Raw genomic sequence first — 57,671 nt, 5'->3', positions numbered from 1 at the left:
ATCATAAAGGAATCGAAACACCAAACAGTATAACATAATAACAAATAACATGAGAACAAAGATTGTGGCAGGAAACTGGAAAATGAATAAAAACCTTCAAGAAACGGAGGAATTGTTGGCCGAGCTTTCCGCCAAACTACCCGATACCGATGCCGATGTAATCGTAGCACCGACCTTTGTAAACCTCCAAGCTGCACAACAAGCACTTCAGGATTCCAAAATGCAAGTTGCTGCGCAGAACATGCATTTTGCCGAAAGTGGCGCCTATACAGGAGAAATTTCAGCGGATATGCTACTTAGTTTAGGTGTGGATGTCGTAATCTTGGGCCACTCCGAAAGACGTGCTTACTTTGGTGAGGACGATGCTCTTTTGGCCAAAAAGGTAAAAACAGCCATTGAGAAGGATTTGAAGGTTATTTTCTGTTTTGGAGAAGAGCTGGAAGATAGAAAATCAGATAAGCACTTTGCTGTTGTGGAAAGCCAATTGAAAAACGCCCTTTTTGATTTGGATCCCAGCGCTTGGAGTAAAATAGTACTTGCCTATGAACCGGTTTGGGCCATTGGTACAGGTGAAACTGCAAGTCCGGAGCAGGCTCAGGAAATGCACGCGTTCATCAGAAAGACAATTGCAGAAGGATTCAATGCTTCCATTGCCGAAGATGTTTCCATTTTGTACGGAGGAAGTGTAAAGCCTGCCAATGCGGCCGAGATATTTTCAAAGCCGGATGTGGACGGTGGTTTGATCGGTGGCGCTTCTTTGGTGGCTAGCGATTTTACGGATATCATCAAGGCGATTTAAACCATGTCCTTGACATACCTCGAATACGATTTTAAGATTGACCCGCTCCAACCCGCGACAGATATTTTGATTGCGGAGTTGGGGGAATTGGGTTTCGAAAGTTTTGTGGAAAATGAAACAGGACTTTTGGCCTACATCCTAAAATGCGAATGGCGTGATGGGGTATTGGAGGATCTGTTCGTATGCCAAAATCCAAATTTTGAGATAAGCTGGACCAGTAAAGAAATTGAACAGCAGAATTGGAACGCAGAATGGGAAAAGAACTTTCATCCCATTAAAGTAGGGGAAAAATGTATGGTTCGTGCACCTTTCCACGAGGCCGTTGAGGTTGATTATGATATTGTCATAGAGCCGAAAATGAGTTTCGGCACCGGTCACCACGAAACCACGCACATGATGTTGCAACATATTCTGGATACGGATTTTTCAGGAAAATCGGTCTTGGATATGGGTTGCGGAACAGGTGTTCTTGCCATTTTGGCCAAAAAGAAAGGAGCTTCCGAAGTGGAGGCCATTGATATTGATGAGTGGTGTTATTTGAATACCCAGGAAAATGTGGAGCGCAATGACTGTGCAGATATAAAAGTTTTTCAGGGCGACAGTAGTTTGCTGGATGGAAAAAAATATGATGTTGTTCTGGCCAACATCAACCGGAATATTTTATTGGAAGATATTCCTATATACACAACTTGCTTAAAAAAGGGAGGTTTCTTATTTTTAAGTGGCTTCTATTTGGAGGATTTAGATGCAATTTCTTCAAAATGTGACGCCTACGGTTTGGAATTTGAAAAAAATATTGAGAAGAATAACTGGGTTGCAGCAAAATATGTAAATTAGAAATACGTAAACTCCAAGAGATTATGGGAACTAAAGAAAAAGAGTTGGAAGGTGTCCTTCTGGACGAAGAGACCATAAATGAGCACGAGATAGTTCTTTTTAATGACGATGTCAATACCTTTGATCACGTTATTCAAACACTGATCAATGTTTGTGAGCATACGCCAGAACAAGCCGAACAGTGCTCTTTGATTGTGCATTACAAAGGGAAGTGCACCGTAAAAACGGGAGAGTATGCTGCCCTAAAGCCTAAATGCAGTAAGCTGTTGCAGGCGGGCTTAAGTGCCGAGATTGTTTAACTTGCCAATTCCAGCAAAAGTTCTCCACCTCAAACCGACATAACAATATTTCAAAACTAAAGCTCATGAATTCTTTACCTTGAACTAGCATCCCTTACCATCCCAATTCTTCATATTTAGCCTAAACAACCAAAAACCAACCCACTAACCACCCATTCTGAAAAATGAGTGAATTTTTTAAGGCTGAATTAAAAGATCGTTTTTTGGAATATGCCTTGGAGCGAAGCGATTACTTCCAAATCCAAACCCTTTACGATGAATTTTTAAGACCCAATTATAGTCTGGAATATGCTCAAAAATTGGTGCATGAAATCCAAACTTACGACCCCGATTTACTGGATGTAATGAGTGGCAATGGTATGGATATTTTTATGTTGGCCTCTACATCCCATACCGAAGATTTTTTGGATGAAGGAGGATTTATGAATCTTTATGTAAAGGAAGAGGAGAAGTGGGATGCGTTTCTAGGGCAGTTATCGGGTACGCCAAAATTGACCAAGGAGGAAAGGGAACTACTGAAGAAGAACACTCCAGATTTGAAACGGGAAAAAGTGATGCTCGTAGGACTTATAGTAGCGGTGGCGATCAGCTTTTTGTTTACATTGGTCAGTATCTTTAAAGAAACTCTCCTGGAGCCGGAATATGTCCCTGCCGACGAGTTTGAACGAAAAATAGATCAGTTGCGAGAACAGTATATTTTGGAGAACGAGAAAATGCAACGGGAATTGGAAAACACCCAACGTATGTTGGACTCATTGGCAAAATAAACCTCATATAAAAGCGGTAACCAATCCCGGTCATCGCCTTTTGATTTTTATTGCAATTATGGTTATTCAGGCTTCATCCCAGGCTGAACGATTTGGTAATTGGACTTGGCTTTAGCTTCCTCGACAATTTTCCTTACATCTTCCAATAACTTTTTGGCATCGTAGATTATCCCATCTTTTATGGTATACTTTACTCCTCCAACACGTTCAATGCTATTGTCCTGCTGTAGTTGAATGGCCCCTGTACCGTAGAGCGCTTTTAAGTTCTCCAAGGGATTTTCTTCGATGATCACAAAATCCGCCAGTTTCCCAACTTTTATGGTTCCTATTTCATCATCCAAGCCAAGGGCTTCCGCACCATTTAGGGTAGCGGCCTTAATTACCTCTAAGGGATGAAAACCGGCTTCGCGCAAAAGTTCCATCTCCCGGGGGTAGGCAAAACCATAAAGCTGATAGATAAATCCAGCGTCGGTGCCCACCGTGACCCTTCCTCCTCTGTTTTTATATTCATTCAAGAAAGCCATCCAAAGCTCATAGTTTTCCTTCCAATCAATTTCTTGTTCCGTACCCCAATAATGCCAGTAGGATCCATGGGATTGTCTGCTCGGCGCATAAAACTCCCAAAGAGAGGGGAGTGTGTATTCCTCATGCCATTCGGCACGTCTGGCCCTTTGTAAGTCCCTGTTGGCCTCGTAAATAACCATGGTGGGCGAGAGGGAAAAATCCAAGGAAATCAGTTCGTCCATCACCTCGTTCCATTTTTTGGAAAATGGCTTTGCAGCTTGTGCCCAAAGTTGACCAGCCTCACCGAAGCGGTCTTGCTCGTTTTGGTAATTGTAATCCAAAGAATAGTTTTGAACAGTTCTGTCATCGAACATGGCTTCCGGTAATCCGTACCAATGTTCCATGGAAGTAAGTCCTGCTCTAGCACTATGGAGCACATTCCACCTGCCTACATACAATTGGGCATGATGGGTCTTGGAGCGCAGCCCCATTTTTTTGTTTTCGTCCAAGGCCGCGGTCATTACCTCGGGCAGGCCTCCACCAAACTTAATGCCATCTGCACCTTTTTTGGCGTTGGCCCTGACCCATTCCCGGGCAGCTTCGGGGGTAGTGATGTCCCCTCGTCCCCGTTCTCCGTTTAAATTGCTGCCGAACCAAGTGTAAGCCTGTATTCTTGGAGCGGTAATTTCGTTTTTTGCACTTTTCTCCTTTTGGTCCAGCACCCAATCAATTCCATTGCCCGAACCTGGGTCGCAAATGGTGGTAATGCCATGCCCCATCCATAACTTGTAAACATATTCGGCAGGTGTTCCCTGTGAGGTGCCCCCGATATGTGCATGCGTATCCACAAACCCAGGGAGCAAGTACATACCTTCCGCATTGAGCTCTTTTCCGCCAGGTTTGAGCTTTGGTCTTCTGTTAGGGTCAATGTCCATTCCCGGGAAACCTACCACTTGCACGGAGGAAATCCGATTGTTTTCCACTACAATGTCCACTGGGCCGATAGGAGGCGACAAGGTTCCATCTATTACGGTTACCCCCCGTATAATTAATTGCGACCAAGGCCCTTCTCCATCGGTTCTTGGAGGGGCCTTTTCAATTTGAGCCTTCACATAAATACTTAATAACAAGCATGCAAATAGAAAAGTTTTGGCTTTGAGATTCTTCATAGGATCGGTTTGGTTGGATGTAAATTAGGCAAAAGTTTTATAAAGGTCTTTGTAAGGATGTTGTTGTTTTTTAATCGAAAAAAATTCCCCGCATGCATGCATTGGGGTTTCCATTGAAACTGCCATTCCCGTGAAAACGGGAATCCAAATGCAATTTTTACGTATTAAAACATTTTTTTTGACATGCTAATTTAACCAACCTGTTGATTTTTTATTAAATTGTTACAAGCTAATTCAACAAACCATTGACTTTTTTTACTAAACCTCGTTCTTTTTCGATAAAGAAAGGAAGTTTGTTCGCAATCCTTTTTGTGGTGCAATTTACTTTCTCGCAAAATGCTCCAATAACTCTATTGGGCGAATCAAGGACCTTCCCTGAATTTTTTAAGGAATTGGAGGAAAAATCCGGTTATTCCTTTTTCTACCTCGATGCCTGGGTTGAAGATCTTAAGGTGGAACAAAACTTTCAAGAGGCTACTATTTCCGATATTTTGGAAATCGTTCTATCCGAGACTCAATTGAACTTTTACCTTTTTGAAGAGGAAAAACGTGTGTTTTTGCTTCAAAACACGGTTATCTACGATGAACTCCCTCCCAGCTTTCATCAAACAAAGGACACCTTAGGGAATACAACGGTTGTGCAAGGTCAAAGAAATATTCCTCCTCCCACATTTTATAATGATGAAGTATCCCAAACCACGGAAAAAGTTCCAGTTGTTCGTATAGGAAGAGCCGATGAAAAGTATTTAAGGCCAACCTACCGATTGTCCGGGAGGGCAATCAATGCCGAAACAGGTGCCCCTATACCTGACTTGGCCATTAGGGTGAAAGGTAGGAGTGGTGTAACCGTTACAAACGAGCAAGGGGAGTACGAGTTGGTATTGCCGGCCGGATATAACCTTATTTCTACCAGTGCCATGGGAATAAGGGATTCGGAACGCGAAGTCATCATGTACAACGAAGGCACCCTGACCCTTCAATTACAGGAAAGTCTGGAACAGTTGCAGGAAGTTGTGGTCGAAGCAGATGCAGTGAGCAATGTTCAAGAGGCAGTTTCCGGCAGCGAAGAGATAAGCTCCGAGGAGTCCAAGGATATTCCTTTGGTGCTCGGGGAACGCAATATATTGGAAGTGGCCAAGGCCCTGCCCGGGATTTCCTCGGCCGGTGAAGGGGCTTCTGGGCTCAATGTTAGAGGGGGCAAGACCGACCAAAACCTTGTTTTGTTGGACGATGCTGTCATTTACAACCCAACCCATTTCTTTGGGATTTTTCAGGCATTGAACCCGTTCACAACGGAAAAAGTCAACATCTACAAAGGGGCACCGCCCGTGGAATTTGGTGGTCGGCTTTCTTCGGTGCTCGATATTGAGACCAAAAACGGGGATACCCAAAAAATATCGGGAGAGGGCTCCATAGGCCCGGTTACCGGAAACCTAGCTTTGGAAATTCCATTGAAAAAGGAGGTTTCCTCCTTGGTTATAGGAGGTAGGGGCGCCTATGCCGATTGGATATTGAAAGCTTTGGATGATGAGGACCTGAGCAACAGCGAGGCATCATTTTTTGATGGAATCGTAAAATATCATCATAAATTCAATGAAAACAGTGAAATCCGTGGTACCGCCTATTACAGCAAGGACAATTTTAGCATCACTTCCGATTCCCTTTATAATTACAGTAACCGTTTGGGCTCCGTACGTTGGGCACATAAGCTGAGCGAGAAAAGCACCGGAGTGCTCACGGCAAGTAACAGCAATTATAATTTTGGAATTGATTACGATGACGATGGGAACAGTGATTTTGAACTGGACTATACCATCAACGAATCAGAGCTCAGGTATCGGTTGAACACCCGTTTGAACGATGCCCATACACTCGATTATGGTATATCGGGTAAATATTACTCGGTGGAACCCGGAAGCATTGAACCTAAAGGCAATGATTCCAATGTAGAACCTATTGACATAGATCGGGAACAGGCATTGGAAGGAGCTTTGTTTGTCGGGGACGAGTTTAAAATATCCGATAAACTGCTGCTCAATGTGGGAGCCCGATACGCTTTTTATGCGGCCATGGGCGAAGCCACACAAAATACCTACCAAGAGGGTGCACCGCGAAGCGAATCTACTGTGCGGGACACTATAAGCTATGATAGCGGTGAATTTATTAAAACGTATGGTGGACCGGAGGCTAGGGTTGCTGCCAGATATTTGTTTGCCCCGGACTTCTCGGTAAAGGCCAGTTTCAATAATTCGTATCAATTTATACATACACTTTCCAATAATACAACGGTGTCCCCGATTGATACTTGGAAACTTTCGGATTTGAATATCAAGCCTCAAAAAGGGTATCAGGCAACTTTCGGATTCTTCAAAAATTTCAATGAGAACATGTATGAATTGAGTTTGGAGGGGTATTACAAACGAATGGACGATGTGCTCGATTTTAAAACGGGTGCCGACCTCTTGCTCAATGAAAATGTGGAGACCGAAGTACTCCAAGGAGAGGGAAAGGCCTATGGTGTGGAATTTCTTTTAAAGAAGAACAGGGGGGACCTGAATGGATGGCTAAGTTATACCTATTCCCGTTCCAAATATAGGTTTGATGGGGAAACCAGTGAGGAACGCATCAACAACGGGGAGTTTTTTCCGTCCAATTTTGATAAACCGCACGACCTGAGTGTCATTGCCAATTACAGATTTACAAAACGTTATAGCGTATCCATGAACTTTGTATATCAGACAGGAAGACCCATTACCTATCCCGTGGGAACCTATAGGTTCAACAATGCCGATTATGTCGTGTTCAGTGATCGTAATAAATACAGGATACCCGATTTTTATCGCTTGGATCTGGGAATCAACATTGAAGGGAATCATAAGAAGGACAAATTGGCCCATAGTTTTATCACCATTCAGGTGTACAATGTGCTGGGCCGGAACAACCCGTACTCTGTTTTTTTTGTGACGGATGATGGGGAAGTCAAAGCATTGCAAAGTTCCATTTTTGGAATGCCCATACCTTCCATAACCTATAATTTCAAGTTTTGATGAAGCGCTATAAATTTACATATCAGATTGTTTTGAGCCTAGTGTCATTAATGATCTTGGGCGCATGCTTGGACGAACTCGAACTTGATACGCTTGACGAGGAGGAACAAACCGCCGCTTTGGTGGTGGAAGCTGTGCTGACCGATGGGATGATTACCCAAAAAGTGTATTTGAGCAGGAGCAGTCTTCGTTTGGATCTTGAGACGGACACGGTTTACAACCCGTACATTCCCTTGGGCAGTCGCCCCATTGATTCCGTGGATATGGAAAGCGGTGCCACGGTTCGTGTATTGGGTGACAATGGTGCCCAATACGCTTTTACGGAAGGAGAGGAGGGCATCTACCTCTCCAACCAACAGTTTGCCTTGGAAATGGGTGTTGGGTACACCTTGGAAATCCAGACCAGCAATGGCCAAGAGTACGTGTCTGACCCTTTGAGCGTTCAGGGAAAGTCACAGCTCACCAATGTGTATGCCGAAAAGGCCGTCAGCGACAGCGGGGCGGAAGGTGTGGCCATTTATGTGGATAGTGCCCCTGAACAAGGAAACACGGAGTTTTATAGATATACTTTTGAAGAAACCTATAAAATAGTTTCTCCTTTTTGGACAGGCAGTGATTTTGTGTTAACAGATTATGACCCCTGTGCTTTGCCTGTGCCTACATACAATTTAGAAGTTGTACCCAAGGAAGTGGAGAATAGGGTATGTTATAACACCGTTTCTTCCAATACCATTGAACAGTTGAGTACTGCAGGAAATCCTGAAAGCAAAGTTTCCAAGCACATGGTACGTTTTATTGGTAAGGACAATTTTATTATTTCGGAACGATATAGTATTCTGGTGCAACAGCAAGTGCAGTCTGCCGATGCCTATTCGTTCTACGAGACCCTGAGTAGTTTTTCGCAATCGGATAATATATTTTCCCAGATACAGCCAGGAGCACTTTATGCAAACGTGCATAGAAAAGATGGGACAAGTGAAAATGTCTTGGGGTATGTAGAGGCCGTGGGGGTGTCGGACAGGAGATTGTTCTTTAATTTTGAGGATTTTTTCCCCGACGAAGAGCTACCTGCCTTTCCTTTTGATTGTTTCTTGCAATCCGTTCCTGAATCCCACCCGTCATACTGTATTCAAGAACCTGTTTCAAATCCCTGTCCACAATCCATAATAGAAAGAGTGAACATAGGGACCATTAGCTATTTTTCGGGCTACGATGAGAATTTGGTGCCCAATGCATCCTGTCCTGGACCATATGTGTTTGTGCCCCGAATATGTGGAGATTGTACCCTTTTGGGAAGTAATGTAAAGCCGGATTTCTGGATCGATTAAAAACACAGCTTATGAAAAAACAATGGGCAATACTTATGGTTCTCACAGCACTATCCTTGCACGCTCATGCTCAATATGTGATAAGTAGTGTGGACGAGTTACAAAACTTAAAAAGCCTACCGCAAGAAAAGGTGTATTTACACCATACCGGCCCCATTGTGTTTACGGGAGAGTACCTGCACTATGCCTTTTATTGCTTCAATGCGCAGAACAACCGGGCCAGCAATGTAAGTTTTGTGGGTTATGTTGCCCTGATAAACCAAAAAGGGGAATATGTGTTGGAACAGAAGGTGAGACTTCAAAAGGGCAAATCCCAAGGCGATTTCTTTGTCAATACCGACATACCTTCAGGAAATTACAAATTGCTCGGCTATACCCAATGGATGAAGAACAATGGGATGGAGCAAATATTTAAGGATGATTTGGTCATCATCAACCCCTACCAAGTAGATCAGTCGCAATTATTGTCCGATAATTCGGAAGAAGCTTCAATACACGCCGAAAAAATGAATAGGCCTATCGACTCGTCGGTTGTTCAACTAAAAATGGAGAGGGATGTCTTTGGGCCAAGGGAGCGAGTGGCCTTAAGCCTAAAAAATTACAAGGCGAGGTTGGGACATGGAAATTACACGCTTAGGGTCCAAAAGAAGGATGGAATGGAGGTCCGGCCCGCTGCAAATGCCATTTCCTACGCCAACGAATATTTTAATGCAAAGGGAGCATTGGATAAAACGGTTGGCGACAGTCTGTTTCTGCCGGAACAGCGCGGAGAGCTATTGTATGGAAAAGTGACCGATGGACAAGGAAGCCCTGTTTCCGATGCCAAAATGGTGGTGTCCGTTCCCGGTGAGGAATTTCTACTAAAATTTACCACAACGGACAATCATGGCAACTTCTATACCTATTTGAGAAAAAATTACAAACTGGGTAGGGCCATTGTGCAAGTTGCAGCAAACGCTCAAGACGTTGAGGTCTCTCTTGGTAAGGTTCCTAACCTTGATGCTTCCCAACTGACATTTAATCAATTCCATATAATACCCGAATATTCCGAAGCTATTGCACAACGTAGCATACACAATCAATTGGAGAATCAATTTTATTCCGTAAAACCGGATTCCATTCTTCTGGGAACCCCCATAGATCCTTTTGATGGTGGTATGCCCGAAACCATAAAATTGGATGAGTTTACACGCTTTCGTACCTTTCAGGAGACGCTGGTGGAGGTACTCAACTATGCTGGGTATAAAAACAACCCCGATGGAAGCGATTACATTCGCATAGCCCAAGATTTTGAAACCTATAACGAAGAGGCCAACGATTTTCCTGCCATTGTGCTGTTTGACGGGGTTTATATTCCAGACCATGAAAAAATCAAGGACTTTGATGCTGGGAAAATACAATCCATCAGTTTGGTTCGAGATCAGTTTAGGATGGCAGGCAAGGATTATCAAGGCATGATGGCGGTAAAAACCATAGATGGCGATTTTTTTGAAAACTATGCTCCTACCCATGGTATTAATGTTCCTATTGAAAAACCTATGTCTAAAAAGAATTATTTTAAGCAGCGTTATACTACGCAGCAAATGGGCAAGAGAATTCCCGATTACAGAAGAGTGTTGTTGTGGGAACCCCATGTTGAGGTAGGAGAGTCCGATTTACAGTTTGAGTTCTATACCTCTGACCTTACAGGGGAGTTTGAAGTGGTTTTGGACGGATTTACTTCTTATGGCAAACCAATAACCGTCTATAAAACCATTGTTGTAAAAAATACAAGTCAATAATTGTACCTTTAAAGCATTGCTTTTTAAAATCATATAAACCATGACAAGATCACTCCAAACATTGATCATATTTATTGCCCTAGTTATTTTTTACAGGGTTGATGTTTTTGCGCAAGCTCAATTGAATGCCGAAACGGTCAACGATTTAAAAAGCACCAAGCAATTTGCCATTGGGGTCAGCGATGAACGCCATTTTAAAGGCGCATTGAACATGTATGATCTTTTGATGGAAAACGGGGTAGAGATAGTCGATTACGAAGTCGTTGTTAAAGGAAAGGTCGTTGCCGAGTTGGTAAAGGGATCCAAATTGGAAACCTTTTTTCAAAAATACAAGTCCAAGGTGCGCGTTAGTATATGCAGTGTGGCCATGGAAAAATTAAATGTGTCGACGAAGCAACTTATCGACGGATTGGTGCCGGTACCAACGTGGTCTGTACGAATACTCCAACTTCAGGCCAAGGGGTATAATACATTGACGTATTAAACTACTTTAGTGACCAGTTAATCATTTTAAGGAGAGGCATATGGATATTCTGCCGTTGCCTCACCCATTTTTTGGTACAATAAAGTAAATGCTTGTTTCCAACAAGCAAACTTGCGGTTGTAAACAATTTTCAGAGAAAAGAGATACCGTGGTTTCCACATATTATGGCGACTTTTTCAAAATCTGGCGGACCAGGAGGTAAATCGGCCAATTCCCTGAACATGATTTCAATTCCTGAGGGAAAGGCACTTGTGATCATTTTAGCCTTTTCAGTTCCAACAACCTTCCAAGAATGTGGAATATTTTTCGGGGCAAAGGCGGTATCACCAGCTTCCAAAACCGTGGTTTTCCCATCCACCATTATTTCAACTTGTCCTTTGATCACCCTGAAAATTTCATCTTCCTTTGTGTGAATATGGGGAGGAATACCAACTCCGGGACCTACATTGTCGACCCATTCCACAATTTGACCATTGGTGTCGCTACCGACCAGTTTATGGGTCTGGATATCCCCAATAACATTCAAAACATCGCCTTCGCTGTCCTTTATGATTTTTGGGCTGGGGTTGTTGGGAGATGCTGCTTTTTTGAATAGTTGTTTGCTGTTGGCGATTCCAGGAACCAAGGCGAGCCCAAGCCCCAAACCCGAAGTTTGAATGAATTTTTTTCTGTCCATGACATTTGGTTTGTTGTTTGGTTAAAAATAAGGGGTGGGAGTTATTGGAATATTGTGAAAAACACGGCTATTCCTTGGATTTTCGGAAAATCAGCTTTTCCGAAGCTGGGATGGAGTGATTCCAGTATGCTTTTTAAAGAAATAGCTGAAATAGTCGGGCGAGGAAAATCCCAGCTCGTAGCCAACTTCTTTAATGGTCTTATCCGTGAATTTCAGGTTATGCCTTGCGCGCATGACCAGTTGTTCATCTATAAGATGCTTGGCATTGATGCCCAAAACTTCCTTGACACATTCATTTAAATATTTGTCGGATATGTTGAGCTTTTTGGCGTAGTGGCCCACTTCATGATGTTCAGTAATGTTTTGGTCAATGCTTTTTTTGAACTTATAAACCAATGCAGACCTTGAATTGTTGTCCGTAATCACCGACTTGATGTTGCACTTACCGTCACAATAAACAAAAAAGGTATTTAAGAGGGAAAGTATAGCCTCTTCACGATGTTTTAAGTTAGTGCTGAGCAACTCGTCCATCATTTCAAGAATAGCTTTTATGCGTGTTTCTATACCTGGAGAAAGGTTGATTTTCGGTATTTCATTGCTGTTTAAAAGACGGACTTCAGTTATGTGGAGATTTTTGAAAGTGGGGTGGTTTAAAACACCTTTGGGAATATAAAACACATACCCCGATGAAGTTGTAGTACCCTTCTTTAAGATTTTCCAGTCATGATCTGGGCTTAAGAAAAAAACAGCGTTCGATACATTGTTGTACAAAATCTTGTTTATTTCAATTGCCTCAGCACCATTTTGAACCCAACAAACAGCATAGCAACCACTGTTCTGATTGGATGTTGTTTTGTGTAGAATACGTGATATTTTAAGGGTGTCTATATTCATTTTTAAGCCGCCCAAAGTAGTGTTCACTCGATTAAAATCGGTTTTTTGTTCCTTCTTAGACAGGAAGTTACATAAAAAATGAAAGAGGATTTACTTTTGGGTTAAAGTAAAGTAGGGGTTTTATTGATTGAATCAGCAAAAATCCTTCCATTTGCCCATTTAATTGGATAGTATGTAAACCAAATTTATTACTTAAAAGAGTTGCCCGAAGTTGACCTGCAAGAAAAGAGGCAAAGGTAAAGAGGTCTATTTCATGTGGATGTACCGCTTTGAAAAAATAGTTTTTAGGATAATTTAAGCCTACCTGTCCCTACACAGTCGATTGTACATTTTCTGCGCAAAAGTTGAGGACAAACGACTTTACGTTGTCCCAATCCGTATATTCATGATCACGGGAAGTATCTGTGCTGCCTCCCTCTTTTTTTGCAATCATTCGCATGATGAGCTTTTTAAAATAGTCGTATTGGGTATATTTTAATGCTCCTGCAAAATGGCGCACTTCATTGGGCTTCCATCCTGTTTTTGCGAAGAAATCCAAAGCAATTTTTTTGATTTCTTCGTGCTCCTTTTCTATGTTGGAAGCAATGGCCATGGAAACCGAGAAGAATGCGGAATGTTTTTTATTGAGAATGTCCAAATGTTGCATTACATAATTGGTCACGGAGCTTTGATATTTTTGCATGTGAACAGAGGCACCTATCAATACAACCTCAAAATGGGCAGGGGAAGGAGGTTCATCCGTGGCATCCGCAATAACCACCTTGTGGTCTCCTCCCTGAAGCACTTCTTCCATAAATCTGGAAATTTTTCGGGTCTGCCCCTCACTTGTTCCATATACAATTAGGATTTTCATTTTGTCTAATTTTAGTGATTCATATTTGGGTAACGATAATTACTTTGTGACTTCCTTTTCCATTATTTTTAGTAAGGTTGATGTACTTAACCACGTCTGTCCACATAATTCTTGCAAGACATTTCAAAACTCCAAATAGGTTTTATCTTAAATGTAAACTTACCCCCTTGCCTTTTGTGGCACAATGATTTAGGTCATTGTTGTAGACCAGCTTGCGTACTACCTTCATATAATCTAAAACATGAATTATGAGACTAAAATATTTGGTGGGTTTGGCTTTTATGGCCATCCCATTTTTAATGGGCGCACAAACCCTTGAAACGATCAATGATCCTACAATTAAAATAAAGGAACTAACAGAAGTCGGGCCTTTCAGTGAAGGTTTGGCAGCCGTCCGGAAAGACGGTAAATGGGGCTTCATCGATATGGAAGGTAATTTAGCCGTAGATTTTAGGGATGACGTGGTATGGAATCAAAATGCGGATGAATCCCGTAATGATATCAAGGGCATCAAGTATCCGAAATTTAAAAATGGTCTATGTGCCATACAAATGATAAAGGATGAGGGAATCCCGTACTATGGTTTTATGAACACCCAAGGAAAGGTCGCAATCGAACCGGAGTATTTAAACGTTACCGGTTTTAAAGATGATAGGGCCATAGGAATCTATTGTAGAAGAACTTTCAGGGGGAAAAACGACTTCCAATTGAATATTTATGATTATGCCCTTACCGAAGTTGTGCTAAACAACATGGGTGAAATTATTTGGCCCATCAGCAAAAGGGAAGACATTTCTATGTCCAAAAGACGGTACCAGACACCAAACATGGCCGCATCCTTCATCTCGTCCGATCTGATACTGATAAAGACAGGTGACAATGATTTACAAATTTGCAAGATCAGTGAACAAACCCAGAAACCATAAAGGAACTGGACAATGCAACGGGTACAATTATAGCGGGGTGTCACAGGAGTAAGAACTATCAAAGTTTTCCTCCCCTGCATGGATAAACCTACCTTTTTTATAGCATTTGTGACAGTATTCTGTGTTGATACTGCCATCCCGGTTGGTGCCAAAATCGGTAAGGTGGTACATGGGCACGCCACAATGTTCGCAGATATTTGAAGGTTTCATGATACTATTTATCGGTATGGATCAATGATTTTCTTGAAGGGCTTCTATCACCCTCTTTAGTTTGTCCCGGACCTCCTCGGCAATGCCCATCAAAGCCTCGTTGTGAACCCCCATCATCGAAGCAATTGGGTTTACGGCGGCCACCTCTATGTTGCCCCCTTCGGCTTTACGTACTATAACATTGCACGGTAGCATGGTTCCAATCTTATTTTCAACCTGTAATGCTTTATGAGCAAACGATGGGTTACATGCTCCCAAAATTGTATAATTGGGAAAGTTTACATCCAATTTCTGCTTCAATGTATTACTGATGTCAATTTCAGTCAAAACCCCGAAACCTTCATTTTTAAGGGCTTGTGTTGTTTTTTGTATGGCTTTCTCGAAAGTGGTATCACTGAGAACGGTATTAAAGTAATATTCCATTTTTATCAGAATGAATTAATTAGGTAAATAATGTGGCACTGCTAAGGAAAATGGACGGAATTTAAATGGAAACAGGGAGCCTAAACTCCCTGTTTCTTCGAAAGGCTTGAGTTGCTTTCTGCCTTAAACTTTCTCTTTACCATCTTATTGCTAAAATGCTTAAGAACGCTTGTTCAGTGGACAATCCAAACCTTTCTAGTTTATGCATCTTCCCAGACCATAAACATTCTATGGGGTGTTTTTGATGGAGAGGAGGACGAATGTGGTTGATATTCAAATCCTCGTGCCTTAAAACACCTTTTATAACCGTTGGCTTTTTTTCCAATTGACTATTTTTTGTAGTCTTTGAAGAAACCGGGGCGTTTTAATGCCCCGGTTCCACAGAAGAAGTTATCCTATCCAACGCTCTTTTTCTTGTATAAACTACTTGTGTTTATCACTAAACGTTTTCGCAATTCCAAGAGGAGTCAAAGAATAGTTGTATCTCCTTCTGTATTTCTTACACCATTGGTTTTATCTTCAAAGAACGTATTGTATCGTAATCCTGGCACAAAATTAAGACGATTGTTGAGCTTGTGGAATGACCTGGGTCATCTTAGCGTTATTTTTCGAATTTTAACATTTTGGGCATTAATTTCTCCATCAAAATGTATTGCCCTGAAAGGATTGATGTAAACATCCATGCCTTACAATTTAATTGACAAACTTTTAGGCACGGCAAATATTTCCCTATGACTTGGGTCAGTCCATCAGATTCTCTGTATGCCAATTTTAGCAATAATCGTGCTGTTTTCAATGGCTTGTAAATGAGTCGGTTAAAATGATTTAGGGTGATCTGGGTCATTGTGCGAAGAACCTATCTCTACTAGTTTTGAATGTATAGAGCGATAATTTAAAAGGATGGCTCAGCAGCCATTGAAGTATTAACAAAAACACTAAGATTATGAAAAAAATAGTATTGACCCTATTGTCCGTGGGACTCGCAATCTCTTTGCACTCCCAGATCATCAAAACGGAAGAATTGTCCGAGGTAATTGTGTATGCGACCAATTACAAGTATTTGAACAACATTGATACAGAGGAAGAAGCTTCCATACCTGTAGAAATGCTCAGAAGAAAAGTCGCAGCCTTCGATGTAAAAGATTCTGAATTCTATCAGGATGACTATGATCTGTACAACATCAATTTCTTTATCCCGGAAGGAAAAATCCTTGCCGCCTACGACAAAGACGGTAAAATCATCAGAACTGCCGAGAGGTTTAAAAACATTAACCTGCCAAATTCCGTAAAGAAGGCCATCTTGGATAGGTTTCCGGAATGGACCATTAGCAAGGATGTTTACCGGGTTACTTATCACAACGAAAAGGGCGTTTCCAAAAAATACAAATTGAAACTGGAAAATGGAGATAAGACGCTGCGGGTAAAAGTGGATGAAAAAGGTGAGTTTCTATAGAAACCGGGGTCGTCTTTGGTCTAATTATTAAACAATAAATCAATCGTTATGTCAGTATTAAAAGTCGTCGAAATCATGGGAAACTCAAAAGAGAGTTTTGAGGATGCCGTAAACAACATTGTCAAGGAGACATCAAAAACAGTGAGGAACATCAAGTCTGTTTATGTGAAGGACATGCAGGTTTGTGTAAAAAACAACCAAATTACCGAATACCGTGTGAATGCAAAGGTCACTTTCGGAATTGATGGGAATAATTCCTAGTTAGTCGGTTTTGTTTGTATGGTCCGTGCCGGTCTCCTGGCTTCGGACCATATAATTTGTAAGGGTTGACCTGTATTATTGTGGCCGGTGCAACCAATAACTGGATTTTTTAAAAAACAACAAGCTATGGCAACTACAGAAGTATTTGATGAACACGTATCGCAATACGAACAATGGTACGAGGACCATCCCGAAGTGTACCAATCCGAAATATTGGCACTACAAGAGCAGTTTTTGGAGCTGCCCCATAACATTAGGGGCATTGAGATAGGTCTGGGCACAGGAAGGTTCTCCGAACCTTTGGGTATCAAGGAAGGAATTGAGCCTTCGGTGGCAATGGCAAAAAAAGCGTTTGAAAGGGGCGTTGAGGTTATGAAGGGAAAAGCAGAGCACTTGCCCTATGCCGCCATGCAGTTTGATTTTGTGCTCTTCGTTACCATTTGTTACTTGAAAAACCTTAAGAAAGCCCTTTCCGAAGCGTATAGGGTGTTAAAGTCCGATGGAGCTATAATTATTGGTTTTTTGGATAGGGATCAAAGTGTTGCAAAAGCGTACATGACCAAAAGAGATCGAAGCAATTTTTACAAAACGGCCACTTTCCATTCGGTTGACCAAGTGGAACAATTGCTCAAAAATGTAGGTTTTAGGAACTTGGTGTATAACCAAACCCTTTTTGGAGATCTTGAGGACATAGAGGAAGTACAAATGCCCAAAAACGGCTACGGAACGGGGTCTTTTGTCACCGTTAAAGCGGTTAAGCCATGAATGGGTCGGTAAAATATAAGACAGAAATTGAGATAAAGATCTTGGCACCTTCGCTTGAAGTACTTTTAAGGGATAATCTTGGAATCATGAACGATATCCTGAAAAAGGGAGGATGTGACAAAGCGGGTCATTTTGACTGTCAAATGTGTACGGAGATTTCCACCGATAATGCGACCGACCTCTTGATCGATTTCCTCTCAGATACTCTTTCCCTTACCTACATGCAAAAAATCCTTTTCTGTAATGTTTATTTTGCCGAGCTTTCGGAGAATAGCATCTCGGCCCTGTTATATGGCAAATGTTTGGGTGGTTTTGATGAAAGGATAAGAGGGGTTTCTTATCTCGGCACCCATGTAAAAAGGAATGAAGGAAATGTTTGGGAAAGCCATGTCATTTTTGATATGTAGATGAGTGGCCAAATGTATCATTTAATTGAATGTCACATTTCCAAATATTAACTCGTCCGCCTCAGCAATTCTGAGGCTTCTTCTTCTGAGACCTGTTCAAATTCCGAATAGAACTGCCCAACTGCATGAAAGTTATGGGGAGTGGTCAGGCAGATTACCTGATCAATGTATTTATAATCCTGAAGGTTTTGGATGGCACCCAGAGGGGCTACAGGAACGGCCACTATGGTTTTTTGTGGATGCTGGTTTTGGACCAACTGGGCTGTTATTTTTATGGTATTGCCGGTGGCGATACCATCATCCACAATAATAATGGTCTTGCCCTTCAAAGATATGGGCTCTCTGTTCCGGTGGTACATTTCAAATCTGCTTTGAAGTTTTTTACGGATTCGTTCCGTTTCTTCAGTGATGTAGCTTTTGGCCACTCCATGGTCATTGGTGAGAACCACATTTTCCAAACTTACCGCCCCAATGGCGTATTCCTTGTTGTAGGGGTGTCCAATTTTTTTGGAAAGGGCTACATCCAACGAGGCATTTAGGGCTTTGGCAATGATGACGCCCAAGGGAAGCCCGCCTTTGGGTATGGCAAGTACCACTACATTCTGATTTTTGTATTTTTCAAGCCTTTCTGCCAATTGCAGTGCGGCATCTTCCCTGTCTCTAAACATGATCTTCTCTTTGCTTGAAATTTATAGATTCTTATAGCATTGGAATTTTAAGCATTACCCCCATAAATGGGGAGCAAAAAATGTCTTACACCGCGTCTTGCCCAATTTGAACAGGAAGTTAGGGCAAAGACCTGCCCACATCAATGACATTGGTCACTCACGGTAGTTATTCTAGGGTGATTAAGATCATTTTCAAAGTGCATCCCAGCCATTATTTTTATTGAATCATCCTAAAAAGTGAACAAAGTGTACATACATTGTAGTTAACAGTTGCCCAAAAACCATGAGAGAGTTGAATTCCCTATTGAACAGTATTACCATGTTGACCCATACCATGGAATCGCAATACCCTGAACTGTACCATTTTTTGGACGAAGACCCCGTTACCCTTCCTGTGTTGGGCCATCCCAATGTTGGCAAAGAGGCCTTGGAGGACTATCTACAAAGTTTACAAGAACTGTTGGGGCATCATGTAAAAACCCATAATTATGGTATCCGTCCAACACAAAAAAAAGAACATCAAAAAAGGAAAACATGAAAGTGAAATGGTACAAAATAGTGGTTTGGATATTGATCGGTGCCTTGGTTCTTTTCTTTTTACTTGCAGTTTGGTACAAGAATATGTATGCGATGGACGCTGCGGAACCATACGCGATGTATTCATAAACTTTTGACAAGAAACTGCTTATTGCAACACAGAGTAGTACTTTCAAGGATTCTCTGGTTCGCAAAAAACAGATAATGTGCGGTAAGGTTTTGGAAATGACCTAAGTCATGGTTTGGTCGCTTCTTATATTCTAATTTTGGTGGACATATCCAAATAGATGTAATATGAAAAAGGTATTGCTTCCAACTGATTTTTCCCAAAATGCAAAAAATGCCATTAGCTATGCTTTAAAGCTATATAAGGATACACCATGTACCTTTTACTTATTGCACGCTTATGGCATTCCCGTGTACAGTATTGAAAATTGGACGATGGATTTCCACGAATCAAACCCGATAGCCCATTACCAAAAGGAAACAATGGATCAACTAAATGCATTGAAGGAAGAACTGGAAGCTGACCATGCAAACCCCAAGCACCAATTTGTATTGCAAGGAGCTTTCAATCAACTCGTGGATGAAATAGGGGAAGTGGTAAAAAAAGAAGGAATAGACTTGATTGTGATGGGAACAAAGGGGGTCACGGGAGCCAAGGAATTGCTGTTTGGCAGTAATACCGTCCATGCTATTAAAAAAGCAAAATGCCCACTTATAGCAGTTCCTGGGGAATTTAAATACGAAAGCCCTAAACAGATCTTATTTCCTGTGGATTTTGAGGTTGATTATGATAAAAAAATAATTGAGGAACTTCTTTATTTGGCAAGTGAAAATAAGGGGAACATCAATATCCTGCATATTTCAACCGGTAATAGTATGACAGAATTCCAGATGAGGAACAAGAAAAAGCTAGACCAACTTTTAAAACCACATACCTATATATTTCATGAAACACCTGTCAATGGGGTTATAGAGGGTATCAATGACTTTCAAAAAAAGAACAGGATAAACCTTTTGGCTATGATCATGAACAAGCATACTTTTTTGGAAAGCCTGTTCATCCGGCCGGTTATCAGAAAAATAGGTATGCATCTCAATATCCCTTTTATGGTCTTGCCCCATCTCGAAGGGAAGTAAACACAAGACATGGTTTTCACCATAGTTGAGGGGATTATTTCAAAATACCATGAAACGCACATCCAATGCACAGCAGTTGCTCCAGGCAAGGTACTTGCTCAGGAACCCTTCGGGAAAAATTATTGAAACGCCCCATGGGCTTTTTAAGAGAGTAGCCAAACATGTTGCAAGTGTAGAGGAGAAGAATAAAGCCGGCTGGGAGGGTACATTTTACGATTTGATGGTCAATCTCCACTTTTTGCCCAACTCACCGACCTTGATGAACGCAGGATTGCCCAAAGGACAGTTGAGTGCATGCTTTGTGCTTCCGGTAGAGGATAGCTTGGACGGTATTTTTAGCACACTGAAGAGCACAGCCCTGATCCATCAAAATGGAGGGGGTACAGGGTATAATTTTTCCAAGCTTCGGCCCCGCGGAGACAGAATTCTATCTTCCGGAGGGACCTCCTCGGGCCCCATTGCCTTTATCAAAATATACAACACGGCCACGGAGCATGTAAAACAAGGCGGTAAAAGGAGAGGAGCCAATATGGGAATCCTAAATGTGGACCATCCGGATATTGAAGCATTCATTTTGGCAAAATCCGAAGGCAATACACTCCAAAACTTCAATCTTTCCGTGGGTATCACCGATAATTTTATGAAAGCGGTAAGCGCCAATGCGGATTGGAACCTGATCAACCCAAGAACGGGAGAAGCAACAAAAGCCATCAGGGCGAAATCCTTATGGGAACTGATTGTTTCCCAAGCATGGAAAACCGGGGATCCCGGGCTTATTTTTTTGGATACGATCAATAAACATAACCCAATTCCCGACCAAGGTATTATCCAAAGCACCAATCCCTGTGGGGAAGTGCCCCTTCTTGAATATGAAAGCTGTAATCTGGGTTCCCTTAACCTCTCCAAAATACTAAAAACAGATAATGGTAAAAGAAGGGTTGATTGGGATATGCTCGAAAAGACCATCGAAGCCTCAATGAGGTTTCTGGACAATGTAATTTCAGCAAACCATTATTTACTGCCCCAGATTGAGACCCAGACCAAGAATACCCGTAAGGTGGGACTGGGCGTGATGGGCTGGGCGGAAATGCTGGCCCGATTGGAAATCCCCTATGCCTCTGTGGAAGCTGTCGAACTGGGAGAAAAAATCATGCAGTTCATTCAATCCAAAAGTTATGCTGTATCCGAATCCCTTGCAGGGGAACGAGGCGTGTTTCCCAAATGGTCAAATAGCGTTTTCCATCCAAACAGACCCATGAGAAATGCCACCTGCAACAGCATTGCCCCTACGGGAAACATTTCGATCATCGCGGATACTTCATATTCCATAGAGCCCTTGTATGCCGTTGGATATCGTCGCGTTGGAATCATGGGGAACAAAACCCAGACCGAGATAAACCCCTTTTTTGTAGAAAGTATGAAGGCACTTGGGCTATGGACGGAAAAGTTGAAATCGGAGGTGTTGGAAACGGGAAGTGTCCAGCACTCGAAAATGGTTCCAAAAGAGCTCAAAAAGTTGTTCGAGACCAGTTTGGAGATACCCTGGCAATATCATTTGAGCCACCAGCAGGCCTTTCAAAAATATACGGACAATGCCGTGTCAAAGACCATAAACCTGTCCAGAGAAACCCCAGTGGAAACCGTTTCGGAGATATATTGGAACGCTTGGGAATATGGTTTGAAGGGAATCACCATATACAGGGACGGCAGCAAAGCGGATCAAGTTTTGCAAGCCTGTAGGCTGAACAGGAGCCCCAATTGCTGAAGAACCTTCATAGCTTATTTGTTCCTTCTCCCAACACTTCTATTGCTTCGTCCCCTGTGCGCATTGTTCTGATTGTGATACCGCCTGATATCATCCTCGTAGTAATTCCTGATGCGTTCATACCTAGATCGGTTCAAGTCTTGTGTACGATACCGGGGTGGCAATACTTTTCTCCTTAACCATACCCCACCATCCAAATAAATGTAAGTTCTGGCAGATAAATCGTAATAAATGCTCAATTCCGGGAAATAAACATATCGTACCGTCTCCACCCTATTTGGGTAAAACCAGGGTGGGGGAGGGTCTGCCAAATTGTGCGAAACCAATACCGGGCCACAACCCTGCATTGCCATAAACAATAGGAACATTCCTGCGTATGACCAAATTCTTTTCATGGTATTCCATTTTAGTAAGACAAAGTAATGTAAAGGAGAGCCCAGGAAAAATGATCCAGATCATTCCACGAAAGCATTGGACGGGATAGTTTTGGGATAGAACATTAAACGGTTAATAATCATGGAAAAAGTAACTATATACAACAGTGACCTGCATTTTGAACACAAACAGTGGAATTCAGAACTTGCTTTTTGGAAAGATGAGCTGAAATCGTTCAACCTTCGCTTGAATGAATTGGTAAACCGATGGACCAAAAAGGAGGTGCTCCAAAAATTGGAACACTACCAAAACGAGTTCACGCTCCACAAAGGTGTCATCGAAAAACTTCAGGAAGAAATACAAATCCATGAAACAAGCATAGCGGCCCAAGAAAGTACGGGCAGGCCCGCACTGGATACCATTCTGGTCAAGAATCATTCTGATTTCCGAAAGAAAATGGAAGAACAGCGACAGATCTATGCAGATTTGAAGAAGGAATTCTTTCGATTCTTGTCGCAACACATGTAAAAATAACGGCTTGTCATGGCCGATTCCCCATGTGCGGACAAAATTTGGGAAGTTGTATTTGCTGATTGATGGAAGGTCCAATACTTCATAAAACCAGTTGACCTTCAACCTAGATGACGGTTTTTATGATAGCCGTCATTTCAGCGCCCGTTTTGCCAAGCTATTTTTGAGTATGGAAGACTTGGCAATTCCCATGAAGGTTAAGGAAAGGACCAAACACTTTTTTAAAGAGGTAGGCAGTCTTTCCCATTTTGCGGGCCGTTTTTTTAAACAGGCCCTGAACCCTCCATTCGAATTCAAGGAATTGTTGAGGCAATGTTACCAAGTGGGGAACAGGTCCCTGCTCTTGGTGATGGCCACAGGTTTTATCATCGGTCTGGTACTTACCTTACAATCCAGGCCAACACTCATAGAATTTGGGGCTGTTTCCTGGATGCCCAACATGGTAGGGATTTCCATAGTGCGTGAAATTGGCCCTGTGATCACCGCCCTGATCTGTTCGGGCCGGATAGCTTCTGGTTTTGGTGCAGAACTCGGTTCCATGCGGGTCACGGAGCAGATAGATGCCATGGAGGTTTCGGGCACCAATCCCTTTAAATATTTGGTGGTGACCCGTATTTGGGCCGCTACGCTCATGCTTCCCTTGCTGGTCATTTTTGGGGATCTGGTAGCTCTTTATGGTTCCTCGCTCGTGGAAAACATGAAAGGGGATGTCTCCTTCAGGTTGTATTTCAACACGGTTTTTGATGCACTCTCCTTCGGAGACCTGGTGCCAGCGACCATCAAGTCCTTTTTCTTTGGGTTTGTCATTGGTCTTACAGGCTGCTACAAGGGATATAACTCGGATAAGGGGACCGCAGGGGTGGGTGTTGCGGCAAATTCGGCCGTGGTCATGGCATCCCTGCTCTTGTTCGTGGTCGATTTCATTGCTGTTTTTGTTTCTGATATTTTTTATGAGCTATGATGGAAAGACAAGAGCAAATTGAAACAAGGACCGATTTTGGAACCAATGGGAACCAAGTCATCAAGATCAAAGACCTCCACATCAGTTTTGGGGACAACCATGTGCTAAAAGGGTTCAATATGGTTTTGAAGAAGGGGGAAAACTTGGTGGTTATGGGAAAATCCGGTTCGGGCAAGTCCGTGCTGATCAAGTGCATGGTAGGGCTCATCACTCCAGATCAGGGCTATGTGGAAGTTCTTGGTGAGGACATCAGTACCCTGGACCAGCATGCTTTGGATGAACTCCGCTCCAATATCGGGTTCCTTTTTCAAGGGAGTGCCCTTTACGACTCCATGACGGTGCGGGAAAACCTGGAATTTCCCATGCGAAGGCACAGGAATAAATTTGGTGCAGATCAAGATACGCTTCCGTTTGTTATGGAAGCCTTGGAAAATGTTGGCTTGGCCCACACCTTGGATTTGATGCCCGCTGAATTATCGGGAGGAATGAAAAGACGGGTTGCTTTGGCCCGAGCGATTATTTTAAGGCCAAAATTGATCATGTACGATGAGCCCACCAGTGGATTGGACCCCATAACAGCAAAGGAAATCATCGAGTTGATGCGGAACATCCAAAAAAAGTATGGCACCTCGGCTTTGATCATTACCCACGATGTGGATTGTGCAAGGGTTGTTTCGGAACGGATGGTCTTGCTGGTGGATGGAACAAATTATGCCGAGGGCACTTACGGGGAACTGTTGGCATCGTCGGACCCTATGGTAAACGCATTTTTTAAAAAGTAATATGGCTTCTAAAACTTCTTCTGAAAATTTAAGGCTAGGCATCTTCGTGGTGGCCGGAACTTTACTGCTGCTCATCGCGGCCTATCTTATTGGAAACCGACAGAACATGTTTGTGAAAACCTTCACCCTCAGCGCTGTTTTCAAAAATGTGAACGGATTACAAAATGGCAACAATGTGCGCTTTTCGGGCATTAACATTGGTACGGTAAACCGAATGGAAATGGTGAACGATACCACCATTTATGTTTACATGACCATTGAGGATAAAATGCGCAATCACATCAGAAAAAATGCCATTGCCACAATAGGCTCCGATGGTTTGGTGGGCAGCATGTTGGTGAACATCGTTCCAAGTGTGGGAAAGGCCGATTTGGTGCAAAACGGAGATGAACTCCAATCGTACAGTAGGATTTCATCCCAAGATATGCTCAGTACGCTCAACGTTACGAACGAAAATGCAGCTTTGTTGACATCCAATCTTTTGAAGGTGACCCAATCCTTGATGGAAGGAAAAGGGGTTTTGGGCCGTTTGCTCAATGATACGGTGATGGTAAAGGACTTGCAGGGGATCATAAAAAATCTTGAACGGAGCAGCCATCATGCCAATACCACACTCATGGAACTGGAGACCATTATGGGACAAATTGATATGGAAGAAAGTGTTGCCGGGGTAATACTGACTGATACCGTGGCAGCTGAAAATATCAGAAGCAGCATTGAAAATTTGGAGACATCAAGCGCAGAAATTAGGCAAATGACCCGCGAGCTGACCAAACTGGTCCAAGGTATGGACACGGAGGAAGGGATGCTCCATTTGGTATCCCAAGATACGACTATGGCGAAGCTTCTTATGAAGACAATGCACAACATAGAAGAGGGAACGGATAAGTTCAACCAGAATATGGAGGCCCTAAAACACAACTTTTTAACGAGGAGGTATTTTCGGAAACTGGAAAAAGAAAAGGCCAAGGCCCAAAAAGATTGAAGGGTTATTTAATCGAAAGGAATTCCCCGCATGCTTGCATCTGGGTTTCCATTGCAACTGTCATTCCCGTGAAAACGGGAATCCAATAATGGAATTTCGGTTTTTGACCCTGGCGTCAAAATGGGATGAGTGAAATACCCCCTGTGGCATGCCCTTGGGATAGTTGGTTTCAAAAGATCTTTATTATTAGGTTTCCCCATCTGCGCTTGATGAAATCACACCATATCGTCGAAATCGGCGATACGCTTCAACCTATCCTTGTCCAATAGCGTGAGTTTTCTCCGCTTGTCGGTGCCAACCAGACCAATTTCCCTGAACTTGGTGAGGGTCCGAATGGCTGTTTCCTTGGCCACCCCGATCATGGAGGCAAAATCTTCCCGAAGCATATCCACGCCCTTATGATGGTCATCTTTCAAGATTCCTTTTTCGTGAAGTTCCAACAATGCTTTTGCCGCTCGTCGATCTACGGAGGAATAGGCAATATCCAGCAATCTTCCCTGTAAATGGGCCATATTGTTGGAAATGATCTCAAGAAATTTATTGGCGACTTCCTTGTCCTGATAGACCAAGTGGATGAAATCCTCTTTCGGAATACCCAGAACGGTGGCATGCTCCATGACAATGGCCGTTTCGAGATAGGTGCCCCCGTTGCCCAAAAGAGAGAGCTGCCCCACGAAGTCCCCGGGACCATAAAGTCCAGTGATCATTTCTTTGCCTTCCTCGGTGCCCCTGTAAGTTTTGATATTTCCCTCCTCTATAAAATAGAGGAAATGTGCGGCATTCCCTTCCCTGTAAATTACCTCCCTGTCACGGAAAGATTGGGATTCCCTATCTTGTGAGGTGAGCTCTTTGCCCAGATATTCCGATGCTTCCTTGAAAAAATGGTTGATTCCAACGGGTGTTTTGGAGAAATGTTGGTGGATAAAACTGCTTTTTTTCAACCGCATTGCTATGGCATCCAATAGTTCATGGGTTTCATAGGGTTTGTAGATGTAATCATCCGCCCCTAAGTTCATTCCCATTCTCATATCCTCTTTTCTGTCCTTGGCGGTCAAAAAGATAAAGGGAATCTTGGAAGTCCTCGGGTCTTTGCCCAAGACTTCCAGTACGGTATATCCATTGGCCTCGGGCATCATAATGTCGCTTATGATGAGGTCAGGGAGATGTTCCAACGCCATTTGGATGCCAGATCTGCCATTGGCAGCACCCAAAACGCCATAATTGGCCATTTCAAGGATTTCCATAGTGTTCTCTCGGAACTCCTCATGATCTTCGATTACCAGTATTTTTTTCATTTGTGTAGTGTTTTTTGGGAAACTCCAGTTTAAAGGTGCTTCCATGGTTTTCCTTGCTTTCAAACCCTATCTTTCCGCCCATGAGTTCCACATACATTTTGACAATGTGCAGACCCAGGCCGGTTCCGGCAATGTTTACACTGTTCTTGGCCCTGAAGAACCGCTGAAAAAGATGTTTTTGGTCATCTTCCGGAATTCCTATCCCATGATCGATCACCCAAAGCTTAACATGGAGTTCATTGTCCTCAATTTTTAAAAGGATGGGTTGGTCTTCATCGGAGTATTTGATGGCATTGTTGAGCAGGTTCGAGAGCACAAGGTGCATAAGCTTGGGATCTAAAAAGGTTACCAATTCAGCTTTTTCACATTCCAGAATGATGGATTGCTCTTTTTTCTTTCCTATTTTCAATTTTTCAATCAAAGACCTTGAAAAATGGAGCAGGTCAAAATATTCGGGCGAGGCCTTGGTCTCTCCCTCGTCCAATTTGGTCACCGAAAGAAAATCGTTGAGTATGTTGACCAATTGACGAACATTCGACTTTATCTTTTCCAAGTGGACCAAACGTCTCTCGCCCTTATCGGGGTTGTTCAGCTTTTCGATGAGTGAAGCAGAGGATAGGATAACACTCAGCGGTGCCCTGAACTCATGCGAGGCTGTGCTGATGAACTGGGTCTTTAGCTCGCTCAGTTCCCTTTCCTTGATAAGGTTTTGGAGCATTTTTCCCTCATTTCGTTTTCGGTCGGATATGTTGAACAAGACAAGAAGCGCAAGGGACGCCTTTCCATTTTCTATGAACAAGGGCGTGGTATTCACAATATAGTTCCTTTTTTGGTACTCTATCTCAAAACTTAAGTGTTTCCCTCTTAATGTTTGTTTAATGCAGGTCAACAAGAGTGACTTGCTCTTGATCGAAAAACCATCGAGGTTGTTTATGGACAGTTCTTGGTTTGAACGGATTTGTTTTTGAAGGAATTTTAGTTCGGATCCTTCCACAAAGCTTATCTGCATTTGTTCATTCACCAAAATGATGGCACCCCTTGGAAACTTCTGTGCAATGGCCAAAAGCATGGCTTCTTGTATTTCAGCCCTTTTTCTGGCATTTTGGGCATCTGCTATCTGAACGTTCAGCTCAAAGTTTGTTGCTCTCAACTCCTTAAGGATTTGTTCCAAGTCTTTATTACGCAGCTCCACCTGTTTTTCCAAACCTTTGGATCGTGCTTCCAAACGTTCTTGGTTCATTTGGAGCCTTTTTCTGATCTTGTCCTGTTCAATGGCCAAACCTACAAGTCCCGCCATCTCATCCACTAAATCTTCCTTCTGAGGGGAACTCAGGAATCCATCGGGATAGAAAATGGACAAAGCCCCTACAATGTTGTCATCGGCATCCAAGATGGGGGTGGAACCGATGGATTTGATGCCTGCTTCAATCAATGTAGCTTGATGTTTGGACCATGATGGCTCCTCCAAGATATCAGTAATACTTTCTTTCTTTTTAGAGCGTATGGCCCGTATACATGGACAGGCATCGGAAGTCCCCAAAATTTGATCCATGGCCTTGGCGATGGTAGGGTGTATTTTGTTGCCAGAAACCCTTTTGATGGCCTGTGCGATGTCATCATATAAACAAATAGCGACAGTGCCGATTCGCATTTGTTGTTCCAGCGCGTCTTGAATCCGGTCAAAAATATCTGGCAACGGCTTTTTTTTGATGATCATTTCCAGCACATCGTTCTTCGCCTTTCTCAGTAATTCAAGGTTTTTTCGTTCCGTTATGTCATTTTGAATCACTATAAAATGACTGGTTTCACCATGGAGGTCCCGAATCGGGGTAATGGACAGCTCGTTCCAGAACAGGGTGCCATCTTTCTTGTAATTATGGATTTCCACATGGCATGAGGACTGGGTTGATAGTGCTTCGCGGATGATTTGAATTTCCTGCTGTTGGCATTCGTCACTCTGTAGGAAATTGTAATTTTTACCGATGACCTCCTCGCTGGTATAGCCCGTAATTTTTTCAAAAGCCTTGTTGACATAAATGATGGGAAACTGTTTAGGTTTGGCATTTGCTATGACGATACCGTTCCGTACCTCATCCAAGGCCCTCTCCTTGATAACATTGATGTTGCCACCCATGATTTGGGCAGTAATATCTTGCATATATCCTTCCAGAAATGCCGTGCCTTCTTTTTTTTCAACTGCAACTCCAGTTTCGCTGATCCAGTGAATCTTTCCTTCCTTATCGATTATCCGATATTTCAACTGGAACTTTTCGTTTTTTGCCAAGGCTATTTCTACAGTGTTCCAGACATCATCCTTGTCCATGGGATGAATCAGGGATGCCCATCTAATGCCACCTGTCCTGCAAAATTCCTCTGGCCAATATCCTGTAATCCATCTACACTCATTACTGATGAACTGCATAGTTCTATCAGAATCGTTCTCACAGCGAAATACAATGCCCGGAAGGTTTTCCACCAACGTCCTCAGTTTTCGGTCACCCTCAAACATAGGATACGATCGTTTTTCTTCTTTGGAATTTCGCCGTTTCATTTAAATAGGTGGTTTTTTAGGTCATAACAGTGAATTATAGCAAATGGATTCCTTGATTCCCCTTCAGTTTTTAAAAACATGGATCATTTTTATGGACTGATGGGTGTTCAAAACTTTCAAGAATCAATAAAAAGAATATTACCAAATATAGCATACACTTTCCTGTGTTGCTATGATAATAATCATGTTCAAAAGCGTTCATTTATTGGTGTAAATATCTGGAAACCAGTTTTTTTTGAGGTGTTCAAATGAATGGCTTTAAGGTTGTTCGGCCACAAGCCAAGATGCATTGTTTTGGAAGCTGGAAGAAGCGACATGAACCTATTTGAAAAGGCATGACCAAGGGGTAGGGCAAAGGCATTGTTTTGCATGGTATGGATAGGAGCAAATACAAAAAAAACCCATTGCAGAAATTTAGGAATGAAAGGTCGGGATAACTGCAATGGGGATTGGTTACAAGGTGTATCTATGAGACTTGGATCACCTTGGGTTTCTGTTTTTTGGCTTCCTCTTTTTTGGACAGCTTAAAACGGAGTATACCATCATTGTATTTTGCATTTACAGTATCGTCCACGATGGTATCCGGCAATTGGACGGAACGTTCAAAGGAATTGTGGCTGAACTCCCTTCGGGTATAATTTGCCTTTTTCTCTTCCTCTGAAGTCGATTTTTCTGCGGAAATGTTCAAACATCCATTCTCAATGGTTACTTTGAAATCCTTCTTGTCAAAACCCGGTGCTGCAAGTTCAATTTCATAATCATTGTCGGTCTCTTTGATGTTCATGGCCGGAATCATGCTTTTTCCGTTCCAAAATCTATCTTTTAAGAGGTCGGAATCCCATACTTCGTCTTCAAAGAAATCATCAAGATCGAAAAAATTGGATTTGATCAGGTTTCCAAAGGGTCTGTTTCTAAATTTAACTAATGACATGACACATTTTTTTTAGGTTATATAAAATATTTTACAACTAAGTGGAACTAAATTAGATACAACCTCCCTTTGGTGGAATGATGTGCGTCACCCAAGAAGGAGAAAGGTAATGGTTTGATACTTTTTATTGCACGATGATTTCGCCGTCTTCCAACTGAACGATACGGTCGGTGCGTTTGGCAAAATCCTCATCATGGGTCACCACCAAGAGCGATAGTCCTTGTTCTTCCTTGAGTTTTTTGAAGATGTTGAACACATTTTCAGAGTTTTGGCTGTCCAAGTTTCCAGTGGGTTCATCTCCCATCAAAATGGTGGGATCGTTGATCAATGCCCGTGCGATGGCCACGCGTTGTTTTTCCCCTCCAGAAATCCGAGAAGCACGCTGGTGCGCCAAATGGCCTATATGGAGCATTTCAAGTTTTTGCTGGGCATTGCGTTCAATCTCGGCAAGAGGTTTTTCGCCGAGTTTTTTGGCAGGCAACATCACATTTTCCAAAACACTGAATTCGGACAGCAAATAGTGGAACTGGAACACAAAACCGATATTCTTGTTGCGGATGCGGGACAGTTCCCTTTGGGATTTGCCCGTTACTAGGTCATTATTGAGGTGCAATTGCCCTGTATAATCCGTGTCCATAGTGGAAAGAATATACAACAAGGTGGATTTTCCAGATCCTGACTTTCCCATGATGGAGGCGAACTCACCTTTTTTTATCCCAAAGGAGATGTTCTTGAGCACGTGAAATTCCTTAGGCTTGTGAAAATATTTGTTGATATCCTTGGTTTCCAATACAAATTCCATAAACGCGGGTTCAGGTTCCTCTGATGATTTTTACAGGATCGATATTTTTGGCCCTGTTGGAGGGCAAATAGCCCGCAACAAAGGTTGACAAAAGGGCAAAAATGATCCCAATGACATAATAGGTCGGATCGTAATTTACGGGATAAGTGGTGATGGTGGGCAGCGCCTCCGTCTCAAAAGGGGTCTGGTCGATAAGTTTTGAGAGCACAAACCCGATCAACAGTCCCAAAATGCCACCTGCGATACCAATGATCATGGCCTGCCCCATAAAGATAAGTTGCACGTCCGTTCCAGAAAATCCGGTCGCCTTGAGTATGGCAATGTCCTTCATTTTTTCATAAATGAGCATGTTCAAGATGTTGTAAATACCAAATCCGGCCACAATGAGCAGGGTGATGGAGACGGCATAAGTGATAAGGTTCCTGATGTTTGATCCCGTTTCAAACTGTGCATTGGCCTCGTTGATTCCCATTGCCTTGACATTGAACTGTTTTTCCAATTGTTCCGCCATCGATTGGGCCTCTGTAATGTCCAGCAATTTGATGTTGATATCCGTGACATAATTCTCTGCTTCCCCCAAAATGCGCTGCACGGTCTTCAGGTTGGTGAAACTCTGTATATTGTCCACTTCTGCAATGCCACTTTGGTAAATGCCCACTATTTTCAAGGGAAATATATTTCCGGACACCGTACTTATCTGCACCCTGTCACCAAGCGATAAAGACATTTTTTCGGCAAGCCCGGATCCCAATAGAATACCATTCTCATTATTTTTCAAGGCTTCGGGGGAGCCTTCCACAATATTGTCCCGTAGGTTGGACAACCTGACTTCTTCCATGATATCTACCCCGATAAGGTTACCACCCAGCTCCATGGAACCGGATATATAAAAGATCTGTGCCCTGAGCTGTGGAGTTGCCCCATCCACGTTTGGCTGTTTTTTCAGATAATTAAGAATGGGAAGGGCATTGTGGATCTTTTTTTGGCTCAATTTGGGTTTTATGGAGTGCACCACGTTAAATGCATTGTTGAAATCGTCATAAAGGGCGATGGGTTGTTCAGGGGAGGGACGGATCTCGTTATAGATGTGAATGTGGGGAGTTTGGTTCAGTACCAGATCATCCAACATGGTGTTCAGTCCTGTCATGAAACTTACTAGGGTGATGTAGGAGCCTATCCCGAAGGTGACCCCCAGTGTGGCAGTCACGGTGGATTTCATCTTGGTGAGAAGATGGGTCTTGGCTATGCCCAATATCACGTTCCAATTGATCATGGTTCAGGTTTGTATATGGCCGTGTTTTCGTTGATTCCGTCCAGAATCTCCACTAGAACCATGTTTTCAAGTCCGATGGTTACAGATGTTTCACCCTCATCCGTAAGCACTTTGGACCCATTGATCAAATATGTTTTTGGAATGACAAGGGTCTCTTTTTTTTCGGCAATGACAATATTCCCCTCTCCGGAAAGGCCGGGATACAAGGTTTCCGGTGGGTCATTGAACAATGCTTCTACCTTGAAAGTTTGTGAACGTTCATCTTTTCTGGGGTAGATTTTGTCCAAGGTACCTTCAAAAACGGTTTCTCCATAGGAGTCTAGCGTGATGAATACCTTCTGCCCGATATGGAGTTTCACGATATCCACCTCGTCCACCAACAACTCCACAACAAACATATCGCTTTTGCCTATGGTTGCCACAGGCTCCACGGTATTCACAATTTCCCCCGGATTTTTGTAGAGCGCATACACCGTTCCTTTTATTTTGCTCTTGATGGTGAAATCGTTGGTGGTCGTGAGTGAGGTTTTATAATTGTTCTCGGCCTGTCTAAGTTGGGTTTCCAGTTGGTTTTTGGCCTGATCGAATTTCTTTTTTAGGAGTTCCAGCTGGTTTTGGGATAGTTCATAGGCCAGTTTTTTGTTGTCAAACTCCACTTTGGAGCCAATGTTTTGGTTCCAGAGTTTTTTTTGACGGTTATAGTTTATGGAATCGTTTTTGAGCTGGAGTTTTGCCGCTTGGATTTCATCCTCGATACTGCTCAGTACTGCCGCAGTGCCACTGTAATTTTTTTTGGCCAATTCGAGGGCCAATCGGGCATTTTTCTGGTTCAGTTCAGGGGAGGTGTTGGTGATTTGTAGTATCTGGTCTCCCTTGGCCACTTTATCCCCTTCTTCCACCCAGATTTTGTCCAGAATGCCCATGGCTACGGAATACGCCTGATACATGCTGTCGGGCTGTACGGTTGCGGAAGCATAAACGGATTCGGTCATCGGGAGTTTTTCTGGATATATTTGCTCCCTTTTTTTGGCACAAGAGCATAGGAGGAAAGAGAAAATGGTAAACAGCAAAAAGTATTTCATCGCAATAGGCATGGGATATTGTTCAAATTACCAATAAAATACCGATTTGAAATATGAGCAAGATCAGTAAACATATCATAATCCAACTCGATACTGATTCAAATGATTGCGAGAGAGCCATCATTCCCTAATAGTGAATCCTTCGAAATGGAATACAGGTGTGCTTGCTGTCCATCAAAAAGGACATTATAAAAAAATGCTTTTGGGTGCTACCTGATTTTGGTGGGCATTGTTAAAGGGGAGGAGGTGTAGGGTATCCAAAAACAGAGAATTGCCCCCTGTGTATTTAGTGCTTTTTTAAATAATTTATGGTTTCAATAATCGATTAAAATTCTTTTTTTCCAAATTCACTGTCGATGAACCTTGATTTGTTCGTGCTGTTATTAAAGGTATAGGAGAGGTTGAGGATGATCATATCCACTTCGTAGACGTAGTTTGTGGTGGTATAAAACCCACCTTCCCTAGAAGTGGTGATTCTTTGCTCATTGGTGTCCATTAGCCCTAGGTCCATATTCTGCCATTGCAATGTTGCGCTCAGGCGGTCATTGAAAAAGGATTTTCGGAAGCTTAGGTTGGGGGAATAGAACCTGGAATCCTCTCCTTGGGCCGTGTTTCTATCCGAAATATAATTGAAGGTGAACTGAAGTGATGCCGTTTCCGAAAAATCAAAGGTGCTATTGGCGTTAATGGAATATACAAAGGTTTCGGAATCCACCGGTCTTCCATCAAAAGAGCCATCTATTTTGTAGGTATAGAGATTGCACCCGATAAAGTTGGACCAGTTTTTGGTGGGGCTGATTTGAGCTCCGATTTCCAAGCCTAGGGAGCGGGCCTTGCCCACATTGCTATATATTCGGTTCAAGATGGTATCGTTATAGATAGTATTGACACGGTTGACCAGATTTTTTACATCTTGGTAATAAACCGTGGCATAAACCGAGTTTCCCCCTTTGAAGTTTTTGGTTGCTCCCAACTCGAACAAATCAATAAATTCTGGCTTTAATGTAGGGTCTCCCTGTTCCAAGGTCTCGGAGTGTTCTCGTTCTGGAAACGGGTTCATTTTAAATGTGGTGGTGCGTTCCACTCTTTTGCTATAGGCGGCTTTTACTTTGGTTTTGTTCTTAAAGGTGTATTGCACCGAAGCGGATGGGAACAGTTTTACGTAATCGTACACATAGGTGGTGTCTATGGTATTGGTCTTGTCCCTAAGGTCAAATTCCCGATCCATGGCCTCGACCCTTGTTCCCGCTGAATATTCCCATGCCCCTTTTTTACCACTCAATTGGGCATAGCCGGAATGTAGTTTTCTTTTGAGGTCCACCTCGCTTGAAAATTCCGGTACCAGTTCAAACTGCCCAGTTGCATTGTTTCTTCTTTCATAAACAAAATCGCCCGTATGATCCAACAATCGGTACTGGTAACCTGTTTCCAATTGCCCAAAGGAAAAAGGACTCCATATATAATCCAGCTGAAAGCGAATTCCGTGCAAAGGGTTGTCGTTGGTATTGTATTCGTCCTGTAGAACCGTGTTTGTATCCGGGTACCCGAGATTGCGGTTGGTGGTCGGGCCTCCCAACAAGGTATACTCATATAGGAATGAAGTGGAAAGTTTGGAGGTATTGTTAAAGATGTGGGCATAATCCAGGCTTCCCAAAACAAAGTCCCCTTTTCTGATCCTCAGGTTCTCGTTAAAGTACTGCATGGTATACACACGATTCCCGCCCATTGCCGGTGTTATGGCATGGTTGTCATAATAAAGGATGTCCGCAGTCCTGTCCTTGCTGCGTTTGCCTGCATAAAAACCGAGGGAATATGTATTGGTACTGTCCGGGGTGTAATCCACCGAAAACCTTCCGCTATAGTTCACCTCGTCAAAACTGCGTTCCCCGTCGGATGGAAACTGGGTCAATGTATCGTTAATGATGGTAAAGACATCCCCTTCGCGTCGTCCTCCAAGGTCATTTTGCTGGTAGTTGGCCCCAAGGGAAATGTTCCAATCGCCCTTGATCACGTTATAGGTAGCATCAATGCCATAACGTTGATGGGCCTCTGCGTTGTCATATTTTTCTATGGATGGGAATCCCCCTTTTATATTGATTTGGGCAAATGCCCCGTCAATAGCTCCTTTTTTGGTGATTATGTTGAGAATTCCAGCCTTTCCTTCAGGATCATACTTGGCCGAAGGAGCTGTAATCACTTCAACTTGGTCAATGGAGTTGGCAGGTAGTTGGTTCAATAAGGTCGTTGCACCTCCCTGCACCGGTTTGCCATTGAGCAAGACTACAAAGCCACTACTGCCCCGCACATTGATTTCGCCCAAACCGTTTACCGTGACCGAAGGAATGTTCCGTATCACATCCGTGGCACTTCCCCCTTGACTGTTCTGAAAATTGGTGGCATCGAAAACCTGTCGATCAATTTTGTTGATGATGGCCGCCCGTTCCCCCTCAACAACAACTTCATCCAGTTGATTTTCGCCCATGGACAATGCTATGGTGCCAAGCTGTATTTTAGCGTTTCTATTAGGGATTTCAATATCCTTGACCACCCTTGTGCGATATCCTATAAATGAGGCCTCAAGATAATAGGTGCCTTTTTTTACTCCCTCCATGTTAAAGTTTCCATCCAAATCCGTGATGACTCCCGTAATCAGCTGTTCGGAAGATTGGTCATAGAGGGCCGCAGTGGCATATTCCAAGGGGTTTTGCTCCGTTGCATCGACAATTTTTCCAGTAATCTGGGCGGATGTAACGGTTGTGAACAAGAGCAAAAGGAAGCAGAGGTGGAATCTGGACGGCATAGTTTAAGGCTGATATTATTTGCCTCAAAATTAAATGCCGCAATAGTGTGATTATAGTCCTTTTGAAAAAAGAATGGTATCTATAAAACCTTGCCTTTCTTGAACTGTAGCGGGGTCACACCTTCAAACCGCTTAAAATATTTTATAAAATGGGAGCTGTCCTTAAAATTTGAGGCATAAGCTATCTCGCTTATAGAAAGGTTGGTATAGGTGAGTTGGCGTTTTGCTTCTTGTACAATATGTTGTGCAATTACCTGTGAAGCCGTCTTGCCGAACTCCTTTTTACAATGCGTGTTCAGGTTCTGGGAGGTGGTATGCAATAAATCAGCGTAATGTGAGACATCATTTTTTGGGCTTTCTTGAAGTAGCTGTTTAAAATTAAATGCCAAATTCTGTTCCAGATGGGATTTGTTGGGTGCGTAGTGCAATATTTTGGACAGCAGGGCCTTAAGAATTCCTTCCACGGTAATTTGGGAACCTTTTGCTTGGTCCTTAACCAGTTCGGAGGCCAATTTAAAGAGGGAATTGAGCATTGCATCAATGGGTACTTCAAATGCTCGGTGATTTTCAAGTTGTCTGAATTGATCATTGATGTGTTTGTCCAATGTTTTGTCCAAAAAACCATCTTTAATTATAACAACATACCCTTCGGGTACGGTATCGATCTGCCAATGGTGCACTTCACCTTTTTTGATGATAAAGGCAATGGGAGGTTTGATTTCATACGAATCTTGATCCATATGGTGAAAACCTGATCCCTTGCAAAAATAAACCAGTTCCAGATACTTATTGTGCCGGTGTGGTCTGGTATAGCGTTTGTTCACATCAAAGGGCTCGATTTTTATATCCAGTGCATGTGAAATCTTGTTGTTCACTTTAATTGCTGTACCCATAGGTCACTAAAATTAGGGCATATTCGCTGAGCGAACGGTTCTAAAGCCCAAATGTTCCATACCCGAATCCGGACTAGTGGCCATGCGCGCCGAAATTCTATAGCTTGCACAGTAAGAAGCACTACAGAGGAACGATCCACCTTTGATGACGCGTTCCTTGGCATAAGGGTTATTTGAGTTGAAGGCAGTTGTTGCCCCTGTTGGGTTCTGTGCGACCTCCCCGCTCGAAGCCAGCTTTTGATAGTAGTTCGTGTTGTACCGATCGCTGGTCCATTCCCAAACGTTGCCGGCCATATCGTAAAGGCCAAAATCGTTTTTTGGATAGCTCATGATCGGCGCTCTGCGTTCAAAACCGTCTTCCATCGTATTTTCCACAGGAAATTCGCCTTCCCAAGAATTGGCATGGGAACTGAGCTGATCGATGTCGTTGCCCCAAAAAAACTTGCTGTCCGTTTTTCCGGCACGGGCCGCAAACTCCCATTCAGCTTCCGTGGGCAATCTACGCCCTGCCCATTTACAATAGGCCTGTGCATCCTCGTAGGCTATATGAACCACGGGATGGTTTTCTTTGCCATCGATATTGCTGTCGGGGCCATTGGGATGCTTCCAACTGGCACCGATTTTCCATTCCCACCATTGGGAGTAATCATACAGGTTGGGGACACTGGATTTTGTTTTTTTAAAAACCAAAGAACCCGGTTGTAGAATGGAATCATGGGGTTTTTGAGTGCCTTCGGGCAACTGCTTTTTCATTTCTTCCCAATCAATCTCACGTTCGGCCATGGTAACATAGCCAGTTTCCTCAACAAATTTGGCAAACTGGGCATTGGTTACCTCATGAATGTCCATAAAAAAACCATCTATCGCAACTGGGTGCCTTGGCTTCTCGTGTGCCATGGCCATCTTATCCGATTCTACAGCACCTTGGTAAAATGCCCCTCCAGGTATCCAAACCATACCTTCGGGAGCTTCACTGGGAGCTTTGCTTGGCTTTACATGCTCAGTTGTTTTGGAAGTGCCAACACTTTCTTTTGATTGGTCCGTTTTGGATTTACAGCTTGTAAGCAGGGCAAATAATAAAAAGTAAAAAGAAAAGGTATGCTGAGATGTCATTTTGTTTTCGGTTTTTAAACGTTTTTGTCCCAAGTATTCTGCAATGGTTCGTGAGATGTTCAAGTTTTTTTCCTGTTTTTTAAATATTCTTGATACAGTTTTTTCATCTCTTCCGGAGAAAGCTTCCAATACTCGATCAAAGGATTTTTTTTCACTTTTTCATTGTATTCCTCTATAAATTGTTGGTTTAAGGAATCATTGTCCTCATATTTTATCCTGAGCTCTTCCAATTGTTTGTGTAGTTTGTCCTGAACCTCTGCATATTCGGGATTTCCGTAAATGTTGCTCAGTTCATTGGGGTCCTTCTGCAAATCATACAATTCCCACACATCCATATCGTAATAGAAGTGAATCAATTTATACCTATCGGTGGTAATTCCATAATGACGTCTTACATCGTGCTCCGAAGGGTGCTCGTAATAATGATAATAATGAGCCTTTCGCCAATCGGATGGTGTATTTCCTTCCAAAACGGGCACTATGCTTTTTCCTTGCATGCCTTCCGGAATTTCGGTTTTTGCAATGTCGAGAAAGGTTTCGGCAAAATCCAGATTGGAAACCAAATTGGTATTGACCGTTCCGGGCTTAACCGTTCCGGGCCATTTGACCAATAATGGGGTGCGTAAGGATTCTTTGTACATCCACCGCTTATCGAACCAACCGTGCTCCCCTAAATAGAACCCTTGGTCGGAGGTATAGATGACTATGGTATTCTCATCTAGTCCAGCATCTTTTAAATAGTCCAAGACGTGGCCTACACTTTTGTCTACCCCGGCCACACTGGCTAGGTAATCCCGCATATAGCGTTGGTACTTGAATCGGGTGAGATCGTCGCCTTGAGGATTGTCCTTTTTGAATTTTACATTGATCGGGCCATAGATGGAGTCCCACATTTTTTGTTGTTCCGCGGTAAAACCATTTTGAGGCTGGTCCGTTATTTTGATATCTTGTTCCATTTTCATTGCTTCGGAAATGGACATATAGTTTAAGGAAGCTACCTCCCTGTTTCCTGAATAGTCATCAAACAAGGTTTCAGGTTCAGGAATCTCAACATTTTCGTACATGCCCAATTCATTGGGGCCGGGCTGCCAAGGCCTGTGTGGGGATTTATGTCCAAGAAACAGCATAAAAGGTTGCTTTTGGGACTTAACGGAATCCATCCATTGAATCGCCTTGTCGGTAATAATTTCGGTGGTATAGCCCTCCAATTGATACTGTCCTTCCTCGTTGATGAAGGTAGGGTTGTAATAGGAGCCTTGTCCAGGTAGGATATCCACATAATCAAAGCCTTTGGACGGGGTATCTCCCAAGTGCAGTTTTCCCAAAACCCCTGTCTTGTATCCAGCTTGTTGGAGGAGTTCTCCAAATGTCTGTTGGCTAAAATCGAATTTGGTACCAATGGTATTGTCAATAAATCCGTTTTGATGACTGTACTTACCTGTGAGGATGGTTGCTCTTGATGGCCCACAGATGGAGTTTGTGACCAAGCAATTGTCAAATAGCATTCCTTCCTTGGCGATTCTATCAATATTTGGCGTTGGAGCAACTTCAGCCAATCGTCCGCCATAAGCACTTATGGCTTGATAGGCATGGTCATCGCTTATTATAAAAACAATATTGGGTCTTTTTTTACTTTCTTCTTTTTGAGTTTCATCCTTTTTTGAATTACTCTTACAGGAAACCAGTAAAAGGGATCCAAGAAAGATGTACAGTAGGTTGGTAATTGGTTTGCTTAGTTGATGTATCATTGGTTCTTAAATATAAACGATGTGTGCAAAATCCCTTAATTGCTAAAGTTAATAAAAAGCTATTGGGGTTCAGGTTGTTTTATGGTTTGTTCTTTGTGTGCTTTTTTCTTTTTACACTGTAATTTAATTGAATTTAAAGGTTGTTTCAGTAGGTGTATATCCAATACGGTGTGCATTTATCTGTATGGTTTGCCCCTTTTTAAGGGGAATTATACCTCCTTTATAAACCGACCATGGTTTGGGAACAGTAACTGTTGTTTTGTCATTTTGAGGCATTAAGTAATAGAAATCCCAAGTTTTTACTTTTCGGGCGATTGTGCTATCACTGATTGGCCCTTCAAAAATACGATAGCCAATCGACGCACCTTCGGTATCACAAGAAATGGATATGCCATCAGCGCTTTTGTCAATAATAGGTTTACTGGTTTTGGGAGCCTCACCCTTTCCTTGCCACCAAATGTCCAATACCATTTCCTTTTCGGGAATTTCACCCATATCCCCTACATCTTCCAACCATTGAAACAGTACTTGTTTTAATTCTTCTTTCTTTTTCTGATACGATGGTTCATCTGCCAAATTATGGACTTCATCCGGGTCTTTGGCTGTATAATACAATTCTTCTTGGGGCTTGGGGGTTTTAAACCAGTCCATTAAAAAGGGATTCGTAATGGTGCCGGCATCCCTCATTGCAATGATTTCCTTCATACTGGCCATTTGTTTTCTATAAGCCAAATCTTGATATTTTGATACTTCGGGGACAAAATTGTAAACGTATCTAAATGTGCCGTCACTAACAGAGCGAACCCGATCATATTTATTGGCCATTCTATCTCTGCCTGCAAACACATATTGATTTTTTTCTTGACTCTTCTTAGGTCCCAAAAAGGCCTTTCCCTGTAAATAATCGGGTATTTCTGCCCCTGCAATGGAAAGCATGCTTGGAGCGAAGTCAATAGAACTGATTAGGTCATTGTTCACTGTGCCCGCATAGGTTCCTTTTGGGTATTTGACTATAAAGGGAATATGTAACCCCCGTTCCAGAACCTCCCGTTTCATCCATGGCAGGTTGCCCCCGTGGTCGCTATAGAATATGACGTAGCTATTGTCGTAAACCCCATCTTTTTTCAATTGTGATACAAGCTCGCCAACATGACTGTCCATTTGTTCAATTCTAGTATACAGGGCCGCTTTATCGTGTCGCATTTGTGCCGTGTTCTCGTAATACAGGGGCAAAACCATATCATCAGGTTGATGGTATAAAGAATCTGGTGGGGAAATGATTTGAGACTCGTGGGAAATGGCAAAATTAAAGACACTGAAAAAGGGTTGTCCAGAAGCCCTGTTTTGATATGAGGCCGCCACACTGCTTTCGTCCCATACCGTTACCGGCTCTTCAAATTGATAGTCTTCCTTGGCATTATTGGTGGTATAGTACCCCACTTTTCTTAAATATTCTGGAAATGACTTCACATTTTTGGGCAATACGGCCGAATAACTAGGAACTCCCTCGGGCATTAAGCTAGGTCTGTTCTTTGTTCTCATATGGGAGGTCCCTATGGATATTTGGTTCATTCCGGTAATTATGGAAGATCTACTGGGCGCACAAACACCGGCAGTGGTATACACACGGGTAAAACGAACCCCTTCTTGTGCCAAGGCATCAATGTTAGGAGTGTTTACCGTAGCATCTCCATAAGCTCCGATGTAGGGAGAAATATCCTCGCAAACCACCCATACAATATTGGGTTGATTTTGGGATAGAACAAAAGAGAATGGAACGAAGAACATTAAGAACAATACGAATGATTTGGTTTTGGTCAAAATATGCTTCATGGATAAAATGGAGTTCATCTGTAGGAGTTTTATAGGGTTCCTATATTTTATAGAGCAACTCCAGGGCAAGATATAGACAAGGCATCCGGATTTTTCTTTAAAACGGGGAGTGTACCTTGAAAAAACGAAAAAAAGTAAGATTCTAATATGTTTCTATATTACACTTAAATTATCATTTGTTTAAAAAATTTATATATTTGAATCCAAACTTGTTAAAATATAAGTTTATAATTGTGAATTTGACAATTGTAAATTTTTCAACAGATACAAGCTACTTCAACTAACTAAACAAACTCAAAGAATGCCTCTTTCAACTAATCAAAAGGGCGATGCATTGGATTTCCAACAAAAGCTGTTGGAACGTTTGCACCGTGGGGATATCGAGGCGCTTGGATGTTTGTACGATATGCATGTAGATCATTTGATGGAGTTTGGGTTGCATTATGTCTCAGATGTATCCTGGGTGGAAGATCAGGTACATGACCTTTTTTTGGATTTGTTCAAAGCGAGGCACAAGGCATTGCAAATCCAAAACCTTAAGGCTTACCTGTCCACTTCTTTAAAGCGGAGGTTATTCAAAAAAAATAAATCCAAGGAATTGTTGATCGAAGAAGATAGTTTCAAACGATTGTTGAAGAGCGATTCAAACTACATCGAGACTTCTTCGGAGAATAAATGGATAGATGCAGAACAGGTTGAATATTTAAAGCAAGCTCTTAAAACCGCTATGGATTCTCTCACTAACCACCAACAGAGCATCCTACACCTCCGGTTTGTTGAGAATAAATCCTATGGTGAGATTGCAGAGCATATGGAAGTTTCCAAAGCTTCTGCCAGAACCTTGTTGTACCGTAGCTTAAAAATACTTCGCAAAAAGGTGCAATTACTTCTTTTTTAAAAAAAATCATTTTTATTTGTCTATACTCCCCACATTTCTTCCTCTTATGTATGGAAGGGTGTACAATTATGCCCTCGAATATGTAAAAACTTATGGATCATACTCCAAAAAAAGGTTGGTCAAAAGAAAGAAAGGCCGATTTACGAAATAGATTACTCACATCTGCCAAAAAGGAGGAAGAACTCCGTATACGTCGAAAAAGGCGTCAATTTTATTGGGCAGCAGCGGCTTTATTGCCGATTGTTTTAACATTGGGTTATTTTTTGAATGAGTCCACTGCCGAACCCACGATAGACCAGTTTGTAAGGGATATGCCCGAGACCGCTCCTCAAAATCCGGACAAGGTCACTGTAATTTTAGGTGAGGGGAACCAAGTAGCTCTGGACGAGGAAGAGGGACATGTGGAATACTCGAAAACAGGTTCCAATGTAAGCATGGGGAACGGAAAAAGTATAGAGCAACAGATAGGAAATACTGACAAGCCCACTTTTAATACCGTTATGGTTCCCTATGGAAAAAGAAGTTTCATCAAACTTTCCGATGGCACCAAAGTATGGATCAATTCAGGATCCAAGCTTGTTTTTCCTGCTGCATTTTCAAAAAAGTCCAGGGAGGTCTATTTGGAAGGGGAGGCCATTTTTGAAGTGGCCCATAATAAGAATAAACCTTTTAGGGTAAAATCCAGCAAGCAAAGTATAGAGGTGTTGGGCACCGTGTTCAACGTATCCCATTACTCCGAAGATGAAGTAATGCAGACTGTACTTAAATCCGGTAGTATAAGAATTACTTATGAAAATGAAGACAAAGGTTTTTTGATGAAGCCGGGAACACTTTCCAGCTTTAACAAAAAATCCAAAAAAATCAGTACCCAGGAGGTTGACCCCGACGATTATTTCTCTTGGCGGGATGGATTCTTGACCCTGGACAACAGTAGTTTGGGGGAAATAGCTTCCCGCTTGTCCAGATATTATAACAAACCCATCTTTTTTGGAAATAATGAACTGGCGTATCAAACTTTTTCCGGTCGTTTGGATTTATCCGAAGATATGGTTCGAGTACTCAGGACAATAAAAGAAACCACAGATTTTCAAATTGTAGAAAACCAAGAAAGCATATTGCTCAAATAATAACCAACAAAAACAACTACTGCCAATGAAAAATTGAAAAAGAAGAATAAAAAAAGCCAAAGGATGCGCCAACATCCCTTGGCCTGTAATGCGTTTTATCGCATAAGATTAACGACAAAACTATTAACTGAACGACAAAATTATGAATTATCACACTAGATGTGCGCATTTTTTGGGCATAAATGTGACCAGACACATCATTTTAGACCTAATGAGATCTTTTGCACTTTTCTTAGCTGTTGGATTGACAACGCTTTTTGCGAAGGAAACCAATGCCCAATCCAAAATGACCCTCGACTTACATGAGGTGAAAGTGGAAACCTTATTGGATGAGATCCAAAAGAACAGCGAATACATATTTTTTTATAAAGATGGTACCCTTCCTGCAAGTGACCGAATAACGGTAAACAAAAAGAATGCGACACTTCAAATGATTTTGGAGCCCGTACTGGAACGTTTCAATTTAGGCTTTAAAGTACAGGATCGTCAAGTAATCATATTTAAAAAACCAACCTCAATTCCTTCAAAAATAAATACTCCATTGATCCAGGCTTCGGTATCGGGAACGGTTACCGATAAAGGTGGTATGCCATTGCCAGGAGCCAGTGTGCTGGAAAAGGGAACCACCAATGGGGTGCAGACCGATTTTGACGGAAATTTTTCTATAGAATTATCGGATGAAAATAGCATACTCGTTTTCTCCTATATCGGATTTGGTTCCAAAGAAGTGAATGTAGCTGGCCAAACTACCCTTAACGTGGTATTGGAGGAAAGTGCAGCGGCATTGGATGAAATTGTGGTAGTGGGATATGGTACCCAAAAGAAAAGCGATTTGACTGGTTCGGTGACTTCCTTGGGCCAGGATGATATGAATCCAGGAGCCAATGCATCTGTTGATCAAATGATGCAGGGTAGAGCTGCTGGGGTACAAATAACCCAGGCAAGTTCCGCTCCCGGTGGGGGCTTGGCCATTCGAATTCGAGGATCGAGTTCTTTGAATGCCAGTAACGAACCTTTATATGTGATCGATGGTTTTCCAATAGATAATAGCCCAAACTTGAGTGGGGGTGGTGCCGCACAGGTAGGAGATAATCAAAGTCCACGAAACCCCCTGAACTCGTTGAATCCTGCTGATATCCAATCCATTGAAATATTAAAGGATGCCTCAGCTACGGCTATATATGGATCAAGGGGAGCCAATGGGGTTATATTGATAACTACTAAAAAAGGTAGTCAAGGAAAGGTCAATATTACCTATGACGCCTATGCGGGTCTTCAGACTGTGGCCAAGAAAATAGACCTTTTGAGTACATCCCAATATATTGATGCTATTAATTCCCTTTCAGCAGATCAAGGGAACCCTCCCGTGTTCTCTTCAGAGGATATAGCTACCATTGGCAATGGTACGGATTGGCAAGACCAAGTATTCCGTTCGGCTCCTATTAGCAGTCATAACCTATCCTTAAGTGGCGGGTCGGAGAAAACATCTTTTTATGCTTCTTTAAATTACTTTGATCAAGAAGGGGTGGTAAAAAACTCAGGAATCAAGCGATATACCGGAAGAATTAATATTGATACCAAAATAGGTGAGAAAGCCCAAGTTGGATTAAATTTCAATACCAGTTTGGTAAAGGACAACAATAATGTGGACGGTATTCAAACCAATGAAAACGCGGGGCCTATATATGCATCCTTATTATATGACCCTTCAGAACCTATATACAATGATGATGGTAGTTTTGCCCAATCGGCAAACCTAACAGTGAACAATCCTGTTACCGTGCTCAATGCCATATCCAGTAAAAATGAGACCAACAGGACTTTTGGGAGTGCATTTTTAAACTATAATTTTACAGATGACTTATCAGGGAAATTTAATTTTGGTACAGATAGGCAAACGTCTAGAAGAGATATATATAATAATTCAAACACTATATATGGTGCTGCTGCAGGAGGTATAGCCAACATCAATGTACTTGAAAGATCCAATTATCTTTTTGAATATACCATGACGTATAACAAGGAATTCAATGAAAACCATGTTATTACATTACTGGGAGGTACTACCTATCAAAAATTCAGTACTCGTTTTTTCTCAGGAAATATTAGTGGTTTTCCTACCGATGATTTGCTCACCAACAATTTAGGGTTGGGTAATACCAATAATGATGATCTGGAAAGTGGTAAGGAAGAGAATACCTTGCTTTCCTATTTAGGACGTGTCAACTATACGCTTTTTGATAAATTTTTACTTACGGCTTCCTTACGTGCGGACGGTTCCTCTCGATTTGGGACGAATAGTAAGTGGGGATACTTTCCTTCCTTTGCCTTTGGTTGGAAATTGGAAGAGGAAGACTTTGTACCTGAAGCCTTCAATCAATTGAAATTACGTGCAAGTTGGGGGCAGACCGGAAACCAGGAGATAGGTAATTATGCTTCGCAACTAACCTTTGGTACAGGGCCGAATGTTGTGTTGGACGGAACTTTACAGAGTTCTGTGATTCCTCAACGAATTGCCAACCCGGACTTAAAATGGGAGACTACGGAGCAGTTTAATATTGGTCTTGATGCTTCTATACACCAAGGTCGTTTTAGCACTACTTTGGATTACTTTGTAAAAAGCTCCAAGGATCTTTTGTTTAATCTACCTTTGCCTGTTGCTTCAGGATACTCTTCTATTCTTACCAATGTAGGAGAGGTTAGAAACAGTGGTTTTGAATTTTTGTTCAACTCGACCAATATTTCTACTGATAATTTTTCATGGAAAACATCCTTGAACTTCTCGGCCATTAAAAATGAAGTGGTTGATTTGGGACGTATTGAAAGTATTGTTACAGGAAGTATCCAATCCGTTGGAAATACAGCTGTCATCAAAGAAGGGGAGTCATTGGCTTCTTACTACGGATATGTGGTTACTGGAATATTCCAAGAAGGGGATGATATTGCAGGTTCTGCACAGCCAACCGCTCAACCTGGCTTTCCAATTTTTGAAGACCGTAACGGAGATGGAGCGATTACTCCATTGGATCAGACGATTATCGGAAACCCGTTCCCTGACTTCACCTACGGTATCCAAAACTCCATTTCTTGGAAAGATTTTCAATTAGATTTCTTTTTCCAAGGTCAAGAGGGGGCCGACCTTATCAATGTCAATTTGATAGAATCGTTGTATCCTGCAAACTTTAGAAGAAACAGGATAGCGGAACAAATATTGGATCGTTGGACGCCACAGAATACAAATACCAAATGGCCATCATCCGTAAATCCCAATGCCTACGGCGGAAGCAAGGTGAATTCCCTTACCGTGCAAGATGCGTCATATTTTAGGTTGAAGAATGTGATGCTCAGCTATAATGTTCCAGTAAGGAATCTAGACTTTTTGAATGCACTGCGTGTATATGTAACAGGGCAGAACCTGTTTACCATAACCAATTATGTTGGTTTTGACCCAGAGGCCAACTCCTTCGGTAGGAGTAATGTAAGGGCGGACTATAGTAGCTACCCTTTGGCCCGTACTTTCCTTTTGGGACTGACTGCTAATTTTTAAGACTCAAAACATAAAGAAATGAAATTATATAGAATAGTTATACTTGCCTTAATGGCAACCGTTATTACAGCTTGTGAAGATAAGCTTGACGAGGAAGTTTTTTCAGAACTTTCGCCCTCCAACCTCCTGAACAATGAAAAAGGGCTGTCCTTTTTATTAAATTCAGCTTACACCTATGGACATAGGGTTGGTGCGGTATCATCATGGGCCCCTTACCATATGAGTAGTATGACCGCAGGTGAAACATGGGGAGCCGGAGGTTCGATTGAAAATCTTTGGGTAGCCGAAATGGATTTTACCTGGGATTCCAATCATGCCCATTTTTTATCGGTATGGCAGGTACATTACAACAGTATTCGTGATGCCAATCTTGTTCTGGACAATTTGGACAATGAAAACTTTTCGGAAGATTTTAAACAATTGACCGAGGCAGAGGCTCATTTTTTAAGAGGATGGAATTATGCAGCCCTTTATAATTGGTTCGGAGGGGTCCCATTGTATACATCATCTGAAGATGAACTATTACAACCAAGGGCAACAGCCGAAGAGACCCGTACATTTATTGAGCAGGAGTTAACTTTAGCGGCAAACGGTTTACCCAAGGATGAACCACAATTTGGAAGAGCTTCAAAAGGGACAGCTTTGGCAGTACTTTGTAAATTTTACCTGAATACAAAGCAATGGCAGAAAGCTGCTGATGCCGCTCAAGACGTAATTGATTTGCAGAAATATGATTTACTCGGTGATTACGGAGACATTTTTGCTTACGACAACGAAGGTAACCAAGAGTTGATCTGGGTGCTTCCTAAGGATGGAGCCACGTTGACAGATACGGGGCAAGGACTCAACGCACTGACTTTTCCACCTGACTTTCCAATGCCATTTTCGAGCAACTCTGTATTTGCGGCACGGACCTACCTTTTTGATGACTTCGTGAATTCCTTTGAGGAAACGGATACCCGTAAGGATCAAATTATTACGGAATATACAAGTACAAGTACCGGAGAATTGGTCACTGGGCTCGGAAACGATCAGTCTTTTCCATATAAACTACCTTTTGAGCCCAATTCCGTAGGTGCATGGGCAGGAAATGACCTGCCAGTAATTCGTTATGCCGATATTTTATTGAGTAGGGCCGAAGCTTTGAACGAAATCTCAGGTCCGACCCAAGAGATTATTGACCTTATAAACGATATTAGGGAAAGAGCGGAAGCTACGCCATATACTTTGGCAGGGTTTACTAAAGAATCCCTTCGTGATGCTATTTTACAGGAAAGAGAGTGGGAATTTTATTGGGAGGAAAAAGCTCGTGAAGATCAGATAAGACATGGTGTATTTATTTCCAGGGCTCAGGCTCGTGGAAAAAATGCACAGGGTTACCATGTATTGTTTCCTATTCCCCAAGTGGAGTTGGACGCCAATCCCAATTTGGAACAAAATCCAGGTTATTAATTTATAAAACCAAATAATCAATATGTTCAATTTTAAAAATATTAACAAAATACTCTGGGTTACCGCAGGATTTCTTGTGGTAACCACAGTTTGTTCCTGCCAGGGAAATCAAGGGGGGCAAACGGATGACGCCGAAGTTTCATTAAGGGATAACCCAAATTTTGTCATCATTTTTGCAGATGATTTGGGCTATGGCGACTTAAGTTCTTACGGGCATCCGACCATCCGAACCCCATATTTAGATCAAATGGCCCATGAAGGCCAAAAATGGACCAACTTTTATGTGGGAGCCAGTGTTTGTACACCCAGTCGTGCTGCTTTAATGACGGGAAGGCTACCTGTGAGAAGCGGTATGGCCAGTAGCGAAGTTCGTGTACTTTTCCCCGATTCGCACAATGGTTTACCACAAAAAGAAGTTACCATAGCGGAGCAGATGAAAGAGGCAGGCTATGCAACAGCAGCAATAGGGAAATGGCACTTGGGACACAAAGAAGAGTATCTTCCTACCAGTCATGGTTTTGATTCCTATTTTGGAATCCCCTACAGCAACGATATGGACAATGTGGTTCCCTTTAGGTCAATGGGAGGGTATTTTGAATTTTGGAAATCCGAAGAACGAAAGGACATCAATACGTTTAATGTTCCTTTAATGAGGGATACGGAAATCGTTGAACGTCCAGCAGATCAGCATACCATTACCAAGCGGTATACCGAAGAGGCTGTGAAATTTATCAACGAGAAAAAAGATGAACCTTTCTTCTTGTATTTGGCACATAACCTCCCCCACGTACCTCTGTTTGCTTCAAAAGAATTTGAAGGTACTAGCCCAAGGGGTTTATACGGTGATGTGGTAGAAGAGATAGACCATAGTGTTGGCCAAGTACTTGATGCCTTGAAACAAAATGGCCTTGCAGAGAATACCATTGTGGTGTTTACATCCGATAATGGTCCTTGGTTGATTATGAATGAAGAGGGAGGAAGTGCAGGCTTGTTAAGAAATGGCAAAGGATCTACTTGGGAAGGTGGAATGCGCGAGCCCTGTATTTTTTGGGCACCGGGTAGAATAAAGCCTGGTATAGTTGCCGATTTGGGAACTACTATGGATTTGTTTACCACTTTCAGCAATATGGTTAACGTGCCAATACCAACGGACAGGGTTATGGATGGAGTGGATTTAGCTCCCGTATTGTTTGAAGGGCAGAAGAGTTCTAGGAATGATATGTTCTACTATCGTGGAGACAAACTCTACGCTGCTAGGGTAGGCGATTATAAGGCACATTACATTACACAGGATCCTTATGGTCCCGATGCTGTGGAGCATGAGACTCCATTACTCTTTAATTTGAGTGTGGATCCATCTGAGAAATATGATATTTCCAAAGAAAACCCTGAAATCATTGCAAAAATCAATGAAGCAGTCAAAATTCATAATGATAATATGGTAAAAGGTCCCGATCAATTAAAAGATCGTGGCTAAAGGAATCTATCTTAGTTTAGTTAATTTTTTGATAGAGATTCAGGAGAAAGCACGGTGAAAGCCGTGCTTTTTTAATATGCCATAAACCTAAAAATCATATCTGATTGCATATTAAAGGCTTTCTTTAGCCCCAAGTCTGTGCCTTTTTTTGTAGAACCACACCATTGAAGTCTCCGAGTTCTGTCAGTTTTGAAAAATAGGTGTCAGCTACTTCACTCCGTTTCACCGTATCAGACGTATGCTCTTCATGCTTTTTTTGACGGCTTCAATACAGCTCAAGCTTATTAACACGATGAGAACCGATAAAATTCTCATTTATGATTTTTGATGCAAAACAAGTTATTTAAAAGGGTGTATGATTGTAAAAATGGAAGCTATTTACTCATTTTGATTTATCCAGTTTATACTCCTTGATGTTAACTTGTAGATTATGGTGTGGCTGGATTGATTGTATCCATTGGTAATTGCCAATTTATGATTTAATCTTCCATACTTTTCAATAACCCCTCTAAAATCTCATCTTTCCCATCCAACAAGTGGTCTTTGATTAGAATATCGGGGATAATACCTGTGCCTTTATCCACCCCATTTATGCGTTCGATTTTACCTTTGGAAACATCAACAGTGACTCCTGTTTTTGATAGGGGATAATTGTAAATGGAGGCATAAAGGTTAGGATATTCTCCTGTTTCTTCTCCAACAATGGTTCCCCAGCCGTAATCCTGTATTTGAGCGGCTGTGACCGTAGATTGTGAATAGGATTGCCGATTCACCATCATGTATACATTACCAGTAAAACGCTTTTCTTTAGGCTGAGGTTCGTAAAACCCAAAGTCGTAATCATATATTTCGCCATCTTCATGTTCTAAGATCGATTGCCAATAGGCTTGGGTGGTGTCTCTCGTCCTTCTTGTGTTTTCTTTCAATTGTTGACTGGTTTTTAATTGAAACCGTGATGCCCATTTAAAAGGTTTGTCGGCGATATAAGACACTAAATAATCACCAAAGGCATCATCACCACCGGAATGGTTTCTTAAATCTATAATCAGGTTTTTGGAGTTGTTATGCTTTATTTCAACAAAAGCGGAGTCTATGAAGTGTTTGTATTGTTCTAAATCGCCTCCAAAATCACCTGGCCTTAGATAGGCAGAAGCTTTTTCAAGAAACTGTAAATTTCTGTTATGTTTTAAAATATCACCTCTTTTCATTTCAAAATCTTCAACGGCCCTTATGGACTTTAGATGATACTTTCGGCGTTTGCCATTTGCTAAAATTTCAACGTCAAAGCTATTCTTCTTTCCAAAAACCAGCCAGTAAAACCTGGGAAGCGTCATGTTTTCCAATTGAGCATGCCTAAAGTACAAACGTTCGGCAGAAATTTGAGGATAGATATCTTCAAACACCTTTTTAATTGGCCGTCCATTAATATTTAATAATTCAGATCCAACTGCAATATCAGTATGTTCAGACCAGTTTTTTCTTACCATTGCTTTGCCATTTTCAATGGCCACTTCTAGAGGAAACAATGTTCCGCCATTTTGGGCATAGGCGATATATTCAGGGATTGGAAAAGGGATTCGGGTATGCCCGTTGTTTACCTGAGAAACGATTCGTTGAAATAGTTTTTTCGCTTCCAGACTGCTAAAACTGTCTTTTTGAATGCTTTGTTTTACCTTGATATAGTTCCTTTCAAAAATCTTTTTTGTAGTATAAGCGTATAAATTGATATGGGCTTTTTCCAAAGACATTTTTAAATAGGCTAAATCTGATAAAAAAACCTGTAAAAATGGTCAAATGGTAATTGAGAGCTTATAATCACCGAGCCATCACCATAACAATTTTCCAAAAGGTCCAATAAGGTTATTTTGGCATCACCTGATAAGGGTTTTAATCCAAAATCCCTTGACGGATTTACTGGTTTCATTTTGGGTCAGGCTGGATAGCAAAAAATGAGGCCAGTAGGAGCTTTATGTTCTGTTGGGCCGTTCCATTTGGGTTACATAAGTATATCATTGCCTATATTTATTTGAAAGTAATACTAGAAGATGAGTAAAATACTATTTTTAAAGTATAAAATAATATACTCTAAAGTAATTAATCCATTTCACATATATAATATCATACCTTAAAATTTAGTCTAAACGCTTTTTTTAGCTTTTGGGATTGCTTTTTGGGAATACCTGCTCTATCAGAGTAATGTTCCCATTGATTCAATGTGACTTGTATAGCTTCAATATCATCATTTGCGTTTGTATAATTTATCTCATCGGCGATGGATTGAAGATCTTTTCTAGTGAAGTTGTCACGTTTACCGGCAATTGTCATCTGGTGCCCATTGGTCCATTGGCCCGCTGGATTGTACGCATAGGTGACATCATATGCGGGCGTCAGTCTCCATTTACCGGATTTATCCATTATGAATGAAATGTTCTTCGTGTGATCATCTTGGTTGCGGGCCATGACATTGAAGACCATTCTTCTAAAGAGTTGAACCGCTTGTTCTTTGGGGAGTTTAAGTTTCCTCATTATGTCCAACGCATCCTCATATCCGTGAACACCTGGTTTTCGATAATCGAAATGGGCAAGGGCGCAAAGGGTTTGCATATGCAATTTTTCCCCTTGCCCTGTTCTGTCAAATCGCTTTGTCATAAAGTGTGCTCGCCCATTTTCTTTCAAAAGCTGCGAAGGCATCATTTCAATGCCACAATCAATGGCCATCAGGTAATAGGCATATTCTATTTTTCCATACCCTTGTGGATCTCCAAGTTCCTTGTTGGTCACCCCATCAAATTTGAGAATGAAATGCTCAAAGCCTTCAGGTACTTTAGTTTGACCGGAGCGCACCTCTTTGGAGTCTTTATTATAGGCTACGATCGCCTTGGCTCGCTGTCCTCCTGCTGAGGTCCCCACTTTGATCAATTCATTCATTGCCTCGGTTTCTTGGAGGTTCAATGTAATGTCTTCTCTTTTCTGCTGAATCTTTCCGGACAATTCTACTAAACTTGAAATGTTCAATTCAGTAGATTGATCATACCCCAATTTTTTAGCAGGTTCGAATTCCAATGCCCCCATTCCACGGGAGCCGATATATGAGAGGCGATCCAAAGGCGAAAAGTCGGATTTTACAATACCGTTCAATTTTAACCATCGATTGATCAGATGGTTTCCAAAATCATCCGGCAATACATCGGAAATCATTCCAGGAAGTCCTTTGTAGGTCTGCTCATCCAAAGTTGGAAAACTGTAAATTTTATCTTTCGATCCGGCAAAGGGCATGTTTATGGGCGATACGTCCAGACCCTTGTTGATAAAACTGGGTTGGTATTCAAAGAATCCTAGATTGCGTTCATTGTCCCAACTCAATGCACCTACATTTTCACCCCATAAAGTGACACCAATAACATCTACCATTCCGAGTCTTTTCCTTTATCAAAATCGGTGCCCGAAGCACGTTCACGCTCTTTTCCCTTTAATTTGAGGAGTTGAATTGGACTAATGCCGGGATCGGGCAAGAATTTGTCCAAGGCTGCTAAGTCCCCAAATGCCCTTAGGATTTGTATCAAGGTCAATAATGAAGTATTGTTGCCAGATTCAAAGTTTTTTATGGTTTGGTTATGCAAGCCGGTTGTATTGGCCAATTGCTCTTGAGTCATGTTTAGGTTCAAGCGTCGCTGGCGAACCCTTTTCGTAAGCTCTTTTAAAATAGACTCGTTTGATGACTTAGAAGTTATCATTATAGGTATAATAAATTATATTTAACATAATAAAAATACGAATAAAGTATAATATATTAGATTTTAAAATCTACTTCTTCTGACTTATTGTTTTTATTCTTCTTCATTGGTGCTAAGCCATAGCTTATCCTTGTCATGTTGTGTTTTTCTCAATGCCTTTTTGTGTGTTTGAAAAATTCCAGTTTTATCTAAGTTGTTCGAAGTTCGCATTATAACTTTTAAGGTCAACAACTGTAGGTTTAAAACACAAATAATAGTAAATAAAATTGGATTGGATTCAATCATTTTTTTAATTCCCTTATTTAAGATATCAAAAGAACATAAGCTTCGAGCTTTTGTGTTTATGAGTATAGTTTACCTGACGCATAATTTCAGCAATAGGCGCTCTGTTTAGCTTGCAATTCTAAAAGGTTTTTCTTTAGGGATATTAACATTAGTATGCTTTATTTTCATCAATGAAAACTTTAAACAATTTAGTTGAGTTGGAAAAAATGAATTCCAATAGAGGGTGCTTTAAAGATAGAAAAACTGTCAGAAAAGATTAATCTTAGGAAGAAACGATTCGTGCTAGTGGGTAGTTAGTGGGACAAAACCAGTTTTCTTAAAATATAATTTACTGATTATCAATAAATTATAAATCAGCTTCTACTTGAGTGCGACCCCAGTAGCATTCAAAATAAAAGCCTAAGCATCAAGTGCTTAGGCTTAAAAAGTGTTTAAAATTGTGACCGCGGCAGGATTCAAACCTGCAACCTTCTGAGCCGTAATCAGATGCGCTATTCAGTTGCGCCACGCGGCCTTATTTAAGGGCTGCAAATATATTTCTTTTTAACTTTACCACAAAACCCTAGCATACAAAAATAATGGATTTCACACACTACATTCGCGATATTGAGGACTTCCCTACGCCCGGTGTTGTTTTTAAGGACATAACCCCGCTGCTAAAAGACCCAAGCGCTTTCCAAAAGGCCGCGGATGCCCTGTTGGCTTTGGTGGGCAACACGAAAATAGACAAAGTTATTGGTGTGGACAGCCGTGGGTTTATTTTTGCGCCCATGTTGGCCGAAAAACTGGGTGCAGGCTTTGTAACTGTCCGTAAGTCTGGAAAACTACCATATAAGACGATTTCCCAGTCTTACGATCTGGAATATGGCACTGGAACGTTGGAAATCCATTCGGATGCCATAGAAAAAGGGGAGAGGGTATTGGTGCACGATGATGTTTTGGCTACTGGAGGTACGGCTCAGGCCGTTTGTAAACTAGTTGAAAAATTAGGGGGAGAAGTGGTACAATGCAACTTTTTGATTGAACTCACCTTTTTAAATGGAGCTGAAAAAGTAAAAGGTTACCAAAAAGAGGTGCTTCTTCAATTTTGATCCAATGCTTTTTTGGTAACATAGTATCTCCAACCTATAATGGCCATTTGTAATTTAGATGCCTTGGAAAGGTCCAGGCCCTTTTTAGAGTAGGAGGGAAGTACAGCTTTGTTGATTTTTGCCAAAATCTTGTAAAACATATAATTGCGTTGGTTTTGTGTAAATATAGGTAAAGCTGTTTACAAGGTGGCTTTATGAGTATTTATGTGGATAAAATCTTACGTACTACATAAATATTATTGTTAAGAGTTGAACAAGAAGTGCAATGAAAAATTTTACGATTGCTATCATTTGATTGATTTTAGGTTTAAAAAACTATGACTTTTTTATTGTTTCTTCGAATATATAATGATAAAAGTCATGCTTCCAAACAATTAGACTAAAATCAATGTAATTGCATACGAGATTGTATCTCTAAAAACGTAATGCTTCTACAAATGTAAGCTAGTTCCTTATGTAAAATATTGAATTGAAATGTATTTATATGTTTTAACTAATAAAATGTTAGATATATAGAGGCGTTTTGAGTTGTTTTTTGAAAAACAAGGGAGGTTTTGTTCAAAAATGTGCCCATTTTTGGGTTTTCGTTTGGCGACACAAAAAAAGGAACCGTCTTTTAAGACGGCTCCTAGGACTATTCAAAAAATGATTATGTTATAATCATTTACCTTTCTTGGTGGTTATTTCAACAACCCCATTTTTAGCTTTTTTGCCATATTTGTCAATAGCTTTATCACCTTTTAGGACGGTCATGCTTTTTATATCGCTAGGCAATATCTTTTTGATATCCTTTGCCTTTGCTTTTTTACCGTCTATATAATAAAGTGGCTCGCCTTTGCCATCATTGTCTATAAAAAAGAAACTGGCATTGTCATGGTTACTGATTACTTCAATGTCCCCATCGTTATCCGAATCTTTAATGATCGTTACATTGCTGTTTCTTTTTACTTCAATATCGTTGTCTTTATCAGTACTAAAGACCATCACATTGTTTTCTTCGCCTTTCTTTTCAATTTTTTTAATGCTAATATGTTTTATGTCCTGATCATCTTCAATATGTAGTTTTTCAGCTTCTTTGTCACTAAGCCTTTTACCGTCTACAATTACAACTTTTTCATTATCTACCTGTTTAATGGTGACTTCGGTTTCATCATTAGTGGTCCAAGAACTCGTTCCTTTTATTTTATGGATACTAATATTTTTCTTTTTGCCGGAATTCCAAAAGGAGACCACATTGTTTTCATCATCATAAATAACCGTTATAGGGCCGATGGCGCCATCGGAATTAGTGCTGTAATTTCCGTTCACTTTTTTGCCCTCATCATTTTTACCGCTCAATTGCAGAGAAATCCCAATTATCTCTTTTGCATTATTTCTAACGGCGGTGTAACTGAAATCAATGTCATCTTTGGCTAAATCTTTTTTGATATTATCGAGTTTGGCATCTGATGTATTTTTATCTACGGTGAATTCGATTTTTTTGTTGTCTTTTGATTTTTTTTCGGTCATTGAGCTCCCAGTATTGTCGGAATCCTTATACAGATAGGTTTCCTCAATACTGAAACTCACTAGAAGCAACCCCAACAACGGAGCTACGAGCAGGGTTTTTAGGACATTGATTTTTTTGGATTGATTTTGATTTAACATGACTATTCGTTTTTTGATTAATGAATTGTAAAATGAATTGGCTAAAACGTATTCTTGTGTGTCTACCGCCTGTTTTAGCATCAGGTATTGGTATGAGTTTTTGTCTTTCGCATGTGCTATGGCAAAATGGTCTGCCAAGTATTCCAGGTTTTGCCTCACAGCACTTTTGTAGAGCCACAATACAGGGTTGAACCAGAAAACAATCTTTAAAACCTCAAGGAATAAGATGTCCAACGTATGGTATTGACGGGCATGTACCTTTTCGTGTTCCAAAACCGAATGCAGTTCGTTGGGCTCAAAAAGTGTTGGATTATAAAAAATGTAGTTGAAGAAAGAGAAAGGGGATATTCGTTTTTCCGTTTCCAAGTGTAAAAAAGGACTTTCCTTTCTTTTATGGGCATTTTCGGCCAATTTTTTTAACGAAATCAATCTAATCATAAACTTTACCAACAAAATAGCACT

The 57,671-nt window shown here is 41.6% G+C and carries 53 protein-coding genes and 1 tRNA gene (2 of these 54 cut by a window edge); 28 read left to right on the top strand and 26 right to left on the bottom strand.

Annotated elements, in window-relative coordinates:
• From VM932_RS06805 to VM932_RS06785, 5 genes are all read left to right on the top strand, one after another.
• On the top strand, nucleotide 1 holds a 1-nt sliver of the coding sequence (locus VM932_RS06805; RefSeq protein WP_326278040.1) for a BT_3928 family protein. 1,139 nt of this gene lie to the left of the window's left edge; just 1 of its 1,140 coding nucleotides falls inside the window; the start codon falls outside the window, past its left edge; the stop codon is cut by the window's left edge — 1 of its three bases falls inside, at nucleotide 1.
• 48 nt (nucleotides 2-49) lie between these two features.
• Nucleotides 50-799 (top strand): triose-phosphate isomerase, encoded by a 750-nt coding sequence (gene tpiA / locus VM932_RS06800; RefSeq protein WP_326278039.1) that lies wholly within the window; start codon nucleotides 50-52, stop codon nucleotides 797-799.
• Between the two features lie 3 nt (nucleotides 800-802).
• Nucleotides 803-1,636 (top strand): 50S ribosomal protein L11 methyltransferase, encoded by an 834-nt coding sequence (prmA, locus tag VM932_RS06795; RefSeq protein WP_326278038.1) that lies wholly within the window; start codon nucleotides 803-805, stop codon nucleotides 1,634-1,636.
• Nucleotides 1,637-1,659: 23 nt separating this feature from the next.
• Nucleotides 1,660-1,935 (top strand): ATP-dependent Clp protease adaptor ClpS, encoded by a 276-nt coding sequence (locus tag VM932_RS06790; RefSeq protein ID WP_326278037.1) that lies wholly within the window; start codon nucleotides 1,660-1,662, stop codon nucleotides 1,933-1,935.
• 164 nt (nucleotides 1,936-2,099) lie between these two features.
• A complete protein-coding gene (locus VM932_RS06785) occupies nucleotides 2,100-2,702 on the top strand; it encodes a hypothetical protein (RefSeq protein WP_326278036.1) in 603 nt (200 codons plus the stop codon).
• Nucleotides 2,703-2,764: 62 nt separating this feature from the next.
• Here VM932_RS06785 and VM932_RS06780 read toward each other — a convergent pair whose 3' ends face one another.
• On the bottom strand, nucleotides 2,765-4,375 hold the full coding sequence (locus VM932_RS06780; RefSeq protein ID WP_326278035.1) for an amidohydrolase family protein: 1,611 nt from the start codon (nucleotides 4,373-4,375) through the stop codon (nucleotides 2,765-2,767).
• A gap of 293 nt (nucleotides 4,376-4,668) precedes the next feature.
• Here VM932_RS06780 and VM932_RS06775 point away from each other — a divergent pair, with 293 nt between their 5' ends.
• Genes VM932_RS06775 through VM932_RS06760 form a run of 4 tightly spaced genes read left to right on the top strand, consistent with a single transcriptional unit; the run spans nucleotide 4,669 to nucleotide 11,015 of the window.
• Nucleotides 4,669-7,422 (top strand): TonB-dependent receptor, encoded by a 2,754-nt coding sequence (locus tag VM932_RS06775; protein WP_326278034.1) that lies wholly within the window; start codon nucleotides 4,669-4,671, stop codon nucleotides 7,420-7,422.
• The gene (locus VM932_RS06770; protein WP_326278033.1) at nucleotides 7,422-8,750 is read left to right on the top strand and encodes a DUF4249 domain-containing protein; all 1,329 of its coding nucleotides are present in this window, start codon (nucleotides 7,422-7,424) and stop codon (nucleotides 8,748-8,750) included. Before VM932_RS06775 ends, VM932_RS06770 begins: the two co-directional genes overlap by 1 nt.
• A gap of 11 nt (nucleotides 8,751-8,761) precedes the next feature.
• Complete coding sequence (locus VM932_RS06765; protein ID WP_326278032.1) at nucleotides 8,762-10,531, top strand: carboxypeptidase-like regulatory domain-containing protein; 1,770 nt, start codon at nucleotides 8,762-8,764, stop codon at nucleotides 10,529-10,531.
• A gap of 40 nt (nucleotides 10,532-10,571) precedes the next feature.
• Nucleotides 10,572-11,015 carry a hypothetical protein gene (locus tag VM932_RS06760; protein ID WP_326278031.1) on the top strand — a complete coding sequence of 148 codons (444 nt, stop codon included), beginning with the start codon at nucleotides 10,572-10,574 and terminating at the stop codon, nucleotides 11,013-11,015.
• 130 nt (nucleotides 11,016-11,145) lie between these two features.
• On the opposite strand, the gene VM932_RS06755 is transcribed toward VM932_RS06760, so the two are convergent.
• The 3 genes from VM932_RS06755 to VM932_RS06745 form a co-directional block, all read right to left on the bottom strand.
• On the bottom strand, nucleotides 11,146-11,691 hold the full coding sequence (locus VM932_RS06755; protein ID WP_326278030.1) for a cupin domain-containing protein: 546 nt from the start codon (nucleotides 11,689-11,691) through the stop codon (nucleotides 11,146-11,148).
• Between the two features lie 90 nt (nucleotides 11,692-11,781).
• Nucleotides 11,782-12,585, bottom strand: a complete 804-nt coding sequence (locus VM932_RS06750; RefSeq protein ID WP_326278029.1) for a helix-turn-helix domain-containing protein — start codon at nucleotides 12,583-12,585, stop codon at nucleotides 11,782-11,784.
• Between the two features lie 310 nt (nucleotides 12,586-12,895).
• The gene (locus tag VM932_RS06745) at nucleotides 12,896-13,438 is read right to left on the bottom strand and encodes a flavodoxin domain-containing protein (protein ID WP_326278028.1); all 543 of its coding nucleotides are present in this window, start codon (nucleotides 13,436-13,438) and stop codon (nucleotides 12,896-12,898) included.
• A 248-nt stretch (nucleotides 13,439-13,686) separates the two neighbouring features.
• On the opposite strand from VM932_RS06745, the gene VM932_RS06740 reads away from it, so the two are divergent.
• Nucleotides 13,687-14,364 (top strand): WG repeat-containing protein, encoded by a 678-nt coding sequence (locus VM932_RS06740; RefSeq protein WP_326278027.1) that lies wholly within the window; start codon nucleotides 13,687-13,689, stop codon nucleotides 14,362-14,364.
• A 27-nt stretch (nucleotides 14,365-14,391) separates the two neighbouring features.
• On the opposite strand, the gene VM932_RS06735 is transcribed toward VM932_RS06740, so the two are convergent.
• Nucleotides 14,392-14,574, bottom strand: a complete 183-nt coding sequence (locus VM932_RS06735) for a zinc ribbon domain-containing protein (RefSeq protein WP_326278026.1) — start codon at nucleotides 14,572-14,574, stop codon at nucleotides 14,392-14,394.
• A 21-nt stretch (nucleotides 14,575-14,595) separates the two neighbouring features.
• Nucleotides 14,596-14,997: a DUF302 domain-containing protein gene (locus VM932_RS06730; RefSeq protein ID WP_326278025.1), complete on the bottom strand. Its 402-nt coding sequence runs from the start codon at nucleotides 14,995-14,997 to the stop codon at nucleotides 14,596-14,598.
• 943 nt (nucleotides 14,998-15,940) lie between these two features.
• Here VM932_RS06730 and VM932_RS06725 point away from each other — a divergent pair.
• From VM932_RS06725 to VM932_RS06710, 4 genes are all read left to right on the top strand, one after another.
• Nucleotides 15,941-16,450 (top strand): nicotinate-nucleotide adenylyltransferase, encoded by a 510-nt coding sequence (locus tag VM932_RS06725; RefSeq protein ID WP_326278024.1) that lies wholly within the window; start codon nucleotides 15,941-15,943, stop codon nucleotides 16,448-16,450.
• A gap of 48 nt (nucleotides 16,451-16,498) precedes the next feature.
• A complete protein-coding gene (locus VM932_RS06720; protein ID WP_326278023.1) occupies nucleotides 16,499-16,711 on the top strand; it encodes a dodecin family protein in 213 nt (70 codons plus the stop codon).
• Between the two features lie 126 nt (nucleotides 16,712-16,837).
• Nucleotides 16,838-17,476, top strand: coding sequence for a class I SAM-dependent methyltransferase (locus VM932_RS06715; RefSeq protein ID WP_326278022.1), 639 nt, complete (start codon nucleotides 16,838-16,840; stop codon nucleotides 17,474-17,476).
• Nucleotides 17,473-17,883: an archease gene (locus VM932_RS06710; protein ID WP_326278021.1), complete on the top strand. Its 411-nt coding sequence runs from the start codon at nucleotides 17,473-17,475 to the stop codon at nucleotides 17,881-17,883. Before VM932_RS06715 ends, VM932_RS06710 begins: the two co-directional genes overlap by 4 nt.
• Before the next feature lie 47 nt (nucleotides 17,884-17,930).
• On the opposite strand, the gene VM932_RS06705 is transcribed toward VM932_RS06710, so the two are convergent.
• Nucleotides 17,931-18,551 carry a phosphoribosyltransferase gene (locus VM932_RS06705; protein WP_326278020.1) on the bottom strand — a complete coding sequence of 207 codons (621 nt, stop codon included), beginning with the start codon at nucleotides 18,549-18,551 and terminating at the stop codon, nucleotides 17,931-17,933.
• A 283-nt stretch (nucleotides 18,552-18,834) separates the two neighbouring features.
• On the opposite strand from VM932_RS06705, the gene VM932_RS06700 reads away from it, so the two are divergent.
• The 4 genes from VM932_RS06700 to VM932_RS06685 all read left to right on the top strand — a co-directional run bounded on the left by VM932_RS06700 (nucleotide 18,835) and on the right by VM932_RS06685 (nucleotide 21,996).
• The gene (locus VM932_RS06700) at nucleotides 18,835-19,089 is read left to right on the top strand and encodes a hypothetical protein (RefSeq protein WP_326278019.1); all 255 of its coding nucleotides are present in this window, start codon (nucleotides 18,835-18,837) and stop codon (nucleotides 19,087-19,089) included.
• Nucleotides 19,086-19,217, top strand: a complete 132-nt coding sequence (locus VM932_RS06695; protein ID WP_326278018.1) for a hypothetical protein — start codon at nucleotides 19,086-19,088, stop codon at nucleotides 19,215-19,217. Before VM932_RS06700 ends, VM932_RS06695 begins: the two co-directional genes overlap by 4 nt.
• A 165-nt stretch (nucleotides 19,218-19,382) precedes the next feature.
• Nucleotides 19,383-20,231 carry a universal stress protein gene (locus VM932_RS06690; RefSeq protein WP_326278017.1) on the top strand — a complete coding sequence of 283 codons (849 nt, stop codon included), beginning with the start codon at nucleotides 19,383-19,385 and terminating at the stop codon, nucleotides 20,229-20,231.
• A 49-nt stretch (nucleotides 20,232-20,280) separates the two neighbouring features.
• Entirely contained in the window at nucleotides 20,281-21,996 is a 1,716-nt protein-coding gene (locus VM932_RS06685) for an adenosylcobalamin-dependent ribonucleoside-diphosphate reductase (protein WP_326278016.1), read from the top strand.
• Nucleotides 21,997-22,010: 14 nt separating this feature from the next.
• Here the strand turns inward: VM932_RS06685 and VM932_RS06680 are convergent, their stop codons facing one another.
• Complete coding sequence (locus tag VM932_RS06680; RefSeq protein WP_326278015.1) at nucleotides 22,011-22,391, bottom strand: hypothetical protein; 381 nt, start codon at nucleotides 22,389-22,391, stop codon at nucleotides 22,011-22,013.
• A 121-nt stretch (nucleotides 22,392-22,512) separates the two neighbouring features.
• Here VM932_RS06680 and VM932_RS06675 point away from each other — a divergent pair, with 121 nt between their 5' ends.
• The 4 genes from VM932_RS06675 (at nucleotide 22,513) to VM932_RS06660 (ending at nucleotide 25,630) form a co-directional block, all read left to right on the top strand.
• Nucleotides 22,513-22,899 carry a hypothetical protein gene (locus VM932_RS06675; RefSeq protein ID WP_326278014.1) on the top strand — a complete coding sequence of 129 codons (387 nt, stop codon included), beginning with the start codon at nucleotides 22,513-22,515 and terminating at the stop codon, nucleotides 22,897-22,899.
• A 172-nt stretch (nucleotides 22,900-23,071) separates the two neighbouring features.
• The gene (locus VM932_RS06670) at nucleotides 23,072-23,863 is read left to right on the top strand and encodes an MlaE family ABC transporter permease (RefSeq protein WP_326278132.1); all 792 of its coding nucleotides are present in this window, start codon (nucleotides 23,072-23,074) and stop codon (nucleotides 23,861-23,863) included.
• Nucleotides 23,863-24,645 (top strand): ABC transporter ATP-binding protein, encoded by a 783-nt coding sequence (locus VM932_RS06665; protein WP_326278131.1) that lies wholly within the window; start codon nucleotides 23,863-23,865, stop codon nucleotides 24,643-24,645. The genes VM932_RS06670 and VM932_RS06665 overlap by 1 nt, the downstream gene beginning before the upstream one ends.
• Before the next feature lies 1 nt (nucleotide 24,646).
• Nucleotides 24,647-25,630, top strand: coding sequence for an MlaD family protein (locus VM932_RS06660; RefSeq protein WP_326278013.1), 984 nt, complete (start codon nucleotides 24,647-24,649; stop codon nucleotides 25,628-25,630).
• A 215-nt stretch (nucleotides 25,631-25,845) separates the two neighbouring features.
• On the opposite strand, the gene VM932_RS06655 is transcribed toward VM932_RS06660, so the two are convergent.
• The 11 genes from VM932_RS06655 to VM932_RS06605 form a co-directional block, all read right to left on the bottom strand.
• Complete coding sequence (locus VM932_RS06655; RefSeq protein WP_293168527.1) at nucleotides 25,846-26,925, bottom strand: response regulator; 1,080 nt, start codon at nucleotides 26,923-26,925, stop codon at nucleotides 25,846-25,848.
• Nucleotides 26,894-29,476 carry a PAS domain S-box protein gene (locus VM932_RS06650; RefSeq protein WP_326278012.1) on the bottom strand — a complete coding sequence of 861 codons (2,583 nt, stop codon included), beginning with the start codon at nucleotides 29,474-29,476 and terminating at the stop codon, nucleotides 26,894-26,896. Before VM932_RS06650 ends, VM932_RS06655 begins: the two co-directional genes overlap by 32 nt.
• Before the next feature lie 466 nt (nucleotides 29,477-29,942).
• Complete coding sequence (locus tag VM932_RS06645; protein WP_326278011.1) at nucleotides 29,943-30,407, bottom strand: Hsp20/alpha crystallin family protein; 465 nt, start codon at nucleotides 30,405-30,407, stop codon at nucleotides 29,943-29,945.
• Between the two features lie 124 nt (nucleotides 30,408-30,531).
• Nucleotides 30,532-31,209: an ABC transporter ATP-binding protein gene (locus VM932_RS06640; protein WP_293168521.1), complete on the bottom strand. Its 678-nt coding sequence runs from the start codon at nucleotides 31,207-31,209 to the stop codon at nucleotides 30,532-30,534.
• A 10-nt stretch (nucleotides 31,210-31,219) separates the two neighbouring features.
• Nucleotides 31,220-32,482 carry an ABC transporter permease gene (locus tag VM932_RS06635; RefSeq protein WP_326278009.1) on the bottom strand — a complete coding sequence of 421 codons (1,263 nt, stop codon included), beginning with the start codon at nucleotides 32,480-32,482 and terminating at the stop codon, nucleotides 31,220-31,222.
• A complete protein-coding gene (locus VM932_RS06630; protein WP_326278007.1) occupies nucleotides 32,479-33,564 on the bottom strand; it encodes an efflux RND transporter periplasmic adaptor subunit in 1,086 nt (361 codons plus the stop codon). Before VM932_RS06630 ends, VM932_RS06635 begins: the two co-directional genes overlap by 4 nt.
• Before the next feature lie 325 nt (nucleotides 33,565-33,889).
• Nucleotides 33,890-36,364: a TonB-dependent receptor gene (locus VM932_RS06625; RefSeq protein ID WP_326278005.1), complete on the bottom strand. Its 2,475-nt coding sequence runs from the start codon at nucleotides 36,362-36,364 to the stop codon at nucleotides 33,890-33,892.
• A gap of 80 nt (nucleotides 36,365-36,444) precedes the next feature.
• The gene (locus tag VM932_RS06620; protein ID WP_326278003.1) at nucleotides 36,445-37,257 is read right to left on the bottom strand and encodes a helix-turn-helix domain-containing protein; all 813 of its coding nucleotides are present in this window, start codon (nucleotides 37,255-37,257) and stop codon (nucleotides 36,445-36,447) included.
• Between the two features lie 12 nt (nucleotides 37,258-37,269).
• Nucleotides 37,270-38,370: a formylglycine-generating enzyme family protein gene (locus tag VM932_RS06615; protein ID WP_326278130.1), complete on the bottom strand. Its 1,101-nt coding sequence runs from the start codon at nucleotides 38,368-38,370 to the stop codon at nucleotides 37,270-37,272.
• Between the two features lie 59 nt (nucleotides 38,371-38,429).
• Nucleotides 38,430-40,118, bottom strand: a complete 1,689-nt coding sequence (locus VM932_RS06610; protein ID WP_326278001.1) for a sulfatase family protein — start codon at nucleotides 40,116-40,118, stop codon at nucleotides 38,430-38,432.
• 123 nt (nucleotides 40,119-40,241) lie between these two features.
• On the bottom strand, nucleotides 40,242-41,969 hold the full coding sequence (locus tag VM932_RS06605; protein WP_326277999.1) for a sulfatase family protein: 1,728 nt from the start codon (nucleotides 41,967-41,969) through the stop codon (nucleotides 40,242-40,244).
• Nucleotides 41,970-42,252: 283 nt separating this feature from the next.
• Here VM932_RS06605 and VM932_RS06600 point away from each other — a divergent pair, with 283 nt between their 5' ends.
• The 5 genes from VM932_RS06600 (at nucleotide 42,253) to VM932_RS06580 (ending at nucleotide 50,452) form a co-directional block, all read left to right on the top strand.
• Nucleotides 42,253-42,849 carry an RNA polymerase sigma factor gene (locus VM932_RS06600; RefSeq protein WP_326277997.1) on the top strand — a complete coding sequence of 199 codons (597 nt, stop codon included), beginning with the start codon at nucleotides 42,253-42,255 and terminating at the stop codon, nucleotides 42,847-42,849.
• Nucleotides 42,850-42,941: 92 nt separating this feature from the next.
• Nucleotides 42,942-43,976, top strand: coding sequence for a FecR family protein (locus VM932_RS06595; RefSeq protein ID WP_326277995.1), 1,035 nt, complete (start codon nucleotides 42,942-42,944; stop codon nucleotides 43,974-43,976).
• 142 nt (nucleotides 43,977-44,118) lie between these two features.
• Nucleotides 44,119-47,523, top strand: coding sequence for a SusC/RagA family TonB-linked outer membrane protein (locus VM932_RS06590; RefSeq protein WP_326277993.1), 3,405 nt, complete (start codon nucleotides 44,119-44,121; stop codon nucleotides 47,521-47,523).
• 18 nt (nucleotides 47,524-47,541) lie between these two features.
• A complete protein-coding gene (locus VM932_RS06585) occupies nucleotides 47,542-48,975 on the top strand; it encodes a RagB/SusD family nutrient uptake outer membrane protein (RefSeq protein ID WP_326277991.1) in 1,434 nt (477 codons plus the stop codon).
• A 22-nt stretch (nucleotides 48,976-48,997) separates the two neighbouring features.
• Nucleotides 48,998-50,452 (top strand): sulfatase family protein, encoded by a 1,455-nt coding sequence (locus VM932_RS06580; RefSeq protein WP_326277989.1) that lies wholly within the window; start codon nucleotides 48,998-49,000, stop codon nucleotides 50,450-50,452.
• A gap of 479 nt (nucleotides 50,453-50,931) precedes the next feature.
• On the opposite strand, the gene VM932_RS06575 is transcribed toward VM932_RS06580, so the two are convergent.
• The 5 genes from VM932_RS06575 to VM932_RS06560 all read right to left on the bottom strand — a co-directional run bounded on the left by VM932_RS06575 (nucleotide 50,932) and on the right by VM932_RS06560 (nucleotide 54,985).
• Nucleotides 50,932-52,200, bottom strand: coding sequence for a S41 family peptidase (locus tag VM932_RS06575; protein WP_326277987.1), 1,269 nt, complete (start codon nucleotides 52,198-52,200; stop codon nucleotides 50,932-50,934).
• Between the two features lie 11 nt (nucleotides 52,201-52,211).
• Nucleotides 52,212-52,376 (bottom strand): ATP-binding protein, encoded by a 165-nt coding sequence (locus VM932_RS16810; protein ID WP_487309603.1) that lies wholly within the window; start codon nucleotides 52,374-52,376, stop codon nucleotides 52,212-52,214.
• Nucleotides 52,377-52,570: 194 nt separating this feature from the next.
• Entirely contained in the window at nucleotides 52,571-53,863 is a 1,293-nt protein-coding gene (locus VM932_RS06570; RefSeq protein ID WP_326277985.1) for a type II toxin-antitoxin system HipA family toxin, read from the bottom strand.
• The gene (locus VM932_RS06565) at nucleotides 53,857-54,186 is read right to left on the bottom strand and encodes a helix-turn-helix domain-containing protein (protein ID WP_326277983.1); all 330 of its coding nucleotides are present in this window, start codon (nucleotides 54,184-54,186) and stop codon (nucleotides 53,857-53,859) included. Before VM932_RS06565 ends, VM932_RS06570 begins: the two co-directional genes overlap by 7 nt.
• Nucleotides 54,187-54,911: 725 nt before the next feature.
• Nucleotides 54,912-54,985, bottom strand: a tRNA-Arg gene (locus tag VM932_RS06560).
• Between the two features lie 64 nt (nucleotides 54,986-55,049).
• Between VM932_RS06560 and VM932_RS06555 the strand changes: the two genes are divergently transcribed.
• Complete coding sequence (locus tag VM932_RS06555) at nucleotides 55,050-55,562, top strand: adenine phosphoribosyltransferase (RefSeq protein WP_326277981.1); 513 nt, start codon at nucleotides 55,050-55,052, stop codon at nucleotides 55,560-55,562.
• Here VM932_RS06555 and VM932_RS06550 read toward each other — a convergent pair.
• Entirely contained in the window at nucleotides 55,553-55,702 is a 150-nt protein-coding gene (locus VM932_RS06550; RefSeq protein ID WP_326277979.1) for an SsrA-binding protein, read from the bottom strand. The two genes, VM932_RS06555 and VM932_RS06550, sit on opposite strands and share 10 nt — an antisense overlap.
• Nucleotides 55,703-56,222: 520 nt before the next feature.
• Nucleotides 56,223-57,671: the 3' portion of a M56 family metallopeptidase gene (locus VM932_RS06545; RefSeq protein ID WP_326277977.1), read on the bottom strand. 294 nt of this gene lie beyond the right edge of the window; the window shows 1,449 of its 1,743 coding nt (coding positions 295-1,743); its start codon lies off the right edge, out of view; it ends in the stop codon at nucleotides 56,223-56,225.

The organism is Flagellimonas halotolerans, assembly GCF_035818535.1.
Taxonomy (GTDB): domain Bacteria; phylum Bacteroidota; class Bacteroidia; order Flavobacteriales; family Flavobacteriaceae; genus Flagellimonas; species Flagellimonas halotolerans.
This window is presented reverse-complemented; position numbering and strand designations above follow the sequence as displayed.

Excerpts from the sequence above, each read along its gene's own strand:
- tpiA (WP_326278039.1), top strand. The coding sequence starts at position 50 with ATGAGAACAAAGATTGTGGCAGGAAACTGGAAAATGAATAAAAACCTT.
- prmA (WP_326278038.1), top strand. The coding sequence starts at position 803 with ATGTCCTTGACATACCTCGAATACGATTTTAAGATTGACCCGCTCCAA.
- VM932_RS06790 (WP_326278037.1), top strand. The coding sequence starts at position 1,660 with ATGGGAACTAAAGAAAAAGAGTTGGAAGGTGTCCTTCTGGACGAAGAG.
- VM932_RS06785 (WP_326278036.1), top strand. The coding sequence starts at position 2,100 with ATGAGTGAATTTTTTAAGGCTGAATTAAAAGATCGTTTTTTGGAATAT.
- VM932_RS06780 (WP_326278035.1), bottom strand. The coding sequence starts at position 4,375 with ATGAAGAATCTCAAAGCCAAAACTTTTCTATTTGCATGCTTGTTATTA.
- VM932_RS06770 (WP_326278033.1), top strand. The coding sequence starts at position 7,422 with ATGAAGCGCTATAAATTTACATATCAGATTGTTTTGAGCCTAGTGTCA.
- VM932_RS06765 (WP_326278032.1), top strand. The coding sequence starts at position 8,762 with ATGAAAAAACAATGGGCAATACTTATGGTTCTCACAGCACTATCCTTG.
- VM932_RS06760 (WP_326278031.1), top strand. The coding sequence starts at position 10,572 with ATGACAAGATCACTCCAAACATTGATCATATTTATTGCCCTAGTTATT.
- VM932_RS06755 (WP_326278030.1), bottom strand. The coding sequence starts at position 11,691 with ATGGACAGAAAAAAATTCATTCAAACTTCGGGTTTGGGGCTTGGGCTC.
- VM932_RS06750 (WP_326278029.1), bottom strand. The coding sequence starts at position 12,585 with ATGAATATAGACACCCTTAAAATATCACGTATTCTACACAAAACAACA.
- VM932_RS06745 (WP_326278028.1), bottom strand. The coding sequence starts at position 13,438 with ATGAAAATCCTAATTGTATATGGAACAAGTGAGGGGCAGACCCGAAAA.
- VM932_RS06740 (WP_326278027.1), top strand. The coding sequence starts at position 13,687 with ATGAGACTAAAATATTTGGTGGGTTTGGCTTTTATGGCCATCCCATTT.
- VM932_RS06735 (WP_326278026.1), bottom strand. The coding sequence starts at position 14,574 with ATGAAACCTTCAAATATCTGCGAACATTGTGGCGTGCCCATGTACCAC.
- VM932_RS06730 (WP_326278025.1), bottom strand. The coding sequence starts at position 14,997 with ATGGAATATTACTTTAATACCGTTCTCAGTGATACCACTTTCGAGAAA.
- VM932_RS06725 (WP_326278024.1), top strand. The coding sequence starts at position 15,941 with ATGAAAAAAATAGTATTGACCCTATTGTCCGTGGGACTCGCAATCTCT.
- VM932_RS06720 (WP_326278023.1), top strand. The coding sequence starts at position 16,499 with ATGTCAGTATTAAAAGTCGTCGAAATCATGGGAAACTCAAAAGAGAGT.
- VM932_RS06715 (WP_326278022.1), top strand. The coding sequence starts at position 16,838 with ATGGCAACTACAGAAGTATTTGATGAACACGTATCGCAATACGAACAA.
- VM932_RS06710 (WP_326278021.1), top strand. The coding sequence starts at position 17,473 with ATGAATGGGTCGGTAAAATATAAGACAGAAATTGAGATAAAGATCTTG.
- VM932_RS06705 (WP_326278020.1), bottom strand. The coding sequence starts at position 18,551 with ATGTTTAGAGACAGGGAAGATGCCGCACTGCAATTGGCAGAAAGGCTT.
- VM932_RS06700 (WP_326278019.1), top strand. The coding sequence starts at position 18,835 with ATGAGAGAGTTGAATTCCCTATTGAACAGTATTACCATGTTGACCCAT.
- VM932_RS06695 (WP_326278018.1), top strand. The coding sequence starts at position 19,086 with ATGAAAGTGAAATGGTACAAAATAGTGGTTTGGATATTGATCGGTGCC.
- VM932_RS06690 (WP_326278017.1), top strand. The coding sequence starts at position 19,383 with ATGAAAAAGGTATTGCTTCCAACTGATTTTTCCCAAAATGCAAAAAAT.
- VM932_RS06685 (WP_326278016.1), top strand. The coding sequence starts at position 20,281 with ATGAAACGCACATCCAATGCACAGCAGTTGCTCCAGGCAAGGTACTTG.
- VM932_RS06680 (WP_326278015.1), bottom strand. The coding sequence starts at position 22,391 with ATGAAAAGAATTTGGTCATACGCAGGAATGTTCCTATTGTTTATGGCA.
- VM932_RS06675 (WP_326278014.1), top strand. The coding sequence starts at position 22,513 with ATGGAAAAAGTAACTATATACAACAGTGACCTGCATTTTGAACACAAA.
- VM932_RS06670 (WP_326278132.1), top strand. The coding sequence starts at position 23,072 with ATGGAAGACTTGGCAATTCCCATGAAGGTTAAGGAAAGGACCAAACAC.
- VM932_RS06665 (WP_326278131.1), top strand. The coding sequence starts at position 23,863 with ATGGAAAGACAAGAGCAAATTGAAACAAGGACCGATTTTGGAACCAAT.
- VM932_RS06660 (WP_326278013.1), top strand. The coding sequence starts at position 24,647 with ATGGCTTCTAAAACTTCTTCTGAAAATTTAAGGCTAGGCATCTTCGTG.
- VM932_RS06655 (WP_293168527.1), bottom strand. The coding sequence starts at position 26,925 with ATGAAAAAAATACTGGTAATCGAAGATCATGAGGAGTTCCGAGAGAAC.
- VM932_RS06650 (WP_326278012.1), bottom strand. The coding sequence starts at position 29,476 with ATGAAACGGCGAAATTCCAAAGAAGAAAAACGATCGTATCCTATGTTT.
- VM932_RS06645 (WP_326278011.1), bottom strand. The coding sequence starts at position 30,407 with ATGTCATTAGTTAAATTTAGAAACAGACCCTTTGGAAACCTGATCAAA.
- VM932_RS06640 (WP_293168521.1), bottom strand. The coding sequence starts at position 31,209 with ATGGAATTTGTATTGGAAACCAAGGATATCAACAAATATTTTCACAAG.
- VM932_RS06635 (WP_326278009.1), bottom strand. The coding sequence starts at position 32,482 with ATGATCAATTGGAACGTGATATTGGGCATAGCCAAGACCCATCTTCTC.
- VM932_RS06630 (WP_326278007.1), bottom strand. The coding sequence starts at position 33,564 with ATGAAATACTTTTTGCTGTTTACCATTTTCTCTTTCCTCCTATGCTCT.
- VM932_RS06625 (WP_326278005.1), bottom strand. The coding sequence starts at position 36,364 with ATGCCGTCCAGATTCCACCTCTGCTTCCTTTTGCTCTTGTTCACAACC.
- VM932_RS06620 (WP_326278003.1), bottom strand. The coding sequence starts at position 37,257 with ATGGGTACAGCAATTAAAGTGAACAACAAGATTTCACATGCACTGGAT.
- VM932_RS06615 (WP_326278130.1), bottom strand. The coding sequence starts at position 38,370 with ATGACATCTCAGCATACCTTTTCTTTTTACTTTTTATTATTTGCCCTG.
- VM932_RS06610 (WP_326278001.1), bottom strand. The coding sequence starts at position 40,118 with ATGATACATCAACTAAGCAAACCAATTACCAACCTACTGTACATCTTT.
- VM932_RS06605 (WP_326277999.1), bottom strand. The coding sequence starts at position 41,969 with ATGAACTCCATTTTATCCATGAAGCATATTTTGACCAAAACCAAATCA.
- VM932_RS06600 (WP_326277997.1), top strand. The coding sequence starts at position 42,253 with ATGCCTCTTTCAACTAATCAAAAGGGCGATGCATTGGATTTCCAACAA.
- VM932_RS06595 (WP_326277995.1), top strand. The coding sequence starts at position 42,942 with ATGGATCATACTCCAAAAAAAGGTTGGTCAAAAGAAAGAAAGGCCGAT.
- VM932_RS06590 (WP_326277993.1), top strand. The coding sequence starts at position 44,119 with ATGAATTATCACACTAGATGTGCGCATTTTTTGGGCATAAATGTGACC.
- VM932_RS06585 (WP_326277991.1), top strand. The coding sequence starts at position 47,542 with ATGAAATTATATAGAATAGTTATACTTGCCTTAATGGCAACCGTTATT.
- VM932_RS06580 (WP_326277989.1), top strand. The coding sequence starts at position 48,998 with ATGTTCAATTTTAAAAATATTAACAAAATACTCTGGGTTACCGCAGGA.
- VM932_RS06575 (WP_326277987.1), bottom strand. The coding sequence starts at position 52,200 with ATGTCTTTGGAAAAAGCCCATATCAATTTATACGCTTATACTACAAAA.
- VM932_RS16810 (WP_487309603.1), bottom strand. The coding sequence starts at position 52,376 with ATGAAACCAGTAAATCCGTCAAGGGATTTTGGATTAAAACCCTTATCA.
- VM932_RS06570 (WP_326277985.1), bottom strand. The coding sequence starts at position 53,863 with ATGGTAGATGTTATTGGTGTCACTTTATGGGGTGAAAATGTAGGTGCA.
- VM932_RS06565 (WP_326277983.1), bottom strand. The coding sequence starts at position 54,186 with ATGATAACTTCTAAGTCATCAAACGAGTCTATTTTAAAAGAGCTTACG.
- VM932_RS06555 (WP_326277981.1), top strand. The coding sequence starts at position 55,050 with ATGGATTTCACACACTACATTCGCGATATTGAGGACTTCCCTACGCCC.
- VM932_RS06550 (WP_326277979.1), bottom strand. The coding sequence starts at position 55,702 with ATGTTTTACAAGATTTTGGCAAAAATCAACAAAGCTGTACTTCCCTCC.